The following is a 57,671-nucleotide window of genomic DNA, read 5'->3' on the forward strand; positions in this document are numbered from 1 at the left end:
GGCGGCCGCACCCCACGCGCTGACGCCGACGCAGTTGGACACCCTGCGCGCCGTCGCACGGATCGTCGTCCCGCAGCCCGGCAGCGACCAGGTCGACCTGGCGCTGCGGGTCGACGCGCAGCTGGCCGCGGGGCTCGGCGACGGCTGGCGGCCGGACGGCCTGCCGGTGGACGCCGAGGCCTACCGTGCCGCGCTCGACGTGCTCGCTGCACCAGCCCGCGACGGCGTGCTCGACCAGGCCCTCGAGTCCGTGGCTGTCGGGCGGTACCGCGCCGACGGCGACCTCGACGCCGAGCAGCTGCGCGCGTGGTTCGAGGACGCCAGCGTCGACCTCGTGAAGCACTGGCTCGCACACCCCGCCACCATGGCCGCCATCGACTTCGACGGCTACGCGAACGGCGGCGACGGCGTCCGCAAGCAGGGCTTCCAGCTGCTCGCGGCGGGCGAGCGCGAGGCCTGGGAACCCGAGGCCCCCGCCGGCACCGCCACGACGATCGACACCGCACCGACGACCGGAGCTGCACGATGAGACTCGACGGACAACGCACGTACGGCACGGACGACGTCGTCGACGTGGTGGTGGTCGGCACCGGGGCCGGGGGAGCACCGCTCCTCGCATCGCTGGCCCGCCGTGGCCTGACGGTCGTCGCGCTCGAGGCCGGCCGCAACACCGAGCCCGGCGACCACGTGCCGGACGAGGTCGCCGCCCCCGGTGACATCAACTGGATGGACGAGCGGCTGAGCGGCGGCGGAGCCCCGACGGCCTTCGGCCCCAACAACAGCGGCACGGGCGTCGGTGGCTCCACGCTGCACTGGGGTGCGTTCACCCCGCGGCCGAGCGAGCACGACCTGCGCCTGCGGACCGAGAGCGGCGCGGGGCAGGACTGGCCCATCAGCCACGCCGAACTCACCGGCTGGATCGAGCAGGTCGAGCACGACGTCGGCGTCGCCGGCCCCGAGCACTACCCGTGGGACCCGTCCCGCCGCTACCGGATGCGCCCGCCGGCCCGGAACGCCTCGTCGGACATGATGATGCGCGGCACCGCGGCCGCCGGGATCACCGCGACCGACGCCCCGGTCGGCCTGACGACCGAGGACCGGCACCAGGAGCACCACGGGCTGCGCCAGGCCTGCGTGTCCTGCGGCTCGTGCCACCAGGGCTGCCGCAACGGCTCGAAGGTGTCGATGGACACGACCTACCTGCCCGCCGCGGTGGCGTTCGGTGCCGAGATCCGTCCGGAGTCCTTCGTGCACGGCATCGAGCTCGACGCGGCGGGACGGGTCGAGGCGGTCCTGTACACCGCCGAAGGGCGCGAGCACCGCCAGCGCTGCCGGACCCTCGTCCTCGCCGCGGGTGGTGTCGAGACGCCGCGACTGCTGCTGCACACGGGTGTCGCGAACGGCAGCGGGCAGGTCGGCCGGAACTTCACCGCGCACGGAGCCACCCAGGTGTGGGCGCGGTTCGACGAGTCGATGCGCTCGTACCGCGGGTACCCGTCGTCGATCATCACCGAGGACTTCGTCCGACCGGCGGACGCCGACTTCGCCGGCGGCTACCTCATCCAGAGCCTGGGCGTGCAGCCGCAGACCTTCGCGACCTCGCTGGTCCGGGGCGGCGGACTCCGCGGTGCCGAGCTCGTCCGGGCGCTGCAGGACTACCCGTTCTCGGCCGGCGTCGGCATCAACGCCGAGTGCCTGCCGTACGACGACAACCGCCTCGAGCTGAGCGACGAACTCGACGAGCACGGTGTCCCGCGTGCTCGGGTGTCCTTCACCCCGGGGTCGAACGAGGAAGCGATCCGCCGCCACGCGGTCCGCACGATGATGACCATCGTCGAGGCCGCTGGCGGCCAGGACGTCCGGGTGCTCGAACGCACGGCGCACACCATCGGCACCGCGCGGATGGGCACGGACCGCGAGACCTCCGTCGTCGACCAGGACGGCCGCTCGTGGGACGTCCCGAACCTGTGGATCGCCGACAACTCGGTGTTCCCGAGCGCGGTCATCGCGAACCCGGCGCTGACGATCATGGCGCTCTCGCTCCGCACCGCCGACCGCATGCTGCAGGCCGCCTGAGCAAGCGCCCCGACGGCTGAGCAGGCGCCCCGCCTGCTCGGTCGTGCGTCAGCCCCGCAGCGCGAGCGCCTCGCTCGTCCACCGGGCGTGCAGGTCCCACGGGTCGTCGACCCCGGCAGCGACGGTGTCCACGTGGGCCAGGAGTTCCGGCGTGACCCGGAACCACTCGGTACCCGGGTACCGGCTGGCGGCGAACGTGGCGTGCCGTCGGCGTTCGAGGGTCCGGTCACCGCGCTCGAACGCCAGCAAGTCCTGGTGCGGGATCGCCGCGAGCCGCTGCCGGGGGTTCATCGTCGTGCCGATCTTGATGCGGTCGCCGAAGTCGTCGCGCATCCGCAGGTAGTAGACGACGTCGACCCGAGGGGGAGCGAGGTCGCCGTCCGGCACGTCACCCCACCGCCACTCGCACCGGGCACACACCATCCCCGAGGGGTACCGCACCCCGATCCGCGAACCGCACGCCGGGCACGGGCCGGGCAGTGCGTCCTCGATGCCCGGGTGTTCGGCCGCGAGGTCGGCGACGAACGCGACGTGCGCGCCGCACAGGGGGACGCCCGCGAGCCCGTCCGCGAGCACGCGTGCGCAACCCGGCACGCAGCACGAGGAGGTGACCATGCGCCGAACGTTAGCCCGACCCACCGACGTGCCCCGGCCTCCCGGCCGCTGCGCGCGCTGGGCGTGCCGGGCGTCCCTGGTCGAACCGGGCGTCCCTGGTCGAATCGGGTGTACCTGGTCCGTTCTTCCGACCAGGTACGACCGATCCCACCAGCCATCGCGAGCGTTCTGGGAAGGAACGGGCATACCTGCGACAACCGGCCGCCCCGGCCGCCGGGTGTACCGACCAAGAACGGGCGTGCCGGGCGTACCTGGTCGAATCGGGCGTACCTGGTGCGTTCTTCCGACCAGGTACGCCCGTTCCCACCAGCCATCGCGCCCACCATGGGAAGGAACGGGCACGCAGGCCGCCGTCAGTCCGTGAAGATCACCCCGACGGGCTCGCGCTTCTCCTCCTGGAACTCGTCCTCACCGCGACCGAGCGCCCAGTACGCCGACAACGACATCTCGCGCTTCTCCAGCCCCCAGTCGTCCTGCAGCAGACGACGGATCGCCTTCATCGCGGTCCGCTCGCCGTGCGCGAAGACCTGGACCGGCCGGGAGGCACGCGGCAGCCCGCGGGCCGTCTCCAGCAGGAGCGTGCCCGGCTGGGCGCCGGTGGCGTCCCGGTGCAGCCACCGCAGGTCGACCCCGACCGGGTGCCGGAGGTCCTGCTCATCAGCGGGCCCGGCCACCTCGAGCAGGGCGACCCCGGTGGCGGAGTCGGGCATCGACTCGAGTGCGGCGCCGATCGCGGGCAGGGCGCTGTCGTCACCGAGCAGCACGTGCGTGACCGCCGGGTCCGTGGTGGGCGCGTAGCCACCACCGGGTCCGGACAGGGCGAGTCGATCGCCCGGCTGCGCGGACGCTGCCCAGGGACCGGCGAGGCCATCGTCGCCGTGGACGACGAAGTCGATCGCGATGGTCCGCGTGGTGTGGTCGACCGCGCGCACCGTGTAGGTGCGGCGGGCGGGGCGGTCGTGCTTCGGCAGGGTCTCGCGCAGGGCCTCGAGGTCGTACGGCGGCACCAGTCCGAGCGACGGCTTCGCGAGCAGGAGCTTGACGTACTTGTCGGTCGAGCCGAGTCGGTCGGGGTCGGCCTGGGCGACGAAGTCCTCGAAGGCCGAGCCGCCCAGGTGCACGCGCACCATGTGGGGCGAGAGCCGTTCGGTGCGGTCGACGACGAAGACGTGCTGGGGGCGTTTGGGTTTCGAGCTCATCGTGGGGGAGCTTCCTCTCGCGGGTTCGGCGTCACCTGGGTGATCCCTGCTTGACGCGCGCATCACTAAGGTTAGCCTTACCTCATGGACTCGACCGTCATCCCGTTCTCCGAGCTGCTGCGGCGTCGCACGCGGCGCTCGCACGGTGCCTCGGCCACGAGCGGCTTCATGCAGGACCTGCTCGGCGGCGACTGCGACGTCGCCGACTACGCGGACCTGCTCGGACAGTACGCCTTCGTGTACGACGCACTCGAGCGGGCGGCGGAACGCATGGCCGACCACCCCGTGGCGGCGCCGTTCGTCACCGCGCAGCTCACCCGGATGCCGGCGATCCGTGCCGACCTCGAGTACCTGATCGGCCCGGACTGGTCCGAGCTGGTGTGTCCGCTGCCCGCGACGACCGCGTACGTGCGACGCCTCAACGAGGTCGCGGCGGAGTGGCCCGGCGGCTTCGTGGCGCACCACTACACGCGGTACCTCGGCGACGTGTCCGGCGGGCACGTGATCGGGCAGGTGCTGGCCGAGCGGTTCGGGTTCGACACGAACGGTGTCCTCTTCTACATCTTCGACCAGGTCGCCGACCCGAGCGACTTCGAGCACACCTACCGGGCCCAGCTCGACGCCGCGCCCTGGACGGCTGATGAGCAGGAGCGGGTGATCGCCGAGGTCGAGCTCGCCTACGAGCTGAACCGAGGGCTGCTCGCCGGCCTCGATGCCCGCCGTGCGCCGTTCCGTCAGGAGCCGGGGGACACGACGGTTGCCGCCGTCACGGCCTGACCACACAGCGAGTGTCGTCGAGGCAGGCCAGCGCGGACCCTGCCCCGCGTCCGTCCGGACCCTGCCCCGCGTCCGTCCGGACCCTGCCCCGCGTCCGTCCGGACCCTGCCCCGCGTCCGTCCGGACCCTGCTCCGCGTCCGTCCGGACCCTGCTCCGCGTCCGTCCGGACCCCGCCCCGCGTCCGTCCGGACGGTCGACGTCATGCGCCCCCGGGTGCCGATACGCTGCTGGGACCCGGGACCAGCCTCCCGGACGACCCGGAAAGGACTCCATGACGGCGATCGACGGATCTGCACGCCACGAGCGCGCGCGGGACGACGTCAGCGGTGCGGTCGACAGTGACCTGCGCGCCGACGTCCGGTACCTCGGCAACCTCCTCGGCCGGGTGCTGCGGGAGAACGGGGGCGACGAACTGCTCCACGACGTGGAGTCGTTGCGCGCCGCCGTGATCGACGCTTACGAGGGCGACCACGCCGAGGGCGCAGCGCGTGCCCAGGCGATCGTCTCCGGCATGTCGGCCGAACGCGCCGAGGCCGTGGCACAGGCGTTCACCACCTACTTCCACCTCACCAACCTGGCCGAGGAACACCACCGCGTGCGGGTCCTCCGGCAGCGCGGTGATGACGGTGGTGTGGCCGGCGACTCGTTCCCCGCCACCTACGCCGAGCTCGTCGCCGAGGTCGGCGAGGCCGAGGCCGCCGAACGCCTCCGCACCCTGCGGTTCCACCCGGTGCTGACGGCCCACCCGACCGAGGCCCGCCGCCGCGCGGTCACCACGGGTGTCCGCCGCATCACGGACCTCATCGACGAGCGCGACCGCGCCCGCAACGCGACGGCCCGCGCCGAGAACGAGCGCCGCCTGCTCGAGGAGATCACGACCCTCCTGCGCACCTCGCCGCTCCGGACCACCCGGCCGACCCCGCTCGACGAGGTCCGTACCGCGATGAGCGTGTTCGACCAGACCCTGTTCGAGATCGTCCCGCAGGTGTACCGCCTGCTCGACGACCGGCTGCAGGGCGACGACGCCGGCCGCGCTTCCGTGATCGCGCCCGCGTTCGTGCGGTTCGGCACCTGGATCGGCGGCGACCGTGACGGCAACCCGCACGTGACGGCCGACGTCACCCGCCAGGCCGCCGAGATCGCGGCGGAGCACATCCTGCTCGGCCTCGCCCGCGCGACCACACGCATCGGCAGCGCCCTGACGCTCGACGCGAGCGACACCCCCGCCGACGCCGGCCTCACCGCCCTCGTCGCCGCGCAGGAGTCCCTCGACCCGGGCATCGCCGAGCGCATCGGCGTCCGCGCACCGAACGAGACCCACCGTCGTGCGCTCCTGTTCGTCGCCGCGCGCATCGACGCCACCCGGACCGGCACCACGCCGCTGGCCTACGACGGCCCCGAGGCGCTGCTGGCCGACCTCCGCACGATCCAGGCGTCGCTCATCGCAGCCGGCGCGATCCGCCCGGCGAACGGCGAGCTGCAGAACCTGATCTGGCAGGTCGAGACCTTCGGGTTCCACCTGGCCGAGCTCGAGGTCCGCCAGCACTCGCAGGTGCACCGCACGGCCCTGGCCGAGATCCGCGCCGGTGGCGAACTGAGCGAGACCACCGAAGAGGTCCTCGCCGTGTTCCGCACGATCGCCGGGCTGCAGTCCCGCTACGGCGTCCGCGCGGCGAACCGGTACATCGTGTCCTTCACGCAGTCCCCGGCGGACCTGGCGAACGTGCACGAACTCGCGGTCGCCGCGCTCGGGTCCGCCGAGGCCGCGCCGGTGCTCGACGTCATCCCGCTGTTCGAGACCTTCGCCGACCTGCACGCCAGCGTCGACATCCTCGACGAGGCCGTCCGCACCGAGGCGTTCCAGCGACGCCTCGCCGCGACCGGCCATCGACTCGAGGTCATGCTCGGCTACTCCGACTCGTCGAAGGACGTCGGCCCGGTGTCCGCGAACCTGGCGCTGTACGACGCCCAGGCCCGCATCGCCGACTGGGCCCGAGACAACGACATCGAGCTGACCCTGTTCCACGGCCGCGGCGGTTCGCTCGGCCGCGGCGGCGGTCCCGCCAACGAGGCCGTCCTCGCGCAGCCGCCGGGATCGATCGACGGTCGGCTCAAGCTCACCGAGCAGGGCGAGGTCATCTTCGCCCAGTACGGCGACCAGGACATCGCCGCCCGCCACCTCGAGCAGATGGCCTCGGCGACGCTGTTCGCGTCGACGCCGTCGAACGAGGCGCGCACCGCCGCCGCGGCCGCCCGGTTCGCCGACCTCGCCCAGCAGCTCGACGACGTCTCGCGCGTCGCCTTCTACGACTTGGTCAAGGCCGACGGCTTCGCGCCCTGGTTCGCCCGGGTCACCCCGATGGAGGAGATCGGCCTGCTTCCCCTCGGCTCCCGCCCGGCCCGTCGTGGCCTGTCGGTGGAGTCGCTGGAGGACCTCCGCGCCATCCCGTGGGTGTTCTCGTGGACGCAGGCGCGCATCAACCTCGCCGGCTGGTACGGGCTCGGCTCCGCGCTCGAGGCCGTCGGTGACGTCGACGTGCTCCGCGCCGCGTACGCCGAGTGGCCGCTCTTCGCCGCGATGATCAAGAACGTCGAGATGTCACTCGCGAAGACCGACGAGCACATCGCCCGCCGGTACCTCGAGCTCGCCGACCGCGACGACCTCGCCGCGAAGGTGCTCGACGAGATGGTCCGCACCCGCGACTGGGTGCTCCGCGTCTCCGGCGGCAGCGACGTGCTCGAGGACCGGCCCGTCCTGGCCCGCGCCGTGCGCCTCCGCAGCCCGTACGTCGACGCGCTGTCGCACCTGCAGCTCCGTGCGCTGCGCGCCATCCGCACGTCCGGCAGCACGAACCCGACGGACGCCGACCACCGGCTCCTGCTGCTCACCGTCAACGGGATCGCGGCCGGCCTGCAGAACACGGGCTGACGCCCCCGACCGACGGACAGGAGGCCCGGTGCCAGCTGGCACCGGGCCTCCCGTCCGTCCGCGCGCACGTCCCGGGCCGCACCGCCCAGTGGTCACGAAGCGTCTGCCGCGCCTCGCGTCGCCGCTCCGCCGAGTGGTCAGGACTCGTCGGGCGGCCCCGGCCGGGCGGTCACGAGGCGTCGCCGGGGCCGTCGCCGAGCGACGGAACACGACCGCTCGGCGGACGTGAGCGGGGTGTCGTGACCGCTCGCGCCTCGCGCCGTCGGTCGGCCCGAGCGGTCAGGACACGTCGGGTAGCCCCTGCCGAGTGGTCACGAGGCGTCGGCTGCGCCGTCGCCGAGCGACGGAACACGACCGCTCGGCGGACGTGAGCGGGGTGTCGTGACCGCTCGCGGCGCCGTCCCCGCGCACGTCCCGGGCCCCACTTCGTGAGCAGGAACGGTCGCCTCCGGCACCGCGAACCGACCGTTGCTGCTCACGAAGTGTCCGTCGAATCGATTCGGGGACGCGTAGCGTGTCGGAGGTGACGACGGAGCGCAGCCTGGGACCGACGACGACCGTGCTGCCCCCGATCGTGCCGCTGGCGCTCATCGTCGGGGTCTCGCCGTTCGCGACGGACATGTACATCCCCGCACTCCCGGCCGTCGCGCGCGACCTCGACACGACGCCCGGCGCCGTGCAGCTGTCGCTCACGGCGTTCCTCGTGGCCTTCGCGGTCGGCCAGCTGCTCGTCGGACCGGTGAGCGACGGGATCGGTCGTCGGCCGATGCTCGTCGTCGGGACCGCCCTGTTCGCCCTGGCGTCGGTCGGCTGCGCGCTCGCCCCCGACGTCGTGACGCTGGTGGTGGCCCGCGTCGCCCAGGGACTCGCCGGAGCCGCGGGCGCCGTGGCCGGTCGGGCGATGGTGTCCGACGTGACGAGCGGCACCCGGATGGCGAAGGTGTTCGGCACGCTCGCGGCCATCAACGCGATCGGCCCCGTGGTGGCCCCGCTGGCCGGGGGAGCGGTGCTGACGGTCGGCACGTGGCGGCTCATGTTCGTCGTGCTGGCCGTGCTCGGCGCCGTGTTCTTCGTGGCGGTGGTCCTGCGGTTCCGCGAGACCCTGCCGCCGGAGCGTCGTGGTGGCGTCGGGTTCGCGGCGAACGGGCAGCGGATCCGCGAGCTCCTGGCGATCCCGCGGTTCCGGGCCTACGTGCTGAGCGGGGTGCTCTCGACGGTGGGGTTCTTCGCCTACATCGCGACGAGCTCGTTCGTGTTCCAGTCGGAGTTCGGGTTCTCCGAGGGGCTGTACACGCTCGTCTTCGCCACGAACGCGTCGATGATGATCGTCACGACGCTGTTGTTCGGCCGGCTCGTCGGGCGGTTCAGCGAGGACGCCCTGCTGACCCTGGGCCTGGTCGTCGGGACGGTCGGAGCCACCGCCGTGCTGGTGTCGGCGCTCCTCGGGCTCGGGCCGGTGCCGGTGTGGTGCGCCCTCGCGGTCGTGACGGCCGCGTGGGGCTTCGTCCTGCCGGCGGCGATGACCCGCACGCAGCACGTCGGCGCGGCGCACCCGGGCACGGCGGCTGCCCTGCAGGGCGGCCTGACCTTCGGCATCGGCGGTCTCGGAACCCCGCTCGCCGGCGCCCTCGGCGGCACCGCACTGGCGATGGGCGGGGTGATGACAGCGCTGATGGCCGCAGCGGTCGTGGTCCAGGTGACGGCGACGCGGCGAAACCGGTCCCACAACTGAGGGGCTGAGCCGGTAGGTTGCTGGTTGCAAGGCGCACCGATCTGAGGAGACCCACCGAGATGGACATCGTCGTACACGAGGCGGAGACCGACACCGCCGTCCTGGAGTGCAGCGGCCGGCTCAACATGGTCTCCGCGCCCACCTTCCGCGAGACCGTCGCCCAGATCGTCGGCAACGGGCGTTCGCGGCTCGTGGTCGAGCTCTCCGGGGTCGAGTTCATGGACTCCTCCGGCCTCGGCGCCCTGGTCGGCAGCTTGAAGACCGCACGCCAGGCCGGCGGCGACCTCCGCATCGCGGCGCCGTCGGAACAGGTCCAGATGGTGCTCAAGCTCTCCAACATCGACAAGATCCTGCGGACGTACCCCGACGGGGACGCCGCGGTGACCGACTGGTGATGACCGCCCCCGTCGCCGAGCACATGCTCGCACTGGCGTGCCCCCCGGACGACGTGTCCGCCGTGCACGACTTCCTCGCAGGCGTGTGGCAGCACGAGCCGTCCGTCGCCGCCGAGGACCGGATGGCCCTCGAGCTCGCCCTGGTCGAACTCACCTCGAACGTCATCGAGCACGGCGCCCGCCCGGACGGTGTCTCGTGCGAGCTCCGGCTCGAGATCGGCGACGAGCGCTTCCAGGCGCTGCTGTCCGACGACGGGGTCGCGGCGACGGTCGATCCCGACGCCGCCGTGCTGCCCGACGACTTCGCCGAGGGCGGTCGCGGGCTCGCGCTCGTCCGCATGGTCGTCGACGACCTGCGGTACGAACGCGTGGCCGACCGGAACCGCTGGACGGTGCTGCGCTCCCGGCACTGAGCGGGAGCACGGCCGTCATCGATCGGCCGAGTCGCAACGGTCGTCCGCCCAGCGCACTCCGTGGGCCGTAAACCGCAATGACGGGTCGGCGATTGTCGCGTTTCCCGGACACCGTGTCACGATTCGCGCGATGACTGTCGACCCCGATCCCCGGATCCGGTTCGAGACGTCCGGCGCCGGACTCGACGCGGCCGTGCAACTGTACGAAGAGGCCTACGAGAGCACGGGGTTCTCGGCGTCCCGGACCGATCGTCCGTTCGCGTACCGGTTCCAGGTCGTGGGCGACGGATCGATGACCTTCCGCTCCACCCGGTTCGACGGGCGGATGCAGGGCGAGGTCGAGGTCCCCGACGAGTACGTCGTGATGTGGACGTCGGACGGCGGCGGCCGCGTCGACGTCGGTCGCCAGGAGGTCGACTTCGCACCGGGGACCCCACGGGTGTTCCCGGTGCGGCGTCCCTTCGTGTTCGACCTGCAGGACGTCCGCCAGAGCCTCGTGCAGTTCGACCGCACGTACCTGGAGGGCGTCGCCGCCGAGGTGCACGGCACCCGGCCCGGCCCCCTCGTGTTCGACCACACCGCAGCGCCCCGGCCCGAGGACCTCCGCGCCTGGAACGCCCGGGTGCAGCGCGCCGCGGCGATCGTGCTCGGCCCGGCGCCGCTGACCGAGCTGGCCCTCGCCGAGACCGTGCGGGAGACGGCGCTGGCGTTCCTCGACACGTTCCCGCACGAGACCATCGCCCCCGACGTCGCGCTGCCGCAGGGGGCCACTGGTCGTGTCCGCGAGGCCGTGGAGTTCATGCACGCCTTCGCCCACACGCCCGTGACCACGACCGACGTCGCCGAGCACGTCGGCCTGAGCGTCCGGGGGCTGCAGCAGGCGTTCCAGCGGCAGGTCGGAACGGCGCCGAACGCGTTGCTGCGGGGGATCCGGCTGGACCGCGTGCACGAGGAACTCCGCCGCGCGTCGGCGGGCGACCTGACGGTGGCGAGCGTGGCGTTGCGCTGGGGCTTCGCGCACCTCGGCCGGTTCTCGGCGGCGTACGCGTCCCGCTTCGGGCAGTACCCGCGCGACACGCTGCAGCAGCCCCGGGGCGCAGTCCCGCAGCTCTGAGCCGGGCAGTGCACCGCGCGCCAGACTCCGGAACGGTGCCTCGCTTCTTCGCTACGCTGCCCCGGTGAGCAGAGCGCGACCGTGGGTGATCGTCCCCGGCATCTGGAACTCGGACCAGGACCACTGGCAGTCCGTCTGGGAGCGGGAGCAGCAGGACGAGCACGACGAGCACATCCAGCACGACCACCGCCCCCAGCAGCCCGCCGCCGTCCGCATCGCCCCCACCTCGTGGAGCGACCCGGACCCGGACGACTGGCGCGCCGCGATCTCCACGGCCGTGGCCTCGTGCCCGGAGTCCCCGGTCCTCATCGCCCACAGCCTCGGCGTCCTGGCCGTCGCCGACTGGCTCGCCACCACGGCGGACGCTCCCGCGCTCGTCGCCGGTGCCTTCCTCGTCGCCCCGCCCGACCCGCTCGGCGACACGTTCCCGGACGAGGCATCGGGCTTCGTGGCGCCGCGCCCGGTGCCCTCGGCCCAGCAGGTCCCGACGCGCCTCGTCGTGAGCGACGACGACCCGTACTGCAGCTCGGACCGGGCGCTCGTGTTCGCCGACGCAATGGGCGCGGACGTCGTCCGCGTCGGTGCCCTCGGGCACGTGAACGTCGCGAGCGGCGTCGGTGCCTGGCCCGCGGGACGGGAACTGCTGCGGGCGTTCGAGGAGGGCCTCCGCTCACCTCAGTGACCACGGGGTGCGACACGCCGCTCAGCTCCGCGCCGATATGGCAGGCGGTGCAGCGACACACCGCGGATGTCCCGCGTTTCGGCCCGCGCGATATTTATCCTTCGGACATGGAGACCCAGTCCGGCGCACGCACCCCGCTCGTGGACCCGTTCGGCCGCGAGCTCGAGGAGTGGCTCCGCGACGCACCGGCGACCCGTGCCCCGTACGTGCCGGACCTCGTCGTCCCGCCCGTCACCGGCCCCGTGCAGCGCCCCGGACACGCCGCGAGCAGCACCACCACCGCCGACGAAGCGGTCGTCGACCCGACGACCGCCCCGGCGCACGTCGCCACCCCGGCCCCGGCCGACGAGATCACCCCGTCGGCACCCGTCGCCGCCCCCGCGTTCCGCCGCGACCGCGCCCGCCACGCCGCCGTCTGCGCCCCGTCGTTCCCGGAGCCGCCGGAGCGTCTGGCCCTGCGCATCGAGGACCTCGCGGTCGAGGTGTCGTCGTCCACGGGCCGCAGCAGCATCGAGCGCATCGTCCTGCTCGAGGACGAGGTCCGCCGCCGTGACGAGGACCTCGCTCGCCTCGCCGCGTGGGAGGCCACCGTCGCCGGCTCGGAGGACCCCGAGGTGACGGCCGCCCGCGCCTTCGCTCACACCGTCTTCGCCGACCTGCTCACCGACGCCGCCGCCGAGGCGGACCGCCGCGACCGTGCCGCAGCCCGCCGCGCAGCGACCGCGCCCGTGGCGCTCGTCACCCGGTCGGCACCCGTGCCGACCCGCGCAGCACCGAGCGTCCCCGCAGCAGCGCAGGCACCCGCACGCACCGCGGAAGCCGCGCCGGTGGTGGAACTCGTCACCCCGGAACGCGACGAACCCGTCCGACCGGTGCTGGGCCTCCCGGCCGTGTCCCCGGTGTCCGCGGCCACGCGACCCACCCCGCTCGTCCTGCCCGCCACCGGGCCGACGGTCATCGACCGCGCGGCCTTCGCCGCAGCGCTCACCGCGCACCAGGGCGTCACCGCGAGCACGCCGGTCGTCCTGCCGGACGCCGTCGCCGCACCCGTCGTCCCGGCCCCCGTCGTGGACGCGACGGAAGCCGACACCGACTCCGCCACGGCGGCAGCGCCGGCCCCGGCCGGCTGGTGGTCGCGATTCGTCGACCGGCTGCTCGGCCTGCTCGGTCGTCGCTGACGACCTGCGGCCGCGGTGCGGTCGGCTGCAGCGCTTCCGGTCACACCGCTTCCGGTCACACCGCTTCCGGCTGCACTGCCTGGAGGCCCGGATCACCCCACACGGACCGGCTGCCCCGTGCGGGGCGGTCGCCTCGGTAGACTGACGGGATGCCGACGCTCCGCGAACTCCAGGCCGTGATCGAGGACCTGTGGCCCGCCGCCGGTGCCGAGTCGTGGGACTCCGTCGGACTCGTCGCGGGCGATCCGGCCGCCACCGTCGAGCACGTGCACCTCGCCGTCGACGCGGTCCCCGCCACCGCACGGGAAGCCGTCGAAATCGGTGCCGGGCTCCTGCTCACGCACCACCCGCTGCTGCTCCGTGGAGTGTCGACGATCGCCGAGTCGACCTACAAGGGGAGCGTCCTCGCGACCCTCGTGCGTGGCGGCAGCGCCCTGCTCGCGGCGCACACCAACGCCGACGTCGTGACGACCGGCACCTCGGCGGTCCTCGCCGACCGCCTCGGGCTCACCGAGCAGCGACCGCTCGACGCCGGAGCCGACCCCGACACGGGCATCGGTCGCGTCGGCGTGCTGCCCGAGGGGACGACCCTCGGCGCCCTCGCCCGGAAGCTCGTCGACCTGCTGCCGCCCACGGCCACCGGCGTCCGTGTCTCCGGTGACTTCGACCAGCCCGTCCGCACCGTGGCGCTCTGCGCGGGTGCCGGCGACTCGCTGCTCGGCCACCCCGCCGTGCTCGGCGCCGACGTCTACATCACCAGCGACCTGCGGCACCACCCGGCCTCGGAGTTCCGCGAACAGGCGCTCCTCGGCGGCGGACCGGCGCTCATCGACACCTCGCACTGGGCCACCGAGTGGCTCTGGCTCGACGTCGCCGCAGAGCAGCTGCGCACCCGGGCCGGGGTCCGCGTCACCGTGAGCGACCTCCGCACCGACCCGTGGGACTTCGCCGTCCTGCCGGCCGCCGAACCCACCACCCCCACAGAAGGAGCCTGACCATGAAGGCAGCACCCGAGGACCAGGTCATCCTCCTCGACGTCCAGCGTCTCGACAACGACGTGACGCGCATCGCGCACCGCATCACGTCGTTGCAGAAGGGCGACCAGCTGACCGAGCTGAGCAAGCAGGCCGCGGCGCTCCGGAGCGAACTCGTCGCCGCCACCGGCGAGGTCGAGGACGCCGAGCGCGACCTCGCCCGCCTGGAGTCCGACACCGCTGTGGCACAGGCCCGTGTCGAACGCGACACCACGATGCTGCAGAACGTCGCGAACGCGAAGGACGCCGCTGGACTGCAGAGCGAGCTCGACTCGCTGCAGCGGCGCATCGGCGGCCTCGAGACCGCCGAGCTCGAGATCATGGAGAACCTCGACGGCCTCCGCGCCCGGGTCGGTGACATCGAGGCCAAGCTCGCCGACGTCGAGGCCGCCCGCGGTGGTCTGGTCGCCGAGCGCGACGCGGAGATCGCCCGGCTCACGGCCGACCGCGAGTCCGCCGAGCAGGCCCGCGCCGACGTCGCCGCCAAGGTGCCGGCTGAGCTGCTGGCCCTGTACGACCGACAGCGTGCGCGCTACGGCTTCGGCGCCTCGCTGCTGCAGGGCGGCGTGTCGACGGCCTCGGGCGTGGCGCTCAACAACTCCGACCTGCAGACCATCCGCCAGGCTGCGCCCGACGACGTGGTGCTGTGCCCCGACAGCGACGCGATCCTGGTGCGGACGGCCGAGTCCGGGCTGTAGACGCGAGCGACGTCCGTGGCGGAGGCGCGGTGCCAGCTGGCACCGCGCCTCCTGTCCGTTCGTGGGCTGGTCGGAACGCGTCGGGTGCGTGCCGTCGAGCGGTCACGAACCGTCGGTTGCGGTCGTGCCGGCCGACGGTTCGTGACCACTCGGCGGACCTGAGCGGGGAGTCGTGACCGCGCGCGCCGCGCGCGACGTCCGCGCGGACCGACGCGGCACGGAGAAGGGGCGAATGGGCCGGCCGTACGCCGGGTTCTGTCCCGCCGTTTGCACAGCGGTGACGGCCATCTCTCTCGGACCGACGTTGCCGTCGGCCTCCAGCGGTCTACCCGAGGACTCGGCGAGCAGCCTCAACGTCCTCTGTCTGACCTTGCTCCGGGCGAGGTTTACCGAGCGGATCCGGTCACCCGGACCCCTGGTGGTCTCTTACACCACCGTTTCACCCTTACCGACGTTGCCGCCGGCGGTCTGCTTTCTGTGGCACTGTCTCGCGGATTGCTCCGGGTGGGTGTTACCCACCGCCCTGCTCTGTGGAGCCCGGACGTTCCTCGGCGCTCCCGGGGGAGCGACGCGACCGTCTCACCGACCCATTCGCTGGAGCGAGTCTACCCGGCTCCGCGGTGCCCGATGCGTGTGGAGCCCCACGCACACGGGTACCTGATGAGAACGGGCGTACCTGGTCGGAAGTTCCGACCGGGTACGCCCGATTCGACCAGGTACACACGCGACCAAGTACCCCCGACCAGGTACGCGCGACCAGGACTAGACGCTGCGCGCCGCCAGGGTCGCGGCACCGATGATGCCGGCGTTGTTGCGGAGCGTCGCGGGGATGATGTCGGCCTGCAGGTCGAGCAGCGGGAGGAACTCCTCGTACTGCTTCGAGACCCCGCCGCCGACGACGAAGAGCTCGGGGGAGAGCAGGGCCTCGAGCGTCGAGTAGTACTTCTGCAGGCGCTTCGCCCAGTGCTTCCACGACAGGTCGTCGCGCTCCTTGGCGGCGAACGAGGCGCGCGACTCGGCGTCGTGCCCCTCGATCTCCAGGTGCCCGAGCTCCGAGTTGACGATGAGCACGCCGTCGTTGATGAGCGCGGTGCCGATGCCGGTGCCGAGCGTCGTCACGATGACCAGGCCGTCCTTGCCCTTGGCCGCACCGAACTGCTGCTCGGCGAACCCGGCGGCGTCGGCGTCGTTGACGAAGTGGATGGAGCGGCCGAGTTCCTTCTCGAACAGCGCCTCGGCCTCGAAGCCGATCCACTTCTTCGACACGTTCGCGGCGGACATCGTCTTGCCGTCCCGCACGATCGCCGGGAAGCAGACCCCGACGGGGACGTCGTCACCGGGAGCGAGCTCGCCGATGATCTCCTTGACCACCGCCGTGATGTCCTGGGGCTTCCCGCCCTCGGGCGTGGCCTTCTTGATGCGGTCCGTGGTGAGGGCACCGGACGCGACGTCGACGATCGCGCCCTTGATGCCCGTACCACCGATGTCGACGCCGACTGCGAGGGAGGTCATGAGGTTGTCGTGCCTTTCGGTTGCCTGCCGGAGGTGTCCGGTCAGGAGACGGTGAGGAGCTCCGCGCCGCGTTCGGTGACGACGAGGGTGTGCTCGAACTGCGCGGTCCACGACTTGTCACGGGTCGAGACCGTCCAGTCGTCGGACCAGATGTCGGCCTCGATGCCGCCGAGCGTGAGCATGGGCTCGATGGTGAACACCATGCCGGTTTCGATCACCGTGTCGTACTGCGGTGCGTCGTAGTGGGGGATGATCAGGCCGGAGTGGAACGCCCGACCGACGCCGTGTCCGGTGTAGTCGCGGACGACGCCGTAGCCGAAGCGCTTCGCGTACGCCTCGATGGCACGGCCGATCACGTTGACCTGCCGGCCCGGGGCGACGGCCCTGATGCCGCGACGCAGTGCCTCTTCGGTACGGGTGACCAGGTCCGACACCTCGGGCGCTGCCTGCCCGACGACGAACGTGCGGTTCGTGTCGCCGTGCATCCCGTCCTTGTAGGCGGTGATGTCGATGTTGACGAGGTCGCCCTCCTGCAGGACGGTGTCGTCGGGGATGCCGTGGCAGATGACCTCGTTGAGGCTCGAGCAGAGCGACTTCGGGTAGCCGCGGTACCCGAGCGTGGAGGGGTAGGCACCGTGCGCGACGACGAACTCGTGCCCGATCCGGTCCAGCTCGTCGGTGGTCACACCGGGGCGGATGGCTTCGCCGACGGCGTCGATGGCCTGCGATGCGATGCGTCCGGCGACTCGGATGCGCTCGACCTCGTCCGGCGTGTAGGTGTCACCGAGGCCGTGCTCGTGGGGCTCGACCTTCCCGACGTACTCCGGACGCTCGATGTCCTTCGGGACGGCGCGGTGCGGGGAGATGCGGCCGGCGGTCAGGTGTCCGTGTTCGTCCCGGGGCATGCGGACCACTCTAGCCGCGGCGCGACGCGCCGAGCGCAACCGCCCCAGGGCGCAGCCCGACGCGCCGAGCGCAACCGCCCGACGCGTCGAGCGCAACCGCCCCACGGTGCGGCCCGACGTGGTGGACGTGACTGCCTGGAGGCCCGGTGCCGGTCCGGCGGACCGGCACCGGGCCTCCAGGCAGTCACGTGGGTACGGTGGGCGGCATGAGCGAAGAACGCATCGAGTCCCAGTGGTGGTTCAACGACAAGACCGGCCAGGTCGAGCAGGGCCCGCAGTCCCCGCAGCGCGACCGGATCGGCCCGTTCGCGACGCGCGAGGAGGCGCAGCACGCGCTCGACCGCATCGCCGCGAACAACGAGAAGTGGGACGCCGAGGACCGCTGAGCACCGCGGCCGGCGCCCCGCCGGCGCCCCGGTGACGGCGCGTCGCACGGCCCCGCGCACACCGCCGGACCACTAGCCTGGGACGAGGCCCGCCAGCGGCCACCCGATACACGGAAAGGTCGTGCATGGACAAGCAGACGGACTTCGTGCTCCGCACCATCGAGGAGCGCGGCATCAAGTTCATCCGACTCTGGTTCACGGACGTCATCGGGACGCTGAAGTCGGTGGCGATCGCCCCGGCCGAGGTCGAGGGCGCGTTCGCCGAGGGCATCGGGTTCGACGGCTCCGCGATCGAGGGCCTCACCCGCTCGTACGAGGCCGACGTCCTGGCGCACCCGGACCCCTCGACGTTCCAGATCCTGCCGTGGCGCGGCGAGATCGACCCCACCGCGCGGATGTTCTGCGACATCACGACGCCGGACGGGCAGCCCGCCGTGGCCGACCCCCGCAACGTGCTGAAGCGCACCCTGGCCCGGGCGAGCGACCGCGGGTTCACGTTCTACACGCACCCCGAGATCGAGTTCTACCTGCTCAAGAGCCGCGAGTGGAAGGACGGCGGCCCGCAGCCCGTCGACCAGGCCGGTTACTTCGACAACGTCCCCGGCGGCAGCGCGCACGACTTCCGCCGTCGGTCCGTCCGGATGCTCGAGGACCTCGGCATCTCGGTCGAGTTCTCGCACCACGAGGCCGGCCCCGGGCAGAACGAGATCGACCTCCGGTACGCCGACGCACTGACGATGGCGGACAACATCATGACCTTCCGAACGGTGGTGAAGGAAGTGGCGATCGAGCAGGGCGTCTACGCGACGTTCATGCCGAAGCCGATCTCGGGCCAGCCCGGTTCCGGCATGCACACCCACGTCTCGCTGTTCGAGGGCGACCAGAACGCCTTCTACGAGGCCGGTGGCCAGTACCAGCTGTCGCAGACCGCCAAGCACTTCATCGCCGGCGTGCTCAAGCACGCGCCGGAGATCACCGCGGTGACGAACCAGTTCGTCAACTCGTACAAGCGGCTCTGGGGCGGCGACGAGGCCCCGTCCTTCGTCACCTGGGGCCACAACAACCGCTCGGCCCTGGTGCGCGTGCCGCTCTACAAGCCGAACAAGGGCCAGTCCTCGCGCATCGAGTACCGCGGCATCGACTCGGCGGCGAACCCGTACCTGGCGTACTCGCTGCTGCTCGCCGCCGGCCTCAAGGGCATCGAGGAAGAGTACGAGCTCCCCGCCGAGGCCGAGGACAACGTCTGGAGCCTCAGCGACTCGGAGCGCCGGGCCCTGGGCTACAGCCAGCTGCCCGCGAGCCTCGACCACGCGCTGAGCCTCATGGAGGACTCCGAGCTGGTGGCCGAGACCCTCGGCGAGCAGGTGTTCAACTTCGTGCTGCTCAACAAGCGGCAGGAGTGGAAGCGCTACCGCGACCAGGTCACCCCGTTCGAGCTCGACACCAACCTCGGCGCGCTCTAGAACCGAGCGCCCTGACCCCTCGGGAGCACGTTCCACATGACCGGTCGGACGACGACGTCACGTTCGGAGCTGGCCCGTCTGGGGTTCGCCGAGCTGTCGGAGAGCCTCGAGCGGGCTGCCGACCTGGAGGCCCGGTTCGGCCCCGACGTGCCGCTGCCGGTCGCCGGGTCTGCCGCGCTCTGGGGCGGCACCGCTGATCCGGACGGCGCCCTGCGGATGCTCGAGCGGCTGCTCGAGCGTGCGCCGGACGAGCTCCGCCCCGTCCTGACGGACGACGCCGCGACCGAGCGCCTGATCCGCCTGCTCGGCGCCTCGATCGGTCTCGGGGAGTTCCTGCACCGGCGTCCGGCCGAGCTCGCAGTGCTGCTCGAACCGGTCGGTGAACCGTGGTCGCAGGAGCGGTACACGGCGTCGCTGACCGAGGCCGTCGACGGTGCCACGGGTGAGGACGCCCGGATGCGCCTGCGGGTGCGCTACCGCCGGCACCTGGCCCAGATCGCCCTGTTCGACGTGCTGCACCCCGTGCCGACGGACGCGTTCCCGGCCGTCGCGGCGGGCCTCGCCGACCTGGCGGGCGCCACCCTCGACGCCGCCGTCGACATCGCCCGGCGCGAGGTCCCGTTCCCGGCGGCCGACGTCGCGGCGACCCCGCTCGCGGTGATCGCCATGGGCAAGGCCGGTGCGCGCGAGCTCAACTACGTCAGCGACGTCGACGTCATCTTCGTCACGGAGCCCACCGACGACGTCCCCACCGACCGGGCCGTGCTCGTCTCCACCCGCATCGCGATCGCGGCCATGCACGCGATCACCGACCTCGCCGCTGAGCCCGCCCTGTGGGAGGTCGACGCGAACCTCCGGCCCGAGGGCAAGGACGGCGCACTCGCCCGCACCCTCGACTCGCACGTGGCGTACTACGAGCGCTGGGCAAAGGGGTGGGAGTTCCAGGCGCTGCTCAAGGCCCGCCCGATCGCCGGATCCGCCGACCTGGGTGCCCGGTACGCCGAGGCCGTCGCGTCGTTCGTGTGGAACTCCTCCACCCGGCCGGGATTCGTGGAATCCGTGCAGCGCATGCGCGAGCGGGTGACCGAGCACATCCCCGACGCCGACGTCGACCGGCAGCTCAAGCTCGGCCCCGGAGGCCTGCGGGACGTCGAGTTCACCGTGCAGCTCCTGCAGCTCGTGCACGGCCGTGACGACCCGTCCGTGCGGGTCCGGTCAACGCTCGAGGCGATGGACGCCCTGACCGACGCCGGGTACGTCGGCCGTGCCGAGGCCGCTCGGTTCGGCCCGGACTACGCGCTGCTCCGGGTGCTCGAGCACCGCATCCAGCTCCGGCGCTTGCAGCGGACGCACCTCATGCCCTCCGACGAAGAGGAGCTGCGGGTGCTCGCCCGGTCGAGCGGCGTCGCGGCGTCGGCGCCGGCGCTCGAGGCCCGCTGGCGCGCCGTGAAGCTCGAGGTCCGCGGGCTGCACGAGCGCCTGTTCTACCGGCCGCTGCTGTCCGCGGTGGCTTCGACCGAGGACGAGATCGTCCTGACCAACGACCAGGTCGTCGACCGGCTCGCCGGTGTCGGGTTCGTCGACCCCGCCGGAGCCGTCGGCCACATCCGCGCCCTCACGCAGGGCACGAGCCGGCGCGCGGCGATCCAGCGGAACCTGCTCCCGGTGCTCCTGCGCTGGATGGCCGAGGGGCCGGCGCCGGACCGTGCGCTGCTGGCCTTCCGGCGGTTGAGCGACGGGCTGGGGGAGTCGAGCTGGTTCCTCCGCATGCTGCGCGACTCGTCCGGCGCCGCACACTCGCTCACCACCGTGCTGTCCGAGTCGGCGTTCCTGTCCGGGCTGCTCGAGCGGTTCCCCGAGGCGGTCGCCTGGCTCGACGAACCCGAGGCGCTCCTGCGTCCGCGGCCGATCGACTCCCTGCTCGCCGAGATGACCGCGACGACCGCCCGGCACGGCAACGACGTCGACGGCTCCGCGGCCCTGCTCCGGTCGGCCCGACGTCGGGAGACCCTGCGGCTCGGCATGGCCGCCGTGCTCGGCTCCCTCGACGTCGACGGGCTCGGCCCGGCCCTGAGCGACGTCACCGAGGCCACCCTCGCCGGCGCCCTCGCGCTCGCCCGCCGGGACGCGCCCGAGGGCTTCGAGTTCGGCATCATCGCGATGGGCCGGTACGGCGGGCGGGAGCTCGGCTTCGGGTCGGACGCCGACGTGCTGTACGTGTACCGGGCCCCCGACCTGGCGCCCGAGGTCGCGTCCCGGACCGCCCAGACCATCGTGCGCGAGCTCAACCGCCTGACCGAGGACACGATCCACCCGCTCGACCTCGACATCGACCTGCGCCCCGAGGGCAAGAATGGTCCCGTGGTGCGGACGCTCGAGTCCTACGGCGCCTACTACGCCCGCTGGTCGCTCACGTGGGAGGCGCAGGCGCTCCTCCGCGCCCGCGGGGCCGTCGGCGACGCACAGCTCCTGCGTGACTTCGAGCACCTTGCCGACCGCACCCGGTACCCGGAGCGGATCGACGACCACCAGGTGCGTGAAGTCCGCCGCATCAAGGCCCGCGTCGAGTCGGAGCGGCTGCCCCGCGGCGCGGACCCGGCCCGACACCTCAAGCTCGGCCGCGGGTCCCTCAGCGACGTCGAGTGGTTCGTGCAGCTCCTGCAGCTGCAGCACGCGCTCGAGATCCCGTCGCTCCGGACCACGTCGACGCTCGAGGCGCTCGACGCCGCGGTCGACGCCGGACTCGTCGGCGCCGAGGACGGCGAGCGACTCGGGGCCGCCTGGCGCTTCGCGTCGCGCACCCGCAGTGCCCTCGTGCTGTGGTCGGGGAAGACCACCGACGTGCTGCCCGTCGACCGCGTCCAGCTCGAGGGCGTCGCCCGCCTGATGGAGTACCCGCCGGGCTCCGCGAGCCGCCTCGAGGACGACTACCTCGGCGTCACGCGGCGCGCACGACAGGTGTTCGAGCGCGAGTTCTACGGCGCCTGACCCGCCGCCGACGCAGCGCCGAGCACCCCGCGACACGCCCGAGCGTCTGCGGACGGACCCGACCTGAGCAGCCATCGAAGGTTAATTCTCCGTGTCGCACGACGTCCCCCGACGGCACCCTCTTCGTACCCCTGTTCGAAACGGAGCCCGGCTCGTTACCGGGCCGTGACCGAACTCCCACCGGACCGCCAGGGGACCTTTTCCGACGTCCCCCGACACGCCGCGTGACCACCTGCTGACCTGGGCTTTCCGTCGGACCCGACCCGTTCCTCCAGGCCGCACCTGTCGCCCATCAGGGCGACCCTGCGTCGAGGCGTGGTCCGCAGGAGTGCTGTCAGCACCACGGGGGACCGCTCCGACCGGCCGAGAGGGGGACCGGTGTGTACCCCGTAACGCGCCCGTAACGCCCCCGGACGGGGGCCGCGTTGCGCGCGCGTTCAGGTTCTGCATCAATTGCATCACCCGAACCGGCCCTGATTCCCCGATGAAGCGGAATCTCCACCTCGAACGTTGAAGCAGGGATCAGTGTTCACCTTCATTCTGCAGATCAGGCAGATGGTCGAAGGCCACCCCGAGTTCTACCTGTTCGCCGTGTACTCCGCGGTGATCTGGTTGCTCTGGTTGCTCAAGGTCGTCATCTCCGCCCGCTACCGCCCCTTCACCGGCACCTTCGTCGGTACCACCAGCGTCGTCGTCCCCGTCGTGGACGAACCGCTCGACCTGTTCCGTGACGTCATCGGCCGCATGGTCGAGCAGCAGCCCGGCGAGATCATCGTCGTCATCAACGGTGCCCGCAACGAGGCGCTCGAGGAGGTCTGCGACGAGTTCGCCCCCCTCGTCCGCTGGACCCACACGCCCATCCCGGGCAAGCGCAACGCCGTCAAGGTCGGCACCGAGATGTCCAACGGCGACATCACGGTGCTGGTCGACTCCGACACCGTCTGGACCCCCGGCGCGCTCGAGGAACTCCTCAAGCCGTTCGCCGACGAGTCCGTCGGTGGGGTGACGACCCGGCAGCGCATCCTCGAACCGGAGCGCAGCTGGATCACCCGCTGGGCCGACTGGCTCGAGAACTCGCGGGCGCTCTACTCGATGCCGGCACAGAGTGTCCTCGGGCAGATCGGCTGCCTGCCCGGGCGCACCATCGCGTTCCGCCGGAGCATCCTCATGCGGGTGATGGACCGGTTCATGCACGAGAAGTTCATGGGCGTGTTCCTCGAGGTCTCGGACGACCGGACACTGACGAACCTCACGCTCAAGGAGGGGTACCGGACCGTCTACCAGTACACGTCGCTGGTCTACACGGACGCCCCGCTGCAGGTGAAGAAGCTGTTCAAGCAGCAGCTCCGCTGGGCCCGCGGTTCGCAGTACAACACGCTGCGGATGCTGCCGTGGATGCTCGGCCACGCGCCGGTCCTCGCGGCGTTCTTCATCACCGACATCATCCTGCCGTTCATGCTCTTCGGCGTGATCGCCGGCTGGATCTACCGTGCCTTCACCGGCCAGGGCGAGAACCTGTACCAGGGCATCCTGTCGCAGTACGGCTTCTCGACCGGGTTCGTCTACGTCGCGGCGCTCATGGTGATCTCGAGCGTGCTGAGCATGGCGATCCGCCAGATGCGGCACCTGTCCGAGAAGCCGAGCGACTTCTTCCGCCTGCCGATGTTCATCATCGTGTCGACGTTCTTCCTGATGCCGATCCGGCTCATCGGCTTCTTCCGCCTGGCGCACGCGTCCGGCTGGGGGACCCGGGCCGGTGCCTACGCCGGCGGTCCGATGCAGGAGGACCCGGCGGACGCCGTCCAGCCGCTGTCCTCCACGGCGCAGGTCCCGGTCAGTCCGATTGACGCCGAACGTGCCCGGTCGGCCGGGGTCGACCAGGTGGCCGTGGACCGTGCGTTCGACGAGCTCTTCGGCGCCGACGCGGCGACCAACTCCACCACCACCGTCCTCGCCACCCGCCGTGAGGCCGCAGCCGCGGTCGCGCAGCAGGAGGCCCAGCGAGCAGCCGCGCCGGCCCCCGCCCGAGCCCGCCGGTACAACCCGTACGCAGCGATCCCGTACGTGATCGGCATCGCGATCTTCGCCCTGGAGGCGTTCCTCATTGTCTGACTTCATCCGTTCCTCGAGTGCTTGGTGGGCGCAGTCCAGCAAGCACGCCCGCCGGACGGCCATCGGCACGACGGCCATCGTGCTGGCGCTCGGCCTCATCACCTGGTCGGTGTGGATCTCACCCTCCGGCCCCGTCTCGACCGCCGTGCATCAGGCTCTGGGCGTCGAGGCGCCGAAGGCCAAGAAGGTGTCCGCCGCCGAGCTGCAGACGCAGCTCGACGCCGCCCAGGAGCGCATCTGGTCGCTCGAGGGCAAGCTCGACTCCCGCACGGCCCAGGCCGGGTCGCGTGGCGACCAGATCTCGGAGCTCAAGGCGCAGATCGCGTCGCTGCAGTCCCAGCTCGGTGCCGCGAAGGATTCGGGAGGCTCGTCCAACGTCAACGCCGCGGGTTCCGGCAGCGGTGGCTCGGGTTCCGGCGGGTCCGGTGCCGGTTCGGCCGGTGCGTCCGGGTCCGGCTCGGGCTCGTCCGACAACGGGTCCGGCAGCGGCTCTGGTTCCGGCAACGGATCCGGGTCCGGCTCTGGTTCCGGCAACGGCGGTGGCTCGAAGCCGAACCCCGGTCCCTCGACCGACCCGGGTTCCACCCCGGTCGTCACGCCGACCAAGGCCGAGATCCTCGGTCAGCAGTCGCGCTGGTACGGCCTGTACACCGCGCAGTCCCCGTTCAACTGGGCCGAGTACGACGAGGTCTCCCGTCAGGTCGGTACCGCGTCCAACATGACCGGCTTCTTCCAGGGCTTCGACCAGGAGTTCAACGCCCCCGCGGTGCAGCGCTCCTGGGCCAACGGCCGTGTCCCGCTCATGACGTGGGAGACGGTGCCGGCACAGACCGGCAACGACCAGAAGTACGTCCCCGGGTACACCAACGACGACATCTCCGGTGGATCGTTCGACGCCTACCTGACGAAGTACGCCAAGGCGCTGGCGGCCAACGGGCAGCCGATGGTCATCCGTCTCGACCACGAGATGAACGGCTCCTGGTACAACTGGTCCGAGGGTGACGCCCAGAAGAACCCGGCCGGCTCCTACAAGAAGATGTGGCAGCACGTGCACGACGTCTTCCAGGCGAACGGCGCGAACAAGTACGTCATCTGGGACTGGTCCCCGAGCCGCATCGACAAGCTCGGCAACCCGAAGTACCAGACGCTCGACTACATGCAGCAGTACTACCCGGGTGCGGACTACGTGGACTGGGTCGGCATGAGCGGCTACTACCGCGACGCCACCGAGCAGCCGACGTTCGGCACGACTTTCGGAGCGACGCTCACGCAGCTCCGCCAGATCGCGCCGGGCAAGGGCATCATGCTCAACGAGATCGGGGCGACCGAGACCGGCACGAGTGTCGCGAACCCGCAGAAGACGCAGTGGATCAACTCGCTCTTCGATGCGCTGGCGGACCCCGCCAACAAGGACATCGTCGGCTTCGCGTACTTCAGCGAGACCGCGACCACCATCATCGACGGCAAGCGCACCACGAACGACTGGCGTCTCAACTCCCGCGCCGATTCCCTCAAGGCCTTCGCCGAGGGCATCAAGCGCAACGACATCGACTACGACCTGCAGGAGGTCACGCAATGAGCGAGTCCAAGAAGTCGACCGCATCGGCCGACACCCGCCCCGCACCCGTCATCAGCGTCATCGGCACCGGCTACCTCGGCGCCACCCACGCGGCCGCCATGGCCGAGATGGGCTTCGAGACCATCGGTGTCGACATCGACGCGTCGAAGCTCGCCGCACTGTCCGCCGGTGAGGTCCCGTTCTTCGAGCCCGGTCTGCCCGAGCTCATCACGAAGCACGTCGCCAGCGGCAAGCTCCGCTTCACCTCCGACATCGCCTCGGCCGTCGCGGCTGCGGACGTCCACTTCGTGTGCGTCGGCACCCCGCAGAAGGCCGGGTCGCACGCCGCGAACCTGGCCTACGTCGAGAGCGCCACCCGTGGCGTCGCCGAGAACCTCACCCACCCGGGCCTCATCGTCGGCAAGTCGACGGTCCCGGTCGGCACGGCAGCGCGGCTCCGCGGTATCGTCCGCGAGTTCACCCCCGCCGGCATCGACGCGGAACTCATCTGGAACCCCGAGTTCCTGCGTGAGGGCAAGGCCGTCGAGGACACCCTGCACCCGGACCGTCTGGTCTGGGGTGGAGCCTCCGAGGCCGCCGACGCCGTGATCCGCGAGGTCTACGCCGCACCGATCAGCGAGGGCACCCCGGTCATCACCACCGACCTCGCCACCGCGGAGCTCGTCAAGGTGAGCGCCAACGCGTTCCTCGCCACGAAGATCTCGTTCATCAACGCGATCTCCGAGATGTGCGCCATCACCGGCGCCGACGTCTCCACGCTCGCCGACGCCCTCGGCCACGACGCCCGCATCGGCCGGAAGTTCCTGAACGCCGGCCTCGGCTTCGGCGGCGGCTGCCTGCCGAAGGACATCCGGGCGCTCATGTACCGCGCGAACGAGATCGGCGCGGGCCAGGTCGTCGGCCTCATGCAGCAGGTCGACGAGATCAACATGGGGCAGCGCCAGCGGGTCATCGACATGGCGATCGACTCGGCCGGGGGATCGGTGCTCAACCGTCGCGTGGCCGTCATCGGTGCCGCGTTCAAGCCCCTGACCGACGATGTCCGGGACTCCCCGGCGCTCAACGTCGCCGCCGCGCTGCACCTCCGCGGCGCCCAGGTGACGCTCTGGGACCCGGAGGCGATGGAGCCCGCGAAGCGCTCGTTCCCGACGCTGAGCTACGCCGCGTCGATGGCGGACGCGATCGAGGGCGCCGACGTCGTCCTCGTGCTCACCGAGTGGGACGACATCATCACCGCCGACCCGGTCGCCCTCGGTGACCTCGTCGGGCGCCGCGTCGTGATCGACGCGCGCAACTGCCTCCCGGTCCTCGACTGGGTGAAAGCGGGGTGGACCGTCCGTTCCCTGGGACGTCCCACGCCGGTCACGGGTGCACCCGTGAGCGTCGCAGCGGGGACGAACGACGCGTTGGCCACGAGCCGCTAGTCACCGTTCGCGAGACGGGGTCCGTGCCGGGCGGCGCGGGCCCCGTTCCCGTGCGCCCGGGTCCGGTCGTTTCGGGCGGTTCCGGGCGTCCCTGGTCGAATCGGGCGTCCCTGGTCGGAAGTTCTGACCAGGTACGCCCGATTCCGCTTTCCAGTCCGGCTGCGATGGGAAGGAACGTGCGTCGCGACCGCCTGGAGGCCCGACACCCGCCCGCCGGACCGGCACCGGGCCTCCAGGCGGTCGCGTCAGCACCCCGCGCGCACGGTGGCAGCGTCCTCGCGCGAAAGCGACAGAATCCCGCGGAACGTTCGCGGCGTTCTGTCGCTCTCGCGGGTGCCAGCGCCCTGGCCGTCAGCGCACTGTCGCTTTGGCATACACACGAAGGGCCCCGCACCTGACGGTGCGGGGCCCTTCGTGTGGTGTCAGCGAGACTCAGACGCCGAAGTACAGCTCGTACTCGAACGGGTGCGGGCGCTGGGCCAGCGGGAGGATCTCGTTCTCACGCTTGTAGTCGATCCAGGTCTGGATGAGGTCTTCGGTGAAGACGTTGCCCTTCGTGAGGAACTCGTGGTCCGCCTCGAGCGCGTCGAGCGCTTCGTCGAGGGAGCCGGGGACCTGGGGGATGCCCTTCGCCTCTTCCGGCGGGAGCTCGTAGAGGTCCTTGTCGACCGGCTCGTGCGGCTCGATGCGGTTCTGGATGCCGTCGAGGCCCGCCATCAGCTGCGCGGCGAAGGCGAGGTACGGGTTGCCGGAGGCGTCGGGCGCGCGGAACTCGATGCGCTTGGCCTTCGGGTTGGTGCCCGTGATCGGGATGCGGATCGCCGCCGAGCGGTTGCCGGCCGAGTAGACCAGGTTGACCGGAGCCTCGAAGCCCTTGACCAGACGGTGGTACGAGTTGATCGACGGGTTGGTGAACGCGAGCAGCGCCGAGGCGTGCTTCAGGATGCCGCCGATGTACCAGCGGGCGAGGTCCGACAGACCGCCGTAGCCGTTCTCGTCGTAGAAGAGCGGCTTGCCGTCCGACCAGAGCGACTGGTGGGTGTGCATGCCCGAGCCGTTGTCGCCGAAGAGCGGCTTCGGCATGAACGTGGCGACCTTGCCCCACTGGTCAGCCGTGTTCTTGACGATGTACTTGAACTTCAGGATGTCGTCCGCGGCGTGGACCATCGTGTCGAACTTGTAGTTGATCTCCTGCTGGCCGCCGGTGCCCACCTCGTGGTGCGAGCGCTCGAGCTCGAAGCCCGCGTCGATCAGCTTGAGGGTGATGTCGTCGCGCAGGTCGGCGGTCTTGTCGACCGGCGACACGGGGAAGTAGCCGCCCTTGTACGGGGTCTTGTTGGCGAGGTTGCCGCCCTCTTCGTCACGACCGGTGTTCCAGGCGCCCTCTTCGGAGTCGACCGCGTAGAAGGACTCGTTCTGCGTGACCGAGTAGCGGACGTCGTCGAAGATGTAGAACTCGGCCTCGGGGGCGAAGAACGCGGTGTCCGCGATGCCCGTCGACGCGAGGTACTTCTCGGCCTTCTTCGCCACCTGGCGCGGGTCGCGGCCGTAGATCTCGCCGTTCCGCGGGTTGTAGATGTCGAAGATCATGATGAGCGTGCGCTCGGCGCGGAACTGGTCGACGTACGCCGTGGTGACATCGGGGATCAGCTGCATGTCGGACTCGTGGATCGACGCGAAGCCGCGGATGGAGGAGCCGTCGAACAGCTGGCCGACCGAGAAGAAGTCCTCGTCGACGGTGGATGCCGGGATGTTGAAGTGCTGCTGCACACCGGGCAGGTCCGTGAAGCGGATGTCGAGGAACTTGACGTCGGTGTCCTTGATGAAGGCCAGGACCTCGGAGGAATCGCTGAACATGGGGCCGATCTCCAATGGGTTGGGTGATGTCGGAGGCACCGGTCAAGGCACCTCCGACGAGGCTATTGACACGGGGTTTCCCGGACATGACTGGTTTGTTTCGGGCGTGTTACGCCCGGGCCGTCGCCTACGCTGGGGACCATGGCCCGCAGCACTCCCAGTCCGTCCGCGCCCTCCGAGCACCCGGACGGATGGCCGGGCAAGGACCTCGGTCTGCCCGAGTCCGGGCCCCGGAGTGTCGGGCGGATCGGTCGGCGGGTCGTCGCGCTCCTCATCGACGGCGCACTTGCTGACCTGGTCGCCTACGTCACCGGGGTGTGGTCGCCGGTGAACGGTTCGGGCGACATCGCGCACTCCTGGGTGCAGATCGCCATCTTCGCCGTGCTGCAGATCGTGTTCATCTGCCTGCTGTCCGGGTCGTTCGGGCACATCTGCGTCGGACTGCGGGTCGTCCCGATGCGTGGAGGCTACGTGGGGGTGTGGCGGCCGATCCTCCGGACGGTGCTGCTCTGCCTGGTGGTCCCGGCGCTCATCATCGACCGCGACAGCCGGGGTGCGCACGACCGCATCGCGGGGACGGTGCTCGTCCGCCGCTGAGCCGGGGCCGGCCGAGGGTGCGGGGCGCGCACCGTGGCTGTCGTCCGCGCCCTCGCACCGTACGAGGTCGCGAGCCGGGTTTCCGCCGCTGGCCCTCGCACCGTGCGAGGTTGCTCATCGGGTGCGAGTTTGCCCGTCCCGTGCGCCGTCGGAGTCTCGCACCGAGCCGACAACCTCGCACGGTTCAGGGCCGGTGCCGCGCCCTCGCACCGTGCAAGGTTGCGCGCCGGGCCTCCGTCGATCGCCCTCGCACCGTGCGAGGTTGCGCGCCGGGCCTTCGTTGATCGCCCTCGCACCGTGCGAGGTTGCTCACCGGGTGCGAGCTTGCCTGCCCGGTGCGCCGTCGGAGTCCCGCACCGAGCCGACAACCTCGCACGGTCCAGCGAAGGTCGCACGGTGCGGGCCTCGCGAACACCTCTAGCCCCCCGCGGCCTCCACACACGAGAACGCCCCCGACCAGATCTGGTCGGGGGCGTTCTCGTGTGCGGAGGGCTTCGGTCAGCGCGGCCGTCCGGCGCGAGCCCGCATCGGGTCCATGCCCTTCGGGATCGAGGCCGCAGGGCTCTGCGTCAGCGAGTCGAGACGGTTCGCGACCGCCAGGACCTCGTTGCGGTTGAGCGACTTCTTGAGCTTGTTCATGGCACGGGGCAGCTTGTGCAGCGTCAGGCTCTCACCGGTGCCGTCACCCACGTGCAGCACGTGCACGGCGACGTTCGGGACGATGCGCTGCACCTTGCGGCGCTCCTCGTCGACCTGGCGGTTGAGGTTGCCACGCTGACCCTCGGTGATCAGGACGACACCCGGGCGACCCACGGCGCGGTAGACCGCTGCCTGCGAGCGACCGTGCACCGCGACAGGCATCTCGCTCGAGCGCCACTGGCGACGGAGCGAGTTCGACAGCACGGCACCGACGGCGCCGGGCTGGCCTTCGATCTGCGAGTACGCGGCGCGTTCGGCCAGACGGCCGAGCACGATGAGGAAGAGCAGCACACCGAGCAGCACACCGGCGACGATCCACAGGACGATCGCGAGCCAGTTCTGCCCCGGCAGGAGCAGCGCCAGCAGGACACCGAGGACGACCGGACCGACGAAGGCGAGGGCGAACCACCAGACCGACGACGGGTCGGCCTTTCGGGTCATCTGGAAGACCTGGAACATCTGCTTGAGACGCCCCGGCTCCTTCGCCTTCTTGTCTGTGGAAGAGCTGCGTGCCATGCGAACAGGATACGGCCTCCGTGCGGCGGGGGAGACCGTCGTGTGTCCGGCTGTGCGCGAACACGTCTTGTCCACAGGTGGTGCGGGAGAGCCTGGAGGCCCGCCGCGCCACCGCCACGCTGGTCACCATGGAGACGAGCACGGCCCACCACCCGGATCGCTGGATCGCGACCGGCAACGAGCACGACGTGCTCAGCTGGGTCGCCGACCGCTCCGCGGCCGCCGAGCGGCACCTCGTCCCGGTGGCCGCGGTCGGTCGGACCCCGACGGGGCATCTCGTGGTCGACCTCGACCGGCCGACCGGCACACCGCTCGTGGCGGCGCTCGACCGGCTCGGCACCCCGACCACCGGCGTCGCGGTGACCCTGACGGTCCCGCTCCTGGAGCTCCTGGTGGCGGTGCACGACGGCGCGATCCTGCTCGGTACAGCCGGCATCGACGACGTGCTGGTGGACGACTCCGGTGCCGTCGTGCTCTGCGACCGCCCGACGAACGCGACGAACCCGACGAACCCGACGAACCCGATGAACCAAACCAACGCGAGGACCCCGACGCGCACCGCACCCCCGACGCGCACCGTGCACTCGACCGACGCGACCCGCACCCTCGTGCTCGCAGCCCGGACGGTGTGGGACCGCGTCGACCCGGCCGATCCCGCTCAGCAACCGGTGCTCGACGCGCTGCAGGACGCCCTCGACGGTGACGGACCGAGCGCACGAACGGCACTCGACGTCGTCCACGGCACCGCCGCGCCCCGGCCGTTCCGCTGGACCCCTGTGCCGAGCGACCTCGTGTTCGCCGAACCGCCGACATCGGACGGGCAGGACGGACTGCTCGAGCGCCTGCGGGACGTGGTCGAGCACGGCGTCCCGCTCGGAGCCGACCGACGGCTCCCGCTCCGCCGCGTGCTCGTGGGGCTCGTCGTCGCCGTCGGGTCGGTGGTCGCCGCCCTGACCCTGCTCGGCGGCGGGTGACGCCGAACCCGCCCGTGAACGGGAACGGGGACGGCCCCGGCCCCCACGAGGGGAACCGGGGCCGTCGGCCGTGCTGCTGGGATCAGTACCCGAGGTTCGGGGCGAAGTTGCCCTCTTCGAGACGGTTCTTCACCGCGACGAGGTACCGCGAGGCGTCCGCACCGTCGATGATCCGGTGGTCGTACGACAGCGCCAGGTAGACGAACGAGCGGATGGCGATGGCCTCCTGGCCGTCGACCTTCACGACCGCCGGACGCTTCGTGACGATGCCGGTGCCGAGGATCGCCGACTGCGGCAGGAACACCACGGGGGTGTCGAACAGCGCGCCACGCGAACCCGTGTTGGTCAGCGTGAACGTGCCGCCGGCCAGCTCGTCGGGCTTGAGCTGGTTGTTCCGGGTGCGCTCGGCGAGGTCCGCGATGGACTTCGAGAACTGCGCCAGGTCCAGCGAGGCCGCGTCCTTGATGACCGGGGTCAGCAGGCCGCGCTCGGTGTCCACCGCGATGGAGACGTTCTCGGACTCCGGGTAGACGATCTCGTCGCCCTCGACCGTGGAGTTGATCTTCGGGTGGGCCTTCAGCGCCTCGGACGCCGCGAGGGCGAAGAAGGGCATGAAGGAGAGCTTCGAGCCGGTCTTCTCGAGGAACTCCGCCTTGTGCGCGTCGCGGAACTGCGCCACCTTCGTGACGTCGACCTCGACGACGCTCGTGAGCTGTGCGGTCGAGGTCATCGACTGCACGGCACGCTCGGCGACGACCTTGCGCAGGCGGGTCATCTTCTCGCGGGTCCCGCGCAGCGGCGAGACCTCGGCGACGAACGGGCCGGACGCGGCGGCGGGTGCTGCTGCTGCCGAGGCGGCCGGGGCCTTCGCGGCGGCGGCGAGGACGTCCTCCTTGCGGATGCGCCCCCCGACACCGGAGCCGGTGACCGTGGACAGGTCCACACCCTGCTCGTTGGCGAGCTTGCGCACCAGCGGGGTGACGTAGCCGGAGGCTGCGCCGTCCTGCGTGGGGTTCGGTACCGCTGCGGCGGCCGTGGTGCTCGGCGCGGACGCCGGAGCCGGAGCGGCCTGGGCCGGCACGGCTGCCGGCGGAGCGGCTGCGGGCGGCGGGACCGGAGCGGCGGCCGGGACCGGCGCTGCCGCGGGCGGGGCGGACGGTGCCTGCGGGGCGGCGGGCTGCGTCTGTCCGGCGGGGGCCGGCTCGGGCTCGGTGGGCTCGGGCGCGGGGGTCTCGGCCTCCTGCTCCGTGCTCGGAGCGGCCTCGGGTTCCTCGGCGTCGGCAGCGGCGGCGTTCGCGTCGTCGGCGCCGGAGTCGGACGAGTCCGAACCGCCGTCGGACGAGCCGGAGCCGTCACCGATCTTCACGAGGGCGGTGCCGACCTCGACGGTCTCGTCCTCGGGAACGAGGATCTCCTCGACGACGCCGGCGATCGGCGACGGGATCTCGGTGTCGACCTTGTCGGTCGAGACCTCGAGCAGCGGCTCGTCGACCTCGACCCGGTCACCGACGTTCTTCAGCCATCGGGTCACCGTGCCCTCGGTGACGCTCTCGCCGAGCGCCGGGAGGTTGACGGATTCGCTCATCGGGTGGACTCCTCTTCGCGGGGGATTGCAGTGGTTGTTGATGTCATTGTCACAGTGCGGCCGGTGCCGGTCACAGCGCGTGCAGCGGCTTGCCCGCGAGGTGCAGGAACGCCTCGCCGAGGGCTTCGTTCTGGGTCGGGTGACCGTGCACCAGGGGAGCGATGTCCTCCGGGTAGGCCTCCCAGTTCACGGCGAGCTGGGCTTCGCCGATGAGCTCGCCGACGCGGGCACCGATCATGCTGACCCCGACGACGGGGCCGTCCACGACGCGCACTACCTTGACGGAGCCGGAGGTCCCGATGATGTGGCTCTTGCCGTTGCCGGCCAGGTTGTACTCGTACGAGTCGACCTTGTCGGCGCCGTACTGCTCCTCGGCCTTGGCCTGCGAGAGCCCGACCGAAGCGACCTCGGGGTCGGAGTAGGTGATCTTCGGGATGTTCTTGTCCTCGATGACCACCGGGTTGAGGCCGGCGATCTCCTCGGCGACGAAGATGCCCTGCTGGAAGCCGCGGTGCGCGAGCTGCAGGCCGGGGACGATGTCGCCGACGGCGTAGACGTTCGGGATGTTCGTGGCGAGACGCTCGTTCGTGGTGACGAACCCGCGGTCCATCGCCACGCCGACCTCGTCGTAGCCGACGTTCTGCGTGACCGGGCCACGGCCGACGGCGACGAGCAGGACGTCACCGTCGAAGGTCTTGCCGTCCTCCAGCGTGACGACGACGCCGTTCTCGTCCTGCTCGACGCCCTGGAACCGGACACCGAGCGAGAACTCGATGCCGCGCTTGCGGAACGCACGCTCGAGCTGCTTCGACATCGACTCGTCCTCGGCCGGGACCAGGTGCGGCAGGCCCTCGACGATGGTGACCTCGGCCCCGAAGGACTTCCAGACGCTGGCGAACTCGACGCCGATGACGCCGCCGCCCAGGATGACGACCTTGTTCGGGACGTAGTCCATGCGGAGCGCGGTCTCGCTGGTGATCACGCGGCCGCCGATCTCGAGCCCGGGCAGGGACTTCGAGTAGGAGCCGGTCGCGAGCACGATGTTCTTGCCGGTGACGGTCTGGTCGCCGACCTGCACGGTGTTCTGCGAGGTCAGACGACCCCAGCCCTCGACCACGGTGATGCCGCGGGCCTTGATCAGGCCCTGCAGGCCCTTGTACTTGGAGTTGATGACGCCCTGCTGGTAGTCGATGACCTTGGGCACGTCGACACCGGCGAACTCCGCGATCACGCCGTACTTCTCGGCGTCACGCGCGCCGTCGGCGATCTCCGCGGCGTGCAGCAGCGCCTTGGTCGGGATGCAGCCGCGGTGCAGGCACGTCCCTCCGAGCTTGTCGCCCTCGATGAGCGCGACGCTCATGCCGAGTTCGGCGGCCCGGAGCGCAGCGGCGTACCCACCACTCCCGCCACCGAGGACAACGACGTCGTAAGTCTGTTCCGTCACCTGGTGCAACTCCCTCGTGCGTGTCGGGCCGATCGGGCCCTACGTGGACACCGCGGAGGGCGGCGTCCGACGGTCGGACCGCGTGGTTCCGGTCCCGTCCCGTGCAGTACCGGTGGGAGGCGCGTCGGTGCGCCGTTCCCACCGGTACCAAACCTACTACTCGGACTGGAGGTCTTCTGCGAGAGCGATGAGCGTCCGGACCATCACGCCCGTCGCACCCTTGCCCAACCAGGCGTACCCGCCGCCCTTGTTCTCCGACGGACCAGCGATGTCGAGGTGCGCCCAGGGGACACCGTCGCCGGCGAAGCGCTCGAGGAACTTGCCCGCGAGCAGCATGCCGCCGGCCGGGTTGCCGACCGTGGCGTTGACGATGTCGGCGACGTCGCTGGACAGCCGGGCCTCGAGCTCCTCGGGCAGCGGCATCGGCCAGATCGGCTCCGCGACGCCCTCGGCGACGGCACGGACCTTCGCGACGAGGTCGTCGCTGCCCATCAGGCCGGTGGTGCGGTCGCCGAGCGCGACGACCTGGGCGCCGGTCAGCGTGGCGACGTCGACGAGCGCGTCGGGCTCCTCGAGCGACGCGGCGGCCATCCCGTCGCCGAGCACCAGGCGGCCCTCGGCGTCGGTGTTCGTGACCTCGACCGTGGTGCCGTTCTTCAGCGTCAGGACGTCGCCCGGGCGGGTCGCGGTGCCGGAGGGCATGTTCTCGGCGAGGGCGAGCCACGCGGTCACGCGCACGTTCAGCCCCAGGCGGGCGGCGGCGACGGTCGCGGCGAGCACCGTGGCGGCACCGGTCATGTCGGTCTTCATGCCGAGCATCGACGCCGCGGGCTTGAGCGAGAGGCCGCCCGAGTCGAAGGTGATGCCCTTGCCCACGAGGGCGAGGTGCTTCGTGGCGGAGTCCGGCGCGTACCGGACGACGACCAGGCGCGGGGGACGCGCCGAACCGCGGCCGACACCGAGGATGCCGCCGAAGCCCTGCTCCTCGAGCGCCTGCTCGTCGAGGACCTCGACGGTGAGCGGCAGGTCCGAGGCGAACCCGGTCGCGACGTCGGCGACGTCCTGCGGCCCGAGGTCGCCCGCGGCGGTGTTCACGAGGTCGCGCACGAGCGACGCGGCGTCGGCGACGATCGCGGGGCGCCCGGCGGCGTCGGCTGCGACGTCGGCGGGGGCGACGACCTCGATGCGCTGGTCACCGCGGGCCGGGGCCTTGGTGCCGGTGCCCTTGTGCCGGGTGAAGGCGTACGCGCCGAGCGCCGCGCCCTCGAGGGCGGCGTCGACGAGCTCGGCCGAGTCCGTGGGCAGGGCGAGCGTGATCGAGTCGACCCGGGGGAGCTGTCGCACGGCGCTGCCGGCCGCAGCGCGGATCGCCGCGGCGCCCGTGGCGGAGCCGAGGCCGATCAGCGCGACCGACTTCGCACCGACGCCGGTGGCCGGCAGCCGGACGAGCTGGTCCTTCGCGCCGGTGACCCCGATCGCGGCGAGGTCGAGGTCGGCGAGGGCATCGAGCGTGCCGAGGGCGGTGGGAGCGAGCACAGCGGTGCTGTCGGCCTCGCCGGACGAGCCCGGGCGGACCCCGACGACGAGCACGTCGGCGGTGGTGGTCTCGGGGGGTGAACTGGTGGTGGAGAGCGTCGGTCGGACCATGCTCCAACCCTACCGACGGCCTGTTCGCTGTCGGCGTGGTCGTCGCGCACCGGGGACGTCGGACGCCCCGCCTAGCATGGGGACGGTGAACCACCCCGAGGAGCTCTACACGTTCGACGCAGACGCCCCGACCGTGCCAGCAGGGTTGCACCTGATCGCCGGGCTGACCGGCTTCGCCGATGCCGGATCGGCCGTCGCGCAGGTGACGAACTCGATCCTCGAGGACCTCGACACCGAACTCGTCGCCGAGTTCGACCCGGACGTGCTGCTCGACTGGCGGGCCCGTCGGCCGGTCATCACCTTCGAGCACGACCACATCAGCGCCGTCGAGCCGCCCCGTCTGGCCCTGCACCTGGTGCGCGACGAGATCGGCCAGCCGTTCCTGTTCCTGTCGGGCTACGAGCCGGACTTCCAGTGGAACCGCTTCGTCCGCGCGGTCACCGGGCTCGCCGCCGACCTGCAGGTGGCCGACACCACGTGGGTGCAGTCCATCCCGATGCCGGTCCCGCACACCCGTCCGATCAGCCTGACCGTCTCCGGCACCCGGGCCGACCTCGTCGAGCAGATGAGCGTCTGGAAGCCCGAGACCCAGGCGCCGGCGAACGTCCTGCACCTGGTCGAGCACCGCCTCGCCGAGACGGGTGCCCAGGTCACCGGGCTCGTGCTGCTCGTGCCGCACTACCTGTCCGACACCGAGTTCCCCGACGCCGCCGTCGCAGCGCTGTCCGGCATCGCCGCCGCGACCGGGCTCATCTTCCCGACCGACGCCCTGCGGGAGTCGGGTCGCGAGTTCCTCACCCGCGTCGAGGAGCAGGTGGCCGGGAACCCCGAGCTGCAGCGCCTGGTCTCCGTGCTCGAGGAGCGGCACGACACGTACATGGAGGGCAACCCCGTCGCGTCGCCGCTCACCGGCGTCGACGGCGAGGTGCCGACCGCCGACGCGATCGCGGCCGAGCTCGAGCGCTTCCTCGCCGACCGGCGCACCCAGGGCGACGCGACCGACTGACCGTCGCGGGATCCGGACGTCCCCACAGGGCGGCCTGGAGGCCCGTGGTGGCCCCGCACCGCGCCTCCAGGCCGTCCTCCGGTCGCCCGCACGACGTGACGCGCGTCGACGACGCTCGTCGCGCATCGACGTGGGGACGCGTCGGTAGCCTGGTCCGGTGAACTCCCGTCGTGCCTTCCTGATCTGGGGCGTCGCGGTCCTCGCGTACGTCCTCGCCGTGGTGCAGCGGTCCTCGCTCGGGGTGTCCGGCGTCGACGCGCAGGACCGGTTCGCCGTCTCCGCCGCGGTCCTGTCCACCCTCGCCGTGGTGCAGATCGCCGTCTACGCGGGGCTGCAGATCCCGGTGGGGATCGCGCTCGACCGCGTGGGCCCGCGCCGGCTGGTACTCCTCGGCGCCGCGCTGCTGGTCGTCGGACAGGCGATCGTCGCCGTGTCCCCGTCGATCGGGCCGGCCATCGCGGGGCGGGTGCTCGTCGGTGCCGGTGACGCCATGACCTTCATCTCGGTGATCCGCCTGGTGCCGATGTGGTTCAGCGGCCGGATCCTGCCGCAGATCTCGCAGTGGACGGGCAACCTCGGGCAGATCGGCCAGATCCTGTCGGCGTTCCCCTTCGCGGTGCTCCTGCACACGGTGGGCTGGACCCCGGCGTTCGGCGTCGCGGCCGCGGCTAGCGCTGTCGGCCTGGTGCTCGCCGCGGTCTTCGTGCGGAACGGTCCCGTGCCGGTGCGGACGGACACGATCCCGCTGCCGCACTCGTGGGGTGCCGCCTTCAGCACCTTCGGGCACGCGCTCCGGCGCCCGGGCACGCAGCTCGGGTTCTGGTCGCACTACGTCACCCAGTCCTCGGGCACGGTGTTCTCGCTGCTGTGGGGCGTGCCGATGCTCCGGGGGCTCGGGTACTCCCCGGGTGAGGCTGCCGGGTTCCTCACGATCATCGTGGTCGTCGGGTTCGTCGCCGGTCCGGTGCTCGGCGTGCTCTGCGCACGGTTCCCGATGCGCCGGTCGAACCTGGTGCTCGGCGTGGTCGTCCTGCTCGCGGTGCTCTGGACGGCGATCCTGCTCTGGCCCGGGCACCCGCCGACGTGGTTGCTCGTGCTGCTCGTCGTCGCGATGGGGATCGGTGGGCCCGGTTCCCTGATCGGCTTCGACTTCGCTCGGACCTTCAACCCGGTCGGATCGCTCGGCTCGGCGAACGGTGTCGTGAACGTCGGCGGCTTCCTGGCGGCCTTCGTGATGATGTACCTGATCGGCGTCGTCCTCGACGTCGCTGCGCGGGCTTCGGGCACCGAGGTGTTCGCCTGGGAGAACTTCCGGATCGCCCTCACCGTGCAGTACGTCGTGGTCGGTTTCGGCGTCGGGATGCTCCTGCACGCCCGCCGTCGGACCCGCCGCGTGCTGCACTCGGAAGAGGGAATACGCGTCGGGCCACTCTGGGTTGCACTCGTTGCACGCCTGCGGAAGCGGCACGTGCAATAATGATCACGGACCCGTTCGGGACCCCTGTCTGTCGGAGCACTTCGGAGCGCCGGTGAACTCGGGGGACTTGACATGGGTCCTAGTGCTGCCCGGAACGGTAGGACTCGTACGACGCGGGGGACTGCGGCGCGGGACCTGGGCGGCGAGGGAGGCCACGACCCCACGAACGTGGCACGACGAGAGAGGTGATCGCATGGCTGCCCGGAGCACGACGATCGATCCCACGAAGGACACCGAGCCCGAGGGCGCTGTGGCAGAGGACGCCACGGACACCGAGGGCACCGCAGCGCCGAAGAAGCGCGCCACGAAGGCCCCCGCCAAGAAGGCGCCCGCCAAGAAGGCGGCGCCCAAGGCGAAGAAGACCGACGCCGTCGACGAGGCGATCGCCTCCGACGAGCCCGTCGAGGAGCCGACCGACGAGGCCGACGACACCGACGACAAGACGGCCAAGCCGGACGCCGCTGCCGCGGTCGCCGCCGGTGCGCTCGTCATCTCGCAGACCGACGACGACGAGGCGCCGGTCTACTCGACGACCATCACTGGTGCCACCGCCGACCCGGTGAAGGACTACCTGAAGCAGATCGGCAAGGTCGCCCTGCTCAACGCCGAGCAGGAGGTCGAGCTCGCGATGCGCATCGAGGCCGGCCTGTTCGCCGAGGACAAGCTGCAGCACGCGACGGGGCTCTCGAAGCCCGCCGAGCGTGAACTGCGCTGGGTCGCCCGTGACGGTCAGCGTGCGAAGTCGCACCTGCTCGGTGCGAACCTCCGCCTGGTCGTCTCGCTCGCGAAGCGCTACACCGGTCGTGGCATGCAGTTCCTGGACCTCATCCAGGAGGGCAACCTGGGCCTGATCCGTGCGGTCGAGAAGTTCGACTACACCAAGGGCTTCAAGTTCTCGACCTACGCGACGTGGTGGATCCGTCAGGCCATCACCCGCGCCATGGCCGACCAGGCCCGCACCATCCGCATCCCGGTGCACATGGTCGAGGTCATCAACAAGCTCGCCCGCGTCCAGCGGCAGATGCTGCAGGACCTCGGTCGCGAACCCACTCCGGAAGAGCTCGCCCGCGAGCTCGACATGACCCCGGAGAAGGTCGTCGAGGTCCAGAAGTACGGCCGCGAGCCGATCTCGCTGCACACGCCCCTGGGCGAGGACGGCGACTCGGAGTTCGGTGACCTCATCGAGGACACCGAGGCGGTCGTGCCGGCCGACGCGGTGGGCTTCACGATGCTGCAGAAGCAGCTCGAGAGCCTGCTCGACTCCCTGTCCGAGCGCGAGGCGGGCGTGATCCGCATGCGCTTCGGCCTCGGTGACGGCCAGCCGAAGACCCTCGACCAGATCGGTGACACGTTCGGCGTGACGCGTGAGCGCATCCGTCAGATCGAGTCCAAGACGATGGCGAAGCTCCGCCACCCGTCGCGGTCGCAGTCGCTGCGCGACTACCTCGAGTAAGCCGGCATGCGCTTCTTCATCCCGATCCTGATCGGGCGGATCCTCCGTGCCCTCGCTCGTGCGCGGGGCGGCGGGTCCGCCTACCCGGGGTTCATCGTCCTGAAGCTCGTGCCGGACTTCCTGCAGCACGTGACGAAGCAGTTCCCGAACGGCGTCGTCTTCGTGCTCGGCTCGAACGGCAAGTCGACGACCACGCACATGATCTCCGACATCGTGCGGGCCCACGGGCTGCGGGTCTTCACGAACCCGTCCGGCGCGAACCTGCCGCAGGGCATCGCGTCGGCCCTGCTGTCCGAGGTCTCGCTGACCGGTCGCCTGAAGGCAGACATCGGCATCCTCGAGGTCGACGAGGCCTTCGCGGTCGAGCTCGCCGGGATCCTGTCGCCCTCGACGGTGACGATGCTCAACGTGCAGGTCGACCAGCTGTACCGGTTCTTCGAGACCGAGCGCGTGGCGACGATGATGCTCGACACCGCCGCACTGTCGACGGCGAACGTCATCACCAACCACGACGACCAGTTCCTCGACGGCTACTCCGGTACCCCCGGGCAGCGTGTCCTGCGGTTCGGTGCGAGCGACGAGGTCATCGCCGCAGCGCCGAACGGTCTGCAGAACGCCGACTCGTTCGACGCCGGTGACCGTGCCCAGCACACCGCCGACGCCGAGGTCGTGGCCCACACGGGCGACGGCGCGACGATCCGCTTCGACGGTGCCGAGATCCCGGTCCGCCTGCCCGCCCGCGGCCTGCACTACGCGGTCGACGCCGCTGCGGCCACCGCGACGGCCAGTGCGGCCCTCGGCGCGCAGTTCCGGGCCGATGCCGTGACCAAGGCCTTCGGCACGATGAAGCCCGCGTACGGCCGTGGCGAACGACTCCCCATCGCGGGCGAGTCCGCCGAGTTCACGATGTTCAAGAACGCCGCGAGCCTGCAGCTGAACCTCGACGCCCTGCCGGACCAGCCCGAGCAGGTCCTCATGGCGATCGACGAGGGCACGCCCGACATCTCCTGGATCTACGACATCGACTTCTCGAAGCTCGACCACGTGGACGTCGTCTCCGGTGACAAGGCGTGGCAGATCGCGATCGCGCTCGAGCACGCCGGTGTCCGCATCGGCCGGGTCGAGCCCGACGTCGAAGCGGCCATCAAGCACATGGAGCAGCTCGGCTCGACGACCCGCGGGACGAAGAACTTCATCGTCAACTACGAGATCATGATGATCGCCCGCAAGGCCCTGGGCCACCCGGACATGGAGAAGACCGCATGACGGCCGACCGGCTGACCATCCTGCACGTCTACCCCCGGCAGATGGGCGTCTCGGGCGACCGTGGCAACGTCGCGGCCCTGGTCCGCCGTGCGGCCGCTTCGGGCATCGAGACACAGGTCCTCGAGTACGCGCCCGGTGACGAGCTCCCGACCGCGGCGGGCGTCGTCGTGATCGGCAACGGACCGCTCAGCGCGATGCGTTCCCTGGGCGACGACGTCACCCGCATCGGCGGCGCGCTCCGTGCGTTCGCGACCGATGGTGTGCCGGTCATCGCGGTCGGCGGTGGGTTCGACCTGGCGACGAACGAGGTCGTGCCGACCGAGGGTGCGCCGGTCGCCGGCTTCGGCGTGTTCGACGCCCGGGCCGTCCGCGGTGCCGAGCGCCGCGTGAACTACTTCGTCCTCGAGACCCGGTACCCGCTGCTCCCCGGAGCACCGAAGCGTCTCGCCGGCTTCGAGGACCACGCCACCACGATCGAACTCGCGGCCGGGGTCAGCCCGTTCGCCGACGTCGTGTCCGGTGGTGGCAACCAGGCGGGAGCCCCGGTCGAGGGTGCGATCGTCGGCACGTCGTTCGGCACGCACACGCAGGGCCCGATCCTGCCGCTCAACCCGCAGCTGACCGATGGTGTCCTCGCCGCGGCCACCGCACGGCTGGGCCGGGAGTACGCGCCGGACGCGGAGCAGACGGCGACCATCGACCGCTACGCACATGAAGCGCGCGCCACGGTCGACCGCTACGTCGACAAGGCGTTCAAGCGCATCGCCTGACGCACGAAGAAGAAGGCCGGGTCCCGAGGGGGGCCCGGCCTTCGTCGTCTCCGCGCGTTCTGAACCAGGCTGCAGACAGACAGGAGGCGCGGTGCCAACTGGCACCGCGCCTCCTGTCCGTGTGTCGGTCGCGACTACTTCGACTCGTAGAGTCGGCTGCTCTCGTCGTGCCACTCGATGGCGGTCGCCGCGAGCTTGTCCTTGAACTCGGCGCCGTGGTGGGCGCAGAAGTAGAGCTCGCCGCTCGACATCGTGGCTCGGATGTAGGCCTGCGCCCCGCAGCTGTCGCAACGGTCGGCGGCGGTCAGCTGGTGGTTGCTGACTTCGTCGATGGAGGGGTCCTGCACGGTCTGGGTCATTGCTGTGCTCCTCACGGATCGCAGGTGGTGCCGGGTGGTTGCACCATTTCAACACGTGATGCCTGAGAGCGACGCATTGTCGGGGCCTGTTTCGCTCAGCGCGGATCGCTTGGCCCCAGTGCGAGTGTCCACACGGTGCTGTCGGTGCCGCTCGGTAAACTCCGACGGTGAGCTCCGACTACTCCGCACGCCATCTCTCCGTCCTCGAAGGGCTCGAGGCGGTCCGGAAGCGGCCGGGCATGTACATCGGCTCGACGGACTCCCGGGGCCTCATGCACTGCCTGTGGGAGATCATCGACAACTCGGTCGACGAAGCCCTCGCGGGGCACGGTGACGAGATCGGTGTCGTGCTGCACGCCGACGGCTCGGTCGAGGTCCGGGACACCGCCCGGGGCATCCCCGTCGACGTCGAACCGAAGACCGGCCTCACCGGCGTCGAGGTCGTGTTCACCAAGCTGCACGCCGGCGGCAAGTTCGGCTCGGGGTCCTACGCGGCCTCGGGCGGGTTGCACGGTGTCGGCGCCTCGGTCGTGAACGCGCTGTCGGAGCGCCTCGACGTCGAGGTCGACCGGGGCGGCAAGACCTACGCCATGTCGTTCCACCGCGGCGAGCCCGGCATCTTCGACGACAACAAGGGCATCGGCCCGGACGCCCCGTTCGCGCCCTTCACGTCCGGCAGCGAACTGCGCGTCGTGGGCAAGGTCAAGAAGGGCGTCACCGGCTCCCGGATCCGCTACTGGGCGGACCGCCAGATCTTCACCGCCGACGCCCGGTTCAGCACCGACGACCTGGTCACCCGTGCACGGCAGACCGCGTTCCTCGTGCCCGGGCTCGGCATCACCATCACCGACGAGCGCGCGGCGTCGATCGACGCCGCTGCCGCCCGGGCCGAGGCGACGGGCACCACCGTGGCCGCGGGGCCGGTGGTGGAGCGCTTCCGGTACGAGGGCGGGATCGGTGAGTTCGTCGAGCACCTCGCCGTCGACAGCCCCCTCACCGACGTCTGGCGCGTGCAAGGGACCGGCACCTTCACCGAGACCGTGCCGATGCTCGACGACAAGGGCCACATGGTCTCCACCTCGGTCGAGCGCGAGTGCGAGGTCGACCTGGCGCTCCGCTGGGGCAGTGGCTACGAGACCGTGTTCCGCAGCTTCGTCAACATCATCGCGACGCCGAAGGGCGGCACCCACCAGGCCGGGTTCGAGTCGGGCGTCGTCAAGGCCGTCCGTGCCCAGGTCGAGGCGAACGCCCGCAAGCTCAAGGTCGGGCAGGACAAGCTCGACAAGGACGACGTGCTCGCCGGCATGACCGCCGTGCTGACGGTGCGCCTGCCCGAGCCGCAGTTCGAGGGGCAGACGAAGGAGATCCTCGGCACCCCGGCGGTCCGCAAGATCGTCGACCAGGTCGTGTCGAAGCGCATCACCGAGATCCTCACCTCGACGCAGCGCACCGAGAAGGCACAGTCGGCCGCCCTGCTCGAGAAGGTCGTGTCCGAGATGAAGACCCGCATCTCGGCGCGGGCACACAAGGAGACGCAGCGCCGCAAGAACGCGCTCGAGAACTCCTCGCTGCCGACGAAGCTCGCCGACTGCCGCTCGCAGGAGACCGAGGGCACCGAGCTCTTCATCGTCGAGGGCGACTCGGCGCTGGGCACCGCGAAGCTCGCCCGCAACAGCGAGTACCAGGCGCTGCTGCCGATCCGCGGCAAGATACTCAACGTGCAGAAGGCGTCCGTGTCGGACATGCTCTCGAACGTCGAGTGCGCGTCGATCATCCAGGTCATCGGCGCCGGTTCGGGCCGCACGTTCGACATCGACCAGGCCCGCTACGGCAAGATCATCATCATGTCGGACGCCGACGTTGACGGCGCCCACATCCGCACGCTGCTGCTGACGCTGTTCTTCCGCTACATGCGGCCGATGATCGAACAGGGCCGGGTCTTCGCCGCCGTGCCGCCGCTGCACCGGGTCGTCGTGGTGAACCGCGGCAAGCCGAACGACACGCTCTACACGTACTCCGAACAGGAGCTGCAGACGGTGCTGAAGAAGCTCGAGAAGACGGGCAAGAAGTACCAGGAGCCGATCCAGCGGTACAAGGGCCTCGGCGAGATGGACGCCGACCAGCTCGCGGAGACCACGATGGACCGCGCGCACCGCACCCTGCGCCGGGTGAACGTGACCCATGCCGAGGGCGCCGCGAAGGTCTTCGAGCTGCTCATGGGCAACGACGTCGCGCCGCGCAAGGAGTTCATCCTGGCCGGCGAGGGCCTGGACCGCGACCGCATCGACGCGTAGCGCGTCGCGAAAGCGACACCGCTCGGCCGACGCGCACGGTCCATGGCGCAAGAGCGACAGAACCCCGCCGACTGTCGGCGGGGTTCTGTCGCTTCCGCGATGCCGGACGGGAGGCCCGTGGCGGGGCCGCGGCGCGCCTCCAGGCCGGTGCGCCCTGCGTTCTCACGCGCTGGGCGACACCTCACGCATCCCCACGGGCGTGAGGTGTCGCCAGGCGCGAAACCAGTGCGCGCCTACGCCTCGCCGGCGGTGCCGTCGAGCGTCGCGGCGCTGCCGCCGATCGAGCCGATGACCGCCTCGAGCGGGGCACCCGACCCGTCACGCTTCGACAGCCAGTCGGGCAGGGTCCGTGCGGCGCCGTCCGTGCCGACGGCGTGCGGCGGCGCGATGCCGGCCCAGCCCACGGTGAGCCCGTCCTCGCCCTTCAGGAACGCGTGCGCCCGGACACCCTGGGTGGCGCGGCCCTTCGCCGGGAACTCCGACAGGGCGGAGACCTTGGCGCGGCCGGCGTCGGTGCCGGGCAGTGCGGTCGAGGTGGTGGACACCGTGGCGACCACGGCGTCGTCGGAGCGGGCGACCGAGCCGAACCAGATCACCGAGGCGCCGTCGGCCAGGGCCATGCCGGCCACGCCACCCGCGGGCAGCCCCTGCGCCCGGACGACCGACGCCGGGAACCGCAGCAGCTGTGCGTTCGAGCTGATGAACACGAGGTCGTCGGACTCCGGGGCCTGGGCAGCGCCGACCACGTGGTCGCCGGGCTTCAGGCCGATGGCGACGAACTCCGGCTTGTCGGGCCATGCACCCGCCACGACGCGCTTCACGACGCCGTGTGCGGTGCCGATCGCCAGCGAGTCCGACGACGCGCCGGACAGGTCGACGATCGCCATGACGGTCTCGCCCTTGGTGAGCGCCAGGAAGTCGGTGACCCGGACGCCGGCGTCGAGCCGGACCGCGGCGGGCGGTACGGCGGGGACGTCGACGGGGGAGAGCCGGAGGACACGACCGGTCGAGGTGATCGCGCCGATCTGCCCCCGCACCGTGCTCACCACGGCGGAGCGGACGGCGTCGTGCTTCGAGCGCTTCGGCACGCGGACGATGCCGAGCTCCGACGTCGGGATGTCGACGCGGATGAGCCGTCCGGTGGTGGAGAGCAGCACGCGGCAGGGCGAGTCGGCGATCTGCAGGGACTCCGGGTCGACCGCGGCCTTCCGACCGCCCTTCACCGGGGCGTCGGCCTCGGTGAGCAGCGTGCGCCGCGGGGTCGCGAACTTGTCGGACACCTCGGTGAGCTCGAGGGCGACCTGCGCGCGGAGCCGTTCGTCGGACGCCAGGAGTTCTTCGAGGGCGGCGATGTCGGCGAGCAGCTGGTCGCGCTCGGCCTCGAGCTCCATCCGTGAGAACTTCGTCAGGCGGCGCAGGCGCAGCTCGAGGATGTACTCGGCCTGCACCTCGGACAGGTCGAAGACGTCGCGCAGGCGGTTGCGCGCCGCCTCGGAGTCGTCGGAGGTGCGGATGACCTGGATGACCTCGTCGATGTCGAGGATCGCGATGAGCAGGCCCTCGACCAGGTGCAGCCGTTCCTTGCGTCGTGCCAGCCGGTACTGCGACCGGCGGGTGACGACGTCGAGGCGGTGCTGCACGTAGACGTCGAGCAGCTCACGGAGCCCGAGGGTGCGCGGCGACCCGCCGACCAGCGCGACGTTGTTGATGCCGAAGCCGTCCTCGAGCGGGGTGTGCTTGTAGAGCTGCTCGAGCACGGCGGTGGGGTTGAAGCCGCTCTTGATGCCGATGACGAGCCGGAGCCCGTGGTTGCGGTCGGTCAGGTCGTTGACGTCCGAGATGCCGACGAGCTTCTTGGACTGGACGCCGTCCTTGATCTTCTCGATGACGCGTTCGGGGCCGACCAGGTACGGCAGCTCGGTGACGACGAGTCCCACCTTGCGCGGGGTGAGGTTCTCGACGCTCACCTTGGCGCGGGTGCGGAACGAACCACGGCCGGTGGCGTAGGCGTCGCGGACCCCGGAGAGCCCGACGATCGTGCCGCCGGACGGCAGGTCGGGGCCGGGGACGAACTCCATGAGCTCTTCGAGGCTGGCCTGCGGGTTCATGAGCAGGTGCTTCGCGGCCTCGACGACTTCGCCGAGGTTGTGCGGCGCCATGTTAGTGGCCATGCCGACCGCGATGCCGGAGGCGCCGTTGACCAGCAGGTTCGGGAACGCCGCCGGCAGCACGCCCGGCTGCATGATCTGGTTGTCGTAGTTCGGGACGAAGTCGACGACGTCCTCGCCCAGGCCCTCGGTCATCGCCATCGACGGTTCGGCGAGCCTGGCCTCGGTGTACCGGGCGGCAGCGGGGCCGTCGTCGAGCGAGCCGAAGTTGCCGTGACCGTCGACGAGCGGCACGCGCATCGTGAACGGCTGGGCCATGCGGACCAGCGCGTCGTAGATCGCGCCGTCGCCGTGCGGGTGCAGCTTGCCCATCACCTCGCCGGTGACGCGGGCGCTCTTGACGTGTCCGCGATCGGGCCGCAGCCCCATCTCGGCCATCTGGTACAGGATGCGACGCTGCACCGGCTTCAGGCCGTCGCGGGCGTCGGGCAGCGCCCGCGAGTAGATGACGGAGTACGCGTACTCGAGGAAGGAGCCCTGCATCTCCTCGGAGACGTCGACGTCCTCGATGCGCTCACCGTCGGGCAGGCCGACTACGTCCGTGCGTGCCATGGCACCTTTCTGGAGAACCGGAGTCGTCTGGGAGACTCGTGGGATGGGAACAAGCGTACCGACGGCCCCCGACGCCGTCGCGAACCTCGCCGACGTCTTCCCGAGTTGCCTCGTGGCGCTCGGCGCTGCGGACGACGCGTGGTTGCGGAACGACGGCCTGGAGGCCCGGATCACCCTCCGCCCCGCCCGCTCGGCGATCGTCGTGCTGGTCGACGGCCTCGGTTCCGCCGCGCTGGCGGCGCGCGCCGGGCACGCCCGCTGGTTGACCGGCGCGAAGGGCACCGGCACCGCGAAGAAGCTCCGGAGCGGGTTCCCGACGACGACCGCGGCGGCGCTGAGCACCCTGACCACGGGCCGCTCGCCCGGCACCCACGGCGTCGTCGGGTACAGCGGCTGGAACCCGGACACCGGTGCCGTGATGAACCTGCTCGGCGGCTGGGACACCGAGGTGCCCGCCGACTGGTTCCTGACGCAGACCCTGTTCACCCGGGCCACGGAGCTCGGGCTGGACCCCGTCGTCGTCGGGCCGGGCCGGTACCGCTCGTCCGGGATGACCGCGAACGTGCTCGGCGGCGCCCGGTACGTGTCGGCGGACACCATCGCGCAGCGCGTCGACGCCGCACTGGCCGAGACCGCCACCGGCCGCTCGCTCGTCTACCTGTACGTGCCGGAGCTCGACTCGATCGGGCACAAGTACGGCTGGCAGTCCGACCGGTGGACGGCCGCCCTCGAGTTGCTCGACGGGGAACTCGCCCGCCTCGATGCACGGACCGCCGACGACGTGGGGGTCCTGGTGACCGCGGACCACGGTGTGCTCGACGTGCCGGACCACGCGAACATCGCCATCGACCCGCTGCTGCTCACCGACGTCGTCGGCGTCGCGGGTGACCCGCGCTGCCGCCAGCTCACCGTCGCACCCGGTACCGACGTCCGCGCCCTGGTCGGCGCGTTCCGGGCCCGCTACGGCAAGAAGGCCTCCGTCGCCAGCCGTGCCGAGGCGATCGAGGCCGGGTGGTTCGGGCAGGTGTCCGACCAGGTGGTGCCGCGCATCGGCGACGTGCTCGTCGTGGCGCGCGGCTCGTGGGCGTTCAACGACGACCGTGCCCTGCGCGAGGACGAGACGCCGAAGCGCATGATCGGCCAGCACGGGGCGATGACCGACGAGGAGACGATCGTGCCGCTCCGGCTCGCCGGCGCGTTCGCCCACTGAGGGCGCCAGCGCCGACGGGCGACGTGCGGATCAGGCGGGGTCGTCGTCCGGGCGGGTGCCGAAGACGATCTCGTCCCAGCTCGGCATCGAGCGGCGGTTGCGCTTCTTGCGTTCGCCACGGCTCTCGGGCTCGGGCGCCGACGCCGGACGGGCATCGGTCGACTGCGGCGCGGTGTCGTGCGCGCCGCCGTCCTCGAAGCCCTGCAGCGGGATGTCGACGACGCTGATGGACGTGCCGCGGGCGGACTCGTCGCGCTGTTCGCCGAAGGACGCTGCTTCGCGCTCACCGCGGCGACGGCGGAGCGCCTCGAGCAGGTCGGCGGTCTCGTTGCCGGGAGCACGCTCTTCCACGGCGGCCTGGCCGATGCGGGGCAGCGGTGCACGGAGCGGTGCGTGCTGCGACGGCTCGGGCTCGGCGGCCGGCTGCTCCGGCTCGTCGACGCGGAAGGCGCCGGAGTCGAAGCGGGTGCCGTCGTCGTCCTGCTGCTCGAACTCGACCGCACGCAGACGCGGGGCGATGCCCTCGTCGTCGGTGTGCGACAGCCGGTGCGCGTCGCCGTTGTCCGGCACGAGGGTCGAGGTCTTGGGGTCGAAGTGCCACTGGGCGTCGTGCTCGACCTCGCCAGCGGTGTAGCGGACGCGGACCTGCCAGCCGCTCTCCGGGTGCTTCCAGGAGCCCCAGGTGATCGCGGTGGCCTCGCCGGCCTCGAGCTTCGCGGTGATCGCGGGGCCGAAGGTGTCGGGGGCTTCGTCGTCGACCGGAGTGACCGGCACACGGTGCGACGCGTCGAGGATGAAGGCACGCTCGGCGAGGACCGGGCCCTCGAAGCGGCGGACGTACTCGACGTCGACGTCGAGCGCGGCGGCCACGTCGGCGGCGTCGGCGCCACCACGGATGCGCGCCTGGACGTCCTTGGGGGAGACCCGCTTCTGCGGACCGGCGTCGGGGTTCGCCTGGCGCACCTGGCCTGCCAGCGACGACGTGACGGGCAACCGGAACTCGGTGCCGCCGTCGGTCGCCAGGAGGAGTGCGCCGGACTCGACTCCGATGACTCTCACGTCTTGCATGGTTCCGCCTTCCCAGCGTCGCGTACGGTCCTGCTGTCGTACCCCGTGAGTATGCAGGGACGACGGGCGGTTTCCGGGGAGGCGCACGGGCGTGCCGCGGACATCCGCACGGCCGATCCCGGGCGGGCGGCGCTCCGGCAACGGGTGTCGGGAATGTCCGGTTCCGGTCATGGGTTGCACAGCCAGCACGACCCGCCGCAGCACTCGGTTTGCGCTCTGGCGGGGCGTGGTGCAAACTGTCGCCGCCGATCACCCGGCGACGACCTCTCGATACGAGAAATGGATGGGCATGGCCACCGATTACGACGCCCCCCGGAAGACCGACGACAACTCTGACTCAGAGTCGATCGAGGCCCTCAAGGAGCGCGTTCCCGACAAGATGTCGGGGGTCGTCGACGATGATTCCGACAACCCCGGCAGCTTCGAACTCGCCGGGCAGGACCTCAGCGACGTCGACCTCGACGTCGTGGTGCTGCCCCCGCAGGTCGATGAGTTCACCTGCGTCGAGTGCTTCCTCGTGAAGCACCGCTCCCAGCTCGACCACGAGTCGAAGCTCGGACCGGTGTGCGCGGAGTGCGCTTCGCTCTAGCGAGCACAGCCGCGTCGCTCTCGACGCAACGATCAGCGAAGGCCCCGCATCCTCCAGGGATGCGGGGCCTTCGTCGTGTGCTGCGAGGCTGGGCCGAGCCGCGCCTCCAGGCCGTGGACCGTGGTCCGTCAGGACCGCAGCGCCTCGACGACCTTGCCCGGGTGCCGGACGCTGACCAGCCAGTAGGGCGTCGGGTCCGCGTCGTCGCGCACCTCGACCTTGACGACCCCGCGGACGTAGCCGCGGAAGAGGGTCCAGGCGCGGGCGTCGAGTGCCGGCCCGCGCTGCTCGGTGGCCGCTGCGCCCTCGAACGCCTCGGTCGTGCCGACGAGCGTGCGGGGGAGGTGGGCCTTGCCCGCGCGGAACTCGGTGTCGGTGACCTCGATGGTGGGTGCGAGTGCCCACAGGAGGACGAGGACCCCGAGCTCCATCCCGATCGCCACGAGGACGCCGGCCAGGACGCTGATGGGGAGGAAGACGAGCAGGGTGGCGGGGATGACGAGCGCCGTCGCCAGGTAGAGGGCGGGCGGGGCCCAGAGTCGTTCGCGGTACAGGGTCACGGGTCCATTCGATCACGAGCGAGCGAGGTCACGGAACGGTCACGGCTGCACTACCCTCGTCACGTGACCGAACCAGTCGACGTCCTCTGGACCGGGGAGCACGCTCCCGGCCACGCCCACCCCGGCGACGCGGGTGCCGATCTCGTCTCCACCGAGGCCTTCGTGCTGCAGCCGGGGGAGCGACACCTGGCCGCCACGGGCCTGCGCATCGCGCTGCCCGAGGGGTACGCCGCGTTCGTGGTCCCGCGGAGCGGCCTGGCTGCGAAGCACGGCATCACGATCGTGAACAGCCCCGGCACCGTCGACTCCGGCTACCGCGGGGAGATCAAGGTCGCTCTGCTCAACACCGACCAGACGGAACCGTACGAGGTGCACGTCGGCGACCGCATCGCCCAGTTGATCGTGATGCCGGTGCCGCAGGTGACCTACACCCGGGTCGACGACCTGCCGGACAGCGTCCGCGGACAGGGCGGGTTCGGCTCGTCGGGCTACGGTGACCGGAGCGACGCCGTGACCGGTGCCGCCGCAGACGCTCAGGAAGGAACGCGCGCATGAAGTTCGGCCGACGCAAGCGGGACGAGGTCGAGGTGGCGGACGCCGTCGCCGACGACATCGAGGTCGCGGACACGTCCCCTGAGGTCGACATCGCGACGGATGCCGACGCGGACCTCGACGAGGTCGACGCGGTCGCCCCGACGGACAAGTCCGCTCCGGAGGACCGGGCCGAGAACGGCCCCCACGACGAGACCGAGGCGAACCTGGTCCGCCCCTACGTCGACCTGGGCGGGGTGAAGGTGCTCCCGCGCGAGGGCCTGCACCTGCGCCTCGAGGTCGAGGAGGGCTCGCAGCGCGTCGTCGCGGTCGGGCTCGACTACGACGAGTCCACGCTGCAGGTCCAGCCGTTCGCGGCACCCCGGTCCACCGGCCTGTGGCACGAGATCCGCGCCCAGATCGCCGAGCAGATCGAGCGCCAGGGCGGTGTCGTGACCGAGGTCGACGGCCCGTTCGGCCCCGAGCTCCGCGCGTCCGTCCCGGTCGCCGTGGACGGCGACGGCGGCACCGCGGGCTCCCGTCCGGCCCGTTTCGTCGGCGTCGACGGCCCGCGCTGGTTCCTGCGCGGCGTGATCGCCGGCAAGGCCGCCGAGCAGCCCGACGACGCGAGCGAGATCGAGGAGCTGTTCCGCAGCGTCGTCGTCGTGCGCGGCACGACGCCGATGCCGCCGCGCGACCTCATCCCGCTGCACATGCCCAAGTCGACGCAGACCGCGATCTGACCGACTGACGACCAACCCCGCCTGGAGGCACGGTGCCGGACCACGACGACACCCCACGACCCGAGACGGCTGGCTCCGACCCCGTTGCACCGGCTGCTGAGTCATCGGTGGCGCCGGCGGCTGAGCCCTCGGTGGCGCCTTCGTTCTCCGCGCAGTTCCGTGACGCCGTGCAGAACGCCGGGATCGCCCGCGTGGCACCCGGTGAGGCACCGTCCGGCCGGGCGCTGCTCGGCGCGGTCGGCGGGGTGCGTGGGCTCGCCGAGTCGGTGCTGCCCGGGTTCGCGTTCCTGGTCGTCTACGCGATCACGAAGGAGCTCGTGCCGAGCGTCGTGATCCCGGTGGCGGTCGGGCTCGTCTTCGTGGTGCTCCGGCTGCTGCAGCGGCAGTCGGTGACGATGTCGTTCGCGGGCATCCTCGGCGTCGCGGTCTCGGCCGGCCTGGCGCTCATCACCGGCCGCGCGGAGAGCAACTTCATCCCCGGGATCGTCATCAACGCGGTCTGGCTCGTCGGACTGCTGATCACGCTGGCGATCCGCTGGCCGCTCATCGGACTCGTCGTCGGCTTCCTGCTGCCCGCGAACGAGGACGGCTCGCACGTCGATTGGCGCGCCGACCCGGTCAAGCGCCGCGTGCTGACGGTCGCCACCTGGATCTGGGTCGGGCTGTTCGCGGTCCGGCTCGCGGTGGAGGTCCCGCTGTACCTGACGGCGCAGGTCGAACTGCTCGCCGGGCTGAAGCTCATCCTCGGCGTGCCGCTGTACGCGGCGGTGCTCTGGGTGACCTGGCTGCTGGTCCGCACCGTGTTCGTCCGACGCGACGACGTCGCCCCGGTGTAGAGTTCTCTCGACATCAAGATAGTTCTCGCAGGGCGCGCACGCGTCCTCGGGATTAGGTTTGCCTTGCTGGTGGGACGGTCCACGGCCCGCGAGGATGAGGGCAAACCGATCAGTAGGGAGGCGGCACGGTGGCTGCAGTCAATAGCTTCGGCTCGAAGGACACACTGTCGGTTGGGGGTGTCGACTACGCGATCCACCGGATCGACTCGGTTCCCGGGCACGAGAAGTTGCCCTACAGCCTGAAGGTGCTGCTCGAGAACCTCCTCCGCACCGAGGACGGCAAGAACGTCACCGAGGGGCAGATCCGGGCGCTCGGCTCCTGGCGGCCCGACGCGGAACCCGACACCGAGATCCAGTTCTCGCCGGCACGCGTCGTCATGCAGGACTTCACGGGTGTGCCGTGCATCGTCGACCTCGCCACCATGCGCGAGGCGATGGCGGACATCGGCGGCGACCCGAACAAGATCAACCCGCTGTCCCCGGCCGAGATGGTCATCGACCACTCCGTCATCGCCGACCTGTTCGGCAGCACGGACGCCCTGCAGCGCAACACGGACCTGGAGTACGAGCGGAACGGTGAGCGCTACCAGTTCCTCCGCTGGGGCCAGACTGCGTTCGAGGACTTCAAGGTCGTCCCGCCGGGCACCGGCATCGTCCACCAGGTGAACATCGAGTACCTGGCGAAGGTCACCTACACGCGTGACTTCGACGGCGAGACGTACGCGTACCCGGACACCCTGGTCGGTACCGACTCGCACACCACGATGGTGAACGGCCTCGGCGTGCTCGGCTGGGGCGTCGGCGGCATCGAGGCCGAGGCCGCGATGCTCGGCCAGCCCGTGTCGATGCTCATCCCGAAGGTCGTCGGCTTCAAGCTCTCCGGTGAGATCCCGGCCGGCGTGACCGCGACCGACGTGGTGCTCACCATCACGCAGGAGCTCCGCAAGCACGGCGTCGTTGGCAAGTTCGTCGAGTTCTACGGCGAGGGCGTCGGCGCCGTCCCGCTCGCCAACCGCGCCACCATCGGCAACATGTCGCCCGAGTTCGGTTCGACGGCGGCGATCTTCCCGGTCGACGACGTCACGCTGGACTACCTGCGGCTGACCGGTCGCGACGAGGCGCAGATCGCCCTGGTCGAGGCGTACTCCAAGGCCCAGGGCCTGTGGCACGACGCGTCGGTCGAGCCGAACTACTCCGAGTACATGGAGCTCGACCTCTCCACGGTCGTGCCCTCCATCTCCGGCCCGAAGCGTCCGCAGGACCGCATCGAGCTCACGAACGCGAAGACCCAGTTCGAGCTCGACCTGAACAACTACACGACGCCGTCCGAGCAGACCGACCTCGACGACGCGGTCGAGGAGACGTTCCCGGCCTCCGACCCGATCGCCGCCGGTTCGACCAACGAGGACACTGCGCTGCACGAGCACGTGCACGTGTCGAGCGCACCGTCGACCGCCTCGGCGCCGACGAAGGTCGCGATGGACGGGGCCGACCCGTTCACGATCGACCACGGTGCCGTCGCGATCGCCGCCATCACGTCGTGCACGAACACGTCGAACCCGTCGGTCATGATGGCCGCCGGCATCCTCGCCCGGAACGCCGCGAAGAAGGGCCTCACCGCGAAGCCCTGGGTGAAGACCACCCTCGCACCCGGGTCGAAGGTCGTCACCGACTACTACGAGAAGGCCGGTCTCACCACCTACCTCGAGCAGCTCGGCTTCTACACGGTCGGCTACGGCTGCACCACCTGCATCGGCAACTCGGGCCCGCTGCCCGAGGAGATCTCGCAGGCCGTGCAGGACAACGACCTCGCCGTCACCGCGGTGCTCTCGGGCAACCGCAACTTCGAGGGCCGGATCAACCCCGACGTCAAGATGAACTACCTGGCGTCCCCGCCGCTGGTCATCGCCTACGCCCTCGCCGGGTCGATGCACTTCGACTTCGACAAGGACGCCCTCGGCACCGACCAGGACGGCAACGACGTCTACCTGACCGACATCTGGCCCGACGCGGCCGAGGTGCAGCAGGTCATCGACGAGTCGATCGACACCGAGATGTTCACCCACGAGTACGGCTCCGTGTTCGAGGGCGACGACCGCTGGAAGAACCTGCCGACCCCGACCGGCGACACCTTCGAGTGGGACCAGGAGTCGACCTACGTCCGGAAGCCCCCGTACTTCGAGGGCATGACGATGCAGCCCGACGCCGTGTCGGACATCTCCGGCGCCCGGGTGCTCGCGAAGCTCGGCGACTCGGTCACGACCGACCACATCTCGCCGGCCGGTTCGATCAAGGCCGACAGCCCCGCCGGCCAGTACCTCGCCGAGCACGGCGTCGACCGCAAGGACTTCAACTCCTACGGCTCGCGTCGCGGCAACCACGAGGTCATGATCCGTGGCACGTTCGCGAACATCCGTCTGCGCAACCAGCTGCTCGACGGCGTGGAGGGCGGGTACACCCGTGACTTCACGACGCCGGACGGTGCGCAGTCGTTCATCTACGACGCCTCGCAGCACTACCAGGAGCAGGGCATCCCGCTCGTCATCTTCGGTGGCAAGGAGTACGGCTCCGGCTCGTCCCGTGACTGGGCTGCCAAGGGCACGAACCTGCTCGGTGTCCGCGCGGTCATCACCGAGAGCTTCGAGCGGATCCACCGCTCGAACCTCATCGGCATGGGCGTCGTCCCGCTGCAGTTCCCGGCGGGCGAGACGGTCGAGTCCCTCGGGCTCGACGGCACCGAGATCGTCTCGATCTCCGGGCTGACCGAGCTGAACGAGGGCCGCACCCCGAAGACGGTGCACGTCACCGCGACGCCGAGCGAGCACTCGCCGGCCGGCAAGCAGCCGATCGAGTTCGACGCGGTCGTCCGCATCGACACCCCCGGCGAGGCCGACTACTACCGCAACGGCGGCATCCTGCAGTACGTGCTCCGCTCGCTCGTCTGAGCGTCGTGCGCACGGGTCGCTGACGCGACCGACGACCGGCCTGGAGGCGCGGTGCCAGCTGGCACCGCGCCTCCCGTCCGTTGTCGGGTCCCCGGAATAGAGTGGGCCGACAGCCCCACGAAAGGAGCGCCCGTGAGCCTGCTCGCCAGCATCACGTCGCCGCGCGACCTGAAGCGTCTCTCCGACGCGCAGATGACCGACCTCGCCGCCGAGATCCGACGCTTCCTGGTCGCCGAGGTCGCGAAGACCGGTGGGCACCTCGGGCCGAACCTGGGCGTCGTGGAGCTGACGCTCGCGATGCACCGCGTGTTCGACTCGCCGAACGACCCGTTCGTGTTCGACACCGGGCACCAGTCGTACGTGCACAAGCTCGTCACGGGGCGCCAGGACTTCTCGAAGCTGCGCGAACGCGGCGGGATCGCGGGCTACCCGCAGCGGAGCGAGTCCGAGCACGACATCGTCGAGTCCTCGCACGCATCGTCGTCGCTGTCGTGGGCCGACGGCATCTCCCGCGCGTTCGGGCAGACCGGGCAGACCGACCGCACCGTCGTCGCGGTGGTGGGGGACGGCGCCCTCACCGGCGGCATGACGTGGGAGGCGCTCAACAACATCTCCGACGACAACGACCGTCGACTGGTCATCGTCGTCAACGACAACGGCCGCTCGTACGCCCCGACGATCGGTGGCATGGCGCGGTTCCTGAGCTCCGTGCGCACCCGCCGCGAGTACCGGGCCCTGTACGAGGGCACGCAGGCCGTGGCGGCCCGGTTCGGCGCTCCGGGTCGTGCGGTGTACCGGGGCATGCGCGGGGGCCTGCACGGCTTCCTGTCGCGGCTGACGAACAACGAGGCGCTGTACTCGAACCTCGACATCAAGTACATCGGCCCGGTGAACGGGCACGACCAGCAGGCGATGGAGGCAGCGCTCCGGCAGGCCAAGGAGTACGGCGCTCCCGTGATCGTGCACGCGATCACCGAGAAGGGCCACGGCTTCGAGCCCGCACTGCGCGACCAGGCCGACCAGTTCCACGCGGTCGGGCACATCGACCCGGAGACGGGGGAGTCGCTCGACGCCGCGTCGGGCCCGTCGTGGACCTCGGTGTTCGCGTCTTCCGTGGCCGAAGCCGGCGCCGCGGATCCCCGGATCGTCGCCATCACGGCGGCGATGCTCCGGCCGACCGGGCTGCACCTGTTCCAGGAGCAGCACCCCGACCGCGTGTACGACGTCGGCATCGCCGAGCAGCACGCCGTGACGACCGCCGCGGGTCTGGCCTACGGGGGACTCCACCCCGTGGTGGCGCTCTACGCGACCTT

46 protein-coding genes and 1 other RNA gene (2 of these 47 running past the window's edge) are annotated in these 57,671 nt (G+C 71.1%); 33 read left to right on the forward strand and 14 right to left on the reverse strand.

The window, feature by feature from the left end; genetic code table 11:
• Together DEI98_RS09560 and DEI98_RS09565 are read left to right on the forward strand one after the other, a co-directional pair.
• Positions 1 to 529, forward strand: partial view of an alpha/beta fold hydrolase gene (locus DEI98_RS09560; RefSeq protein WP_181438000.1) — the 3' portion only. Its footprint begins 851 nt before the window's first position; only the last 529 of its 1,380 coding nucleotides appear in the window; the start codon falls outside the window, past its left edge; it ends in the stop codon at positions 527 to 529.
• Positions 526 to 2,076 (forward strand): GMC family oxidoreductase, encoded by a 1,551-nt coding sequence (locus DEI98_RS09565; protein WP_111100612.1) that lies wholly within the window; start codon positions 526 to 528, stop codon positions 2,074 to 2,076. The genes DEI98_RS09560 and DEI98_RS09565 overlap by 4 nt, the downstream gene beginning before the upstream one ends.
• 48 nt (positions 2,077 to 2,124) lie before the next feature.
• Here DEI98_RS09565 and DEI98_RS09570 read toward each other — a convergent pair whose 3' ends face one another.
• Together DEI98_RS09570 and DEI98_RS09575 are read right to left on the reverse strand one after the other, a co-directional pair.
• Positions 2,125 to 2,691 carry a GIY-YIG nuclease family protein gene (locus DEI98_RS09570; RefSeq protein WP_111100613.1) on the reverse strand — a complete coding sequence of 189 codons (567 nt, stop codon included), beginning with the start codon at positions 2,689 to 2,691 and terminating at the stop codon, positions 2,125 to 2,127.
• Between the two features lie 353 nt (positions 2,692 to 3,044).
• On the reverse strand, positions 3,045 to 3,890 hold the full coding sequence (locus DEI98_RS09575; RefSeq protein WP_111100614.1) for a siderophore-interacting protein: 846 nt from the start codon (positions 3,888 to 3,890) through the stop codon (positions 3,045 to 3,047).
• A gap of 84 nt (positions 3,891 to 3,974) precedes the next feature.
• On the opposite strand from DEI98_RS09575, the gene DEI98_RS09580 reads away from it, so the two are divergent.
• The 10 genes from DEI98_RS09580 (at position 3,975) to DEI98_RS09625 (ending at position 14,843) form a co-directional block, all read left to right on the forward strand.
• Positions 3,975 to 4,667: a heme oxygenase (biliverdin-producing) gene (locus tag DEI98_RS09580; protein ID WP_111100615.1), complete on the forward strand. Its 693-nt coding sequence runs from the start codon at positions 3,975 to 3,977 to the stop codon at positions 4,665 to 4,667.
• 272 nt (positions 4,668 to 4,939) lie between these two features.
• Entirely contained in the window at positions 4,940 to 7,597 is a 2,658-nt protein-coding gene (locus tag DEI98_RS09585) for a phosphoenolpyruvate carboxylase (RefSeq protein ID WP_111100616.1), read from the forward strand.
• Positions 7,598 to 8,120: 523 nt separating this feature from the next.
• Entirely contained in the window at positions 8,121 to 9,329 is a 1,209-nt protein-coding gene (locus tag DEI98_RS09590; RefSeq protein ID WP_258370792.1) for a multidrug effflux MFS transporter, read from the forward strand.
• A gap of 59 nt (positions 9,330 to 9,388) precedes the next feature.
• Positions 9,389 to 9,724: an STAS domain-containing protein gene (locus DEI98_RS09595; RefSeq protein WP_017886068.1), complete on the forward strand. Its 336-nt coding sequence runs from the start codon at positions 9,389 to 9,391 to the stop codon at positions 9,722 to 9,724.
• Positions 9,724 to 10,137 carry an ATP-binding protein gene (locus DEI98_RS09600; RefSeq protein ID WP_035808261.1) on the forward strand — a complete coding sequence of 138 codons (414 nt, stop codon included), beginning with the start codon at positions 9,724 to 9,726 and terminating at the stop codon, positions 10,135 to 10,137. The genes DEI98_RS09595 and DEI98_RS09600 overlap by 1 nt, the downstream gene beginning before the upstream one ends.
• Before the next feature lie 130 nt (positions 10,138 to 10,267).
• Positions 10,268 to 11,251 carry an AraC family transcriptional regulator gene (locus DEI98_RS09605; protein ID WP_111100618.1) on the forward strand — a complete coding sequence of 328 codons (984 nt, stop codon included), beginning with the start codon at positions 10,268 to 10,270 and terminating at the stop codon, positions 11,249 to 11,251.
• 64 nt (positions 11,252 to 11,315) lie between these two features.
• Positions 11,316 to 11,933, forward strand: a complete 618-nt coding sequence (locus DEI98_RS09610; RefSeq protein ID WP_111100619.1) for an alpha/beta hydrolase — start codon at positions 11,316 to 11,318, stop codon at positions 11,931 to 11,933.
• 107 nt (positions 11,934 to 12,040) lie between these two features.
• The gene (locus DEI98_RS09615) at positions 12,041 to 13,111 is read left to right on the forward strand and encodes a hypothetical protein (protein ID WP_111100620.1); all 1,071 of its coding nucleotides are present in this window, start codon (positions 12,041 to 12,043) and stop codon (positions 13,109 to 13,111) included.
• A gap of 149 nt (positions 13,112 to 13,260) precedes the next feature.
• Positions 13,261 to 14,106, forward strand: a complete 846-nt coding sequence (locus DEI98_RS09620) for a Nif3-like dinuclear metal center hexameric protein (RefSeq protein WP_111100621.1) — start codon at positions 13,261 to 13,263, stop codon at positions 14,104 to 14,106.
• 2 nt (positions 14,107 to 14,108) lie between these two features.
• Positions 14,109 to 14,843 carry a zinc ribbon domain-containing protein gene (locus tag DEI98_RS09625; RefSeq protein WP_111100622.1) on the forward strand — a complete coding sequence of 245 codons (735 nt, stop codon included), beginning with the start codon at positions 14,109 to 14,111 and terminating at the stop codon, positions 14,841 to 14,843.
• 229 nt (positions 14,844 to 15,072) lie between these two features.
• Here DEI98_RS09625 and rnpB read toward each other — a convergent pair.
• From rnpB to map, 3 genes are all read right to left on the reverse strand, one after another.
• An RNA gene (gene rnpB, locus DEI98_RS09630) (RNase P RNA component class A) lies at positions 15,073 to 15,433 on the reverse strand.
• Between the two features lie 172 nt (positions 15,434 to 15,605).
• Positions 15,606 to 16,355, reverse strand: a complete 750-nt coding sequence (ppgK, locus tag DEI98_RS09635) for a polyphosphate--glucose phosphotransferase (protein WP_027465446.1) — start codon at positions 16,353 to 16,355, stop codon at positions 15,606 to 15,608.
• A gap of 41 nt (positions 16,356 to 16,396) precedes the next feature.
• Entirely contained in the window at positions 16,397 to 17,260 is an 864-nt protein-coding gene (map, locus tag DEI98_RS09640) for a type I methionyl aminopeptidase (RefSeq protein ID WP_111100641.1), read from the reverse strand.
• A gap of 206 nt (positions 17,261 to 17,466) precedes the next feature.
• On the opposite strand from map, the gene DEI98_RS09645 reads away from it, so the two are divergent.
• From DEI98_RS09645 to DEI98_RS09675, 6 genes are all read left to right on the forward strand, one after another.
• Positions 17,467 to 17,646: an SPOR domain-containing protein gene (locus DEI98_RS09645; RefSeq protein WP_111023013.1), complete on the forward strand. Its 180-nt coding sequence runs from the start codon at positions 17,467 to 17,469 to the stop codon at positions 17,644 to 17,646.
• A 125-nt stretch (positions 17,647 to 17,771) separates the two neighbouring features.
• The gene (glnA, locus tag DEI98_RS09650) at positions 17,772 to 19,109 is read left to right on the forward strand and encodes a type I glutamate--ammonia ligase (protein WP_027465449.1); all 1,338 of its coding nucleotides are present in this window, start codon (positions 17,772 to 17,774) and stop codon (positions 19,107 to 19,109) included.
• Positions 19,110 to 19,145: 36 nt separating this feature from the next.
• Complete coding sequence (locus DEI98_RS09655; protein WP_111100623.1) at positions 19,146 to 22,097, forward strand: bifunctional [glutamine synthetase] adenylyltransferase/[glutamine synthetase]-adenylyl-L-tyrosine phosphorylase; 2,952 nt, start codon at positions 19,146 to 19,148, stop codon at positions 22,095 to 22,097.
• 525 nt (positions 22,098 to 22,622) lie between these two features.
• Positions 22,623 to 24,209 carry a glycosyltransferase family 2 protein gene (locus DEI98_RS09660; protein ID WP_111100624.1) on the forward strand — a complete coding sequence of 529 codons (1,587 nt, stop codon included), beginning with the start codon at positions 22,623 to 22,625 and terminating at the stop codon, positions 24,207 to 24,209.
• Positions 24,202 to 25,788 (forward strand): glycosyl hydrolase, encoded by a 1,587-nt coding sequence (locus tag DEI98_RS18660; RefSeq protein ID WP_110863860.1) that lies wholly within the window; start codon positions 24,202 to 24,204, stop codon positions 25,786 to 25,788. Before DEI98_RS09660 ends, DEI98_RS18660 begins: the two co-directional genes overlap by 8 nt.
• Entirely contained in the window at positions 25,785 to 27,212 is a 1,428-nt protein-coding gene (locus DEI98_RS09675; protein WP_111100627.1) for a UDP-glucose/GDP-mannose dehydrogenase family protein, read from the forward strand. The genes DEI98_RS18660 and DEI98_RS09675 overlap by 4 nt, the downstream gene beginning before the upstream one ends.
• Before the next feature lie 432 nt (positions 27,213 to 27,644).
• Here DEI98_RS09675 and glnA (DEI98_RS09680) read toward each other — a convergent pair whose 3' ends face one another.
• A complete protein-coding gene (glnA, locus tag DEI98_RS09680; RefSeq protein ID WP_027465453.1) occupies positions 27,645 to 29,069 on the reverse strand; it encodes a type I glutamate--ammonia ligase in 1,425 nt (474 codons plus the stop codon).
• A gap of 141 nt (positions 29,070 to 29,210) precedes the next feature.
• Here glnA (DEI98_RS09680) and DEI98_RS09685 point away from each other — a divergent pair, with 141 nt between their 5' ends.
• On the forward strand, positions 29,211 to 29,666 hold the full coding sequence (locus DEI98_RS09685) for an RDD family protein (RefSeq protein ID WP_071244549.1): 456 nt from the start codon (positions 29,211 to 29,213) through the stop codon (positions 29,664 to 29,666).
• Between the two features lie 498 nt (positions 29,667 to 30,164).
• Here the strand turns inward: DEI98_RS09685 and DEI98_RS09690 are convergent, their stop codons facing one another.
• A complete protein-coding gene (locus tag DEI98_RS09690; protein WP_027465455.1) occupies positions 30,165 to 30,881 on the reverse strand; it encodes a DUF4191 domain-containing protein in 717 nt (238 codons plus the stop codon).
• A gap of 128 nt (positions 30,882 to 31,009) precedes the next feature.
• On the opposite strand from DEI98_RS09690, the gene DEI98_RS09695 reads away from it, so the two are divergent.
• Entirely contained in the window at positions 31,010 to 31,855 is an 846-nt protein-coding gene (locus tag DEI98_RS09695; protein WP_146243486.1) for a hypothetical protein, read from the forward strand.
• Positions 31,856 to 31,937: 82 nt separating this feature from the next.
• Here the strand turns inward: DEI98_RS09695 and sucB are convergent, their stop codons facing one another.
• The 3 genes from sucB to DEI98_RS09710 form a co-directional block, all read right to left on the reverse strand.
• Positions 31,938 to 33,440, reverse strand: coding sequence for a 2-oxoglutarate dehydrogenase, E2 component, dihydrolipoamide succinyltransferase (gene sucB, locus DEI98_RS09700; RefSeq protein WP_071403959.1), 1,503 nt, complete (start codon positions 33,438 to 33,440; stop codon positions 31,938 to 31,940).
• A 70-nt stretch (positions 33,441 to 33,510) separates the two neighbouring features.
• Positions 33,511 to 34,884 (reverse strand): dihydrolipoyl dehydrogenase, encoded by a 1,374-nt coding sequence (lpdA, locus tag DEI98_RS09705; RefSeq protein ID WP_111100629.1) that lies wholly within the window; start codon positions 34,882 to 34,884, stop codon positions 33,511 to 33,513.
• 156 nt (positions 34,885 to 35,040) lie between these two features.
• On the reverse strand, positions 35,041 to 36,531 hold the full coding sequence (locus DEI98_RS09710; RefSeq protein WP_111100630.1) for a leucyl aminopeptidase: 1,491 nt from the start codon (positions 36,529 to 36,531) through the stop codon (positions 35,041 to 35,043).
• 76 nt (positions 36,532 to 36,607) lie between these two features.
• On the opposite strand from DEI98_RS09710, the gene DEI98_RS09715 reads away from it, so the two are divergent.
• From DEI98_RS09715 to DEI98_RS09735, 5 genes are all read left to right on the forward strand, one after another.
• A complete protein-coding gene (locus DEI98_RS09715; RefSeq protein ID WP_027465460.1) occupies positions 36,608 to 37,537 on the forward strand; it encodes a proteasome assembly chaperone family protein in 930 nt (309 codons plus the stop codon).
• Between the two features lie 157 nt (positions 37,538 to 37,694).
• Positions 37,695 to 39,014 (forward strand): nitrate/nitrite transporter, encoded by a 1,320-nt coding sequence (locus tag DEI98_RS09720; RefSeq protein WP_071403956.1) that lies wholly within the window; start codon positions 37,695 to 37,697, stop codon positions 39,012 to 39,014.
• A 193-nt stretch (positions 39,015 to 39,207) separates the two neighbouring features.
• Positions 39,208 to 40,467: an RNA polymerase sigma factor gene (locus DEI98_RS09725; RefSeq protein ID WP_027465462.1), complete on the forward strand. Its 1,260-nt coding sequence runs from the start codon at positions 39,208 to 39,210 to the stop codon at positions 40,465 to 40,467.
• A 6-nt stretch (positions 40,468 to 40,473) separates the two neighbouring features.
• The gene (locus tag DEI98_RS09730; RefSeq protein WP_017886091.1) at positions 40,474 to 41,733 is read left to right on the forward strand and encodes a MurT ligase domain-containing protein; all 1,260 of its coding nucleotides are present in this window, start codon (positions 40,474 to 40,476) and stop codon (positions 41,731 to 41,733) included.
• On the forward strand, positions 41,730 to 42,503 hold the full coding sequence (locus tag DEI98_RS09735) for a type 1 glutamine amidotransferase (protein WP_111100631.1): 774 nt from the start codon (positions 41,730 to 41,732) through the stop codon (positions 42,501 to 42,503). The genes DEI98_RS09730 and DEI98_RS09735 overlap by 4 nt, the downstream gene beginning before the upstream one ends.
• 134 nt (positions 42,504 to 42,637) lie before the next feature.
• Here the strand turns inward: DEI98_RS09735 and DEI98_RS09740 are convergent, their stop codons facing one another.
• The gene (locus tag DEI98_RS09740) at positions 42,638 to 42,862 is read right to left on the reverse strand and encodes a hypothetical protein (protein ID WP_017886093.1); all 225 of its coding nucleotides are present in this window, start codon (positions 42,860 to 42,862) and stop codon (positions 42,638 to 42,640) included.
• 167 nt (positions 42,863 to 43,029) lie between these two features.
• Between DEI98_RS09740 and DEI98_RS09745 the strand changes: the two genes are divergently transcribed.
• Positions 43,030 to 45,156, forward strand: coding sequence for a type IIA DNA topoisomerase subunit B (locus DEI98_RS09745; RefSeq protein WP_111100632.1), 2,127 nt, complete (start codon positions 43,030 to 43,032; stop codon positions 45,154 to 45,156).
• 233 nt (positions 45,157 to 45,389) lie between these two features.
• Here DEI98_RS09745 and DEI98_RS09750 read toward each other — a convergent pair whose 3' ends face one another.
• Positions 45,390 to 47,876: a DNA topoisomerase (ATP-hydrolyzing) subunit A gene (locus DEI98_RS09750; RefSeq protein ID WP_111100642.1), complete on the reverse strand. Its 2,487-nt coding sequence runs from the start codon at positions 47,874 to 47,876 to the stop codon at positions 45,390 to 45,392.
• A 43-nt stretch (positions 47,877 to 47,919) separates the two neighbouring features.
• Here DEI98_RS09750 and DEI98_RS09755 point away from each other — a divergent pair, with 43 nt between their 5' ends.
• Positions 47,920 to 49,086 carry an alkaline phosphatase family protein gene (locus DEI98_RS09755; RefSeq protein WP_181438001.1) on the forward strand — a complete coding sequence of 389 codons (1,167 nt, stop codon included), beginning with the start codon at positions 47,920 to 47,922 and terminating at the stop codon, positions 49,084 to 49,086.
• 30 nt (positions 49,087 to 49,116) lie between these two features.
• On the opposite strand, the gene sepH is transcribed toward DEI98_RS09755, so the two are convergent.
• Positions 49,117 to 50,145 (reverse strand): septation protein SepH, encoded by a 1,029-nt coding sequence (sepH, locus tag DEI98_RS09760; protein WP_163343679.1) that lies wholly within the window; start codon positions 50,143 to 50,145, stop codon positions 49,117 to 49,119.
• Between the two features lie 298 nt (positions 50,146 to 50,443).
• Here sepH and DEI98_RS09765 point away from each other — a divergent pair, with 298 nt between their 5' ends.
• Positions 50,444 to 50,743 (forward strand): DUF4193 domain-containing protein, encoded by a 300-nt coding sequence (locus DEI98_RS09765; RefSeq protein WP_017886098.1) that lies wholly within the window; start codon positions 50,444 to 50,446, stop codon positions 50,741 to 50,743.
• A gap of 128 nt (positions 50,744 to 50,871) precedes the next feature.
• Here the strand turns inward: DEI98_RS09765 and DEI98_RS09770 are convergent, their stop codons facing one another.
• Positions 50,872 to 51,303 (reverse strand): DUF3093 domain-containing protein, encoded by a 432-nt coding sequence (locus DEI98_RS09770; protein WP_110859581.1) that lies wholly within the window; start codon positions 51,301 to 51,303, stop codon positions 50,872 to 50,874.
• A gap of 63 nt (positions 51,304 to 51,366) precedes the next feature.
• On the opposite strand from DEI98_RS09770, the gene dut reads away from it, so the two are divergent.
• The 5 genes from dut to dxs all read left to right on the forward strand — a co-directional run.
• Positions 51,367 to 51,858 carry a dUTP diphosphatase gene (gene dut / locus DEI98_RS09775; RefSeq protein ID WP_071403948.1) on the forward strand — a complete coding sequence of 164 codons (492 nt, stop codon included), beginning with the start codon at positions 51,367 to 51,369 and terminating at the stop codon, positions 51,856 to 51,858.
• Positions 51,855 to 52,577, forward strand: coding sequence for a DUF3710 domain-containing protein (locus tag DEI98_RS09780; RefSeq protein WP_027465470.1), 723 nt, complete (start codon positions 51,855 to 51,857; stop codon positions 52,575 to 52,577). The genes dut and DEI98_RS09780 overlap by 4 nt, the downstream gene beginning before the upstream one ends.
• Positions 52,578 to 52,708: 131 nt before the next feature.
• Positions 52,709 to 53,413: a DUF3159 domain-containing protein gene (locus DEI98_RS09785; protein ID WP_258370793.1), complete on the forward strand. Its 705-nt coding sequence runs from the start codon at positions 52,709 to 52,711 to the stop codon at positions 53,411 to 53,413.
• A gap of 128 nt (positions 53,414 to 53,541) precedes the next feature.
• Entirely contained in the window at positions 53,542 to 56,358 is a 2,817-nt protein-coding gene (acnA, locus tag DEI98_RS09790) for an aconitate hydratase AcnA (protein ID WP_111100634.1), read from the forward strand.
• A 132-nt stretch (positions 56,359 to 56,490) separates the two neighbouring features.
• Positions 56,491 to 57,671, forward strand: the 5' portion of a protein-coding gene (gene dxs / locus DEI98_RS09795) for a 1-deoxy-D-xylulose-5-phosphate synthase (RefSeq protein WP_111100635.1). Its footprint extends 757 nt past the window's final position; 1,181 of the gene's 1,938 nt are visible here — the first part of the coding sequence; its start codon is at positions 56,491 to 56,493; its stop codon lies beyond the right edge, outside the window.

This window comes from Curtobacterium sp. MCLR17_034, assembly GCF_003234485.1.
In the GTDB taxonomy this organism is placed as follows: Bacteria; Actinomycetota; Actinomycetes; order Actinomycetales; family Microbacteriaceae; genus Curtobacterium; species Curtobacterium flaccumfaciens.

Excerpts from the sequence above, each read along its gene's own strand:
- DEI98_RS09565 (WP_111100612.1), top strand. The coding sequence starts at position 526 with ATGAGACTCGACGGACAACGCACGTACGGCACGGACGACGTCGTCGAC.
- DEI98_RS09570 (WP_111100613.1), bottom strand. The coding sequence starts at position 2,691 with ATGGTCACCTCCTCGTGCTGCGTGCCGGGTTGCGCACGCGTGCTCGCG.
- DEI98_RS09575 (WP_111100614.1), bottom strand. The coding sequence starts at position 3,890 with ATGAGCTCGAAACCCAAACGCCCCCAGCACGTCTTCGTCGTCGACCGC.
- DEI98_RS09580 (WP_111100615.1), top strand. The coding sequence starts at position 3,975 with ATGGACTCGACCGTCATCCCGTTCTCCGAGCTGCTGCGGCGTCGCACG.
- DEI98_RS09585 (WP_111100616.1), top strand. The coding sequence starts at position 4,940 with ATGACGGCGATCGACGGATCTGCACGCCACGAGCGCGCGCGGGACGAC.
- DEI98_RS09595 (WP_017886068.1), top strand. The coding sequence starts at position 9,389 with ATGGACATCGTCGTACACGAGGCGGAGACCGACACCGCCGTCCTGGAG.
- DEI98_RS09600 (WP_035808261.1), top strand. The coding sequence starts at position 9,724 with ATGACCGCCCCCGTCGCCGAGCACATGCTCGCACTGGCGTGCCCCCCG.
- DEI98_RS09605 (WP_111100618.1), top strand. The coding sequence starts at position 10,268 with ATGACTGTCGACCCCGATCCCCGGATCCGGTTCGAGACGTCCGGCGCC.
- DEI98_RS09615 (WP_111100620.1), top strand. The coding sequence starts at position 12,041 with ATGGAGACCCAGTCCGGCGCACGCACCCCGCTCGTGGACCCGTTCGGC.
- DEI98_RS09620 (WP_111100621.1), top strand. The coding sequence starts at position 13,261 with ATGCCGACGCTCCGCGAACTCCAGGCCGTGATCGAGGACCTGTGGCCC.
- DEI98_RS09625 (WP_111100622.1), top strand. The coding sequence starts at position 14,109 with ATGAAGGCAGCACCCGAGGACCAGGTCATCCTCCTCGACGTCCAGCGT.
- ppgK (WP_027465446.1), bottom strand. The coding sequence starts at position 16,355 with ATGACCTCCCTCGCAGTCGGCGTCGACATCGGTGGTACGGGCATCAAG.
- map (WP_111100641.1), bottom strand. The coding sequence starts at position 17,260 with ATGCCCCGGGACGAACACGGACACCTGACCGCCGGCCGCATCTCCCCG.
- DEI98_RS09645 (WP_111023013.1), top strand. The coding sequence starts at position 17,467 with ATGAGCGAAGAACGCATCGAGTCCCAGTGGTGGTTCAACGACAAGACC.
- glnA (WP_027465449.1), top strand. The coding sequence starts at position 17,772 with ATGGACAAGCAGACGGACTTCGTGCTCCGCACCATCGAGGAGCGCGGC.
- DEI98_RS09655 (WP_111100623.1), top strand. The coding sequence starts at position 19,146 with ATGACCGGTCGGACGACGACGTCACGTTCGGAGCTGGCCCGTCTGGGG.
- DEI98_RS09675 (WP_111100627.1), top strand. The coding sequence starts at position 25,785 with ATGAGCGAGTCCAAGAAGTCGACCGCATCGGCCGACACCCGCCCCGCA.
- glnA (WP_027465453.1), bottom strand. The coding sequence starts at position 29,069 with ATGTTCAGCGATTCCTCCGAGGTCCTGGCCTTCATCAAGGACACCGAC.
- DEI98_RS09685 (WP_071244549.1), top strand. The coding sequence starts at position 29,211 with ATGGCCCGCAGCACTCCCAGTCCGTCCGCGCCCTCCGAGCACCCGGAC.
- DEI98_RS09690 (WP_027465455.1), bottom strand. The coding sequence starts at position 30,881 with ATGGCACGCAGCTCTTCCACAGACAAGAAGGCGAAGGAGCCGGGGCGT.
- DEI98_RS09695 (WP_146243486.1), top strand. The coding sequence starts at position 31,010 with ATGGAGACGAGCACGGCCCACCACCCGGATCGCTGGATCGCGACCGGC.
- sucB (WP_071403959.1), bottom strand. The coding sequence starts at position 33,440 with ATGAGCGAATCCGTCAACCTCCCGGCGCTCGGCGAGAGCGTCACCGAG.
- DEI98_RS09710 (WP_111100630.1), bottom strand. The coding sequence starts at position 36,531 with ATGGTCCGACCGACGCTCTCCACCACCAGTTCACCCCCCGAGACCACC.
- DEI98_RS09715 (WP_027465460.1), top strand. The coding sequence starts at position 36,608 with ATGGGGACGGTGAACCACCCCGAGGAGCTCTACACGTTCGACGCAGAC.
- DEI98_RS09725 (WP_027465462.1), top strand. The coding sequence starts at position 39,208 with ATGGCTGCCCGGAGCACGACGATCGATCCCACGAAGGACACCGAGCCC.
- DEI98_RS09730 (WP_017886091.1), top strand. The coding sequence starts at position 40,474 with ATGCGCTTCTTCATCCCGATCCTGATCGGGCGGATCCTCCGTGCCCTC.
- DEI98_RS09735 (WP_111100631.1), top strand. The coding sequence starts at position 41,730 with ATGACGGCCGACCGGCTGACCATCCTGCACGTCTACCCCCGGCAGATG.
- DEI98_RS09740 (WP_017886093.1), bottom strand. The coding sequence starts at position 42,862 with ATGACCCAGACCGTGCAGGACCCCTCCATCGACGAAGTCAGCAACCAC.
- DEI98_RS09750 (WP_111100642.1), bottom strand. The coding sequence starts at position 47,876 with ATGGCACGCACGGACGTAGTCGGCCTGCCCGACGGTGAGCGCATCGAG.
- DEI98_RS09755 (WP_181438001.1), top strand. The coding sequence starts at position 47,920 with ATGGGAACAAGCGTACCGACGGCCCCCGACGCCGTCGCGAACCTCGCC.
- DEI98_RS09765 (WP_017886098.1), top strand. The coding sequence starts at position 50,444 with ATGGCCACCGATTACGACGCCCCCCGGAAGACCGACGACAACTCTGAC.
- DEI98_RS09780 (WP_027465470.1), top strand. The coding sequence starts at position 51,855 with ATGAAGTTCGGCCGACGCAAGCGGGACGAGGTCGAGGTGGCGGACGCC.